The sequence below is a fragment of the Paenibacillus sp. CCS19 genome, assembly GCF_033239625.1.
In the GTDB taxonomy this organism is placed as follows: domain Bacteria; phylum Bacillota; class Bacilli; order Paenibacillales; family Paenibacillaceae; genus Paenibacillus_T.
Genome location: NZ_BTCK01000006.1, coordinates 57,672 through 115,342, shown reverse-complemented (window position 1 = coordinate 115,342; position 57,671 = coordinate 57,672). Strand labels below are relative to the sequence as shown.

The 57,671-nt window shown below is 51.7% G+C and carries 52 protein-coding genes (2 of these 52 cut by a window edge); 47 read left to right on the top strand and 5 right to left on the bottom strand.

Annotated elements, in window-relative coordinates; all coding sequences use genetic code 11:
• From SBI19_RS07165 to SBI19_RS07100, 14 genes are all read left to right on the top strand, one after another.
• Positions 1–594: the 3' portion of a glycosyltransferase family 2 protein gene (locus SBI19_RS07165; protein ID WP_317966473.1), read on the top strand. It extends 630 nt beyond the left edge of the window; 594 of the gene's 1,224 nt are visible here — the last part of the coding sequence; its start codon lies beyond the left edge, outside the window; it ends in the stop codon at positions 592–594.
• Between the two features lie 32 nt (positions 595–626).
• Complete coding sequence (locus tag SBI19_RS07160; RefSeq protein WP_317966471.1) at positions 627–1,541, top strand: decaprenyl-phosphate phosphoribosyltransferase; 915 nt, start codon at positions 627–629, stop codon at positions 1,539–1,541.
• A 34-nt stretch (positions 1,542–1,575) separates the two neighbouring features.
• Positions 1,576–1,968, top strand: a complete 393-nt coding sequence (locus SBI19_RS07155) for a divergent PAP2 family protein (RefSeq protein ID WP_317966469.1) — start codon at positions 1,576–1,578, stop codon at positions 1,966–1,968.
• A 185-nt stretch (positions 1,969–2,153) separates the two neighbouring features.
• A complete protein-coding gene (locus SBI19_RS07150) occupies positions 2,154–3,623 on the top strand; it encodes an SPOR domain-containing protein (protein WP_317966467.1) in 1,470 nt (489 codons plus the stop codon).
• A 61-nt stretch (positions 3,624–3,684) separates the two neighbouring features.
• Positions 3,685–3,927: a DUF4321 domain-containing protein gene (locus tag SBI19_RS07145; RefSeq protein ID WP_317966465.1), complete on the top strand. Its 243-nt coding sequence runs from the start codon at positions 3,685–3,687 to the stop codon at positions 3,925–3,927.
• 77 nt (positions 3,928–4,004) lie between these two features.
• A complete protein-coding gene (locus SBI19_RS07140) occupies positions 4,005–4,640 on the top strand; it encodes a Maf family protein (RefSeq protein ID WP_317966463.1) in 636 nt (211 codons plus the stop codon).
• A gap of 70 nt (positions 4,641–4,710) precedes the next feature.
• Complete coding sequence (radC, locus tag SBI19_RS07135; RefSeq protein WP_317966461.1) at positions 4,711–5,400, top strand: RadC family protein; 690 nt, start codon at positions 4,711–4,713, stop codon at positions 5,398–5,400.
• 47 nt (positions 5,401–5,447) lie between these two features.
• Positions 5,448–6,473: a rod shape-determining protein gene (locus tag SBI19_RS07130; RefSeq protein WP_317966459.1), complete on the top strand. Its 1,026-nt coding sequence runs from the start codon at positions 5,448–5,450 to the stop codon at positions 6,471–6,473.
• 84 nt (positions 6,474–6,557) lie between these two features.
• Positions 6,558–7,421 carry a rod shape-determining protein MreC gene (mreC, locus tag SBI19_RS07125; protein ID WP_317966457.1) on the top strand — a complete coding sequence of 288 codons (864 nt, stop codon included), beginning with the start codon at positions 6,558–6,560 and terminating at the stop codon, positions 7,419–7,421.
• Positions 7,418–7,945 (top strand): rod shape-determining protein MreD, encoded by a 528-nt coding sequence (gene mreD / locus SBI19_RS07120; protein ID WP_317966455.1) that lies wholly within the window; start codon positions 7,418–7,420, stop codon positions 7,943–7,945. The genes mreC and mreD overlap by 4 nt, the downstream gene beginning before the upstream one ends.
• Positions 7,946–8,046: 101 nt before the next feature.
• Complete coding sequence (locus SBI19_RS07115; RefSeq protein WP_317966453.1) at positions 8,047–8,712, top strand: septum site-determining protein MinC; 666 nt, start codon at positions 8,047–8,049, stop codon at positions 8,710–8,712.
• Positions 8,713–8,717: 5 nt separating this feature from the next.
• Positions 8,718–9,512 carry a septum site-determining protein MinD gene (gene minD, locus SBI19_RS07110; protein ID WP_317966451.1) on the top strand — a complete coding sequence of 265 codons (795 nt, stop codon included), beginning with the start codon at positions 8,718–8,720 and terminating at the stop codon, positions 9,510–9,512.
• Positions 9,513–9,519: 7 nt separating this feature from the next.
• Positions 9,520–10,665 carry an FtsW/RodA/SpoVE family cell cycle protein gene (locus SBI19_RS07105; protein ID WP_317966449.1) on the top strand — a complete coding sequence of 382 codons (1,146 nt, stop codon included), beginning with the start codon at positions 9,520–9,522 and terminating at the stop codon, positions 10,663–10,665.
• Positions 10,666–10,782: 117 nt separating this feature from the next.
• Positions 10,783–11,742 (top strand): D-2-hydroxyacid dehydrogenase, encoded by a 960-nt coding sequence (locus tag SBI19_RS07100; RefSeq protein ID WP_317966447.1) that lies wholly within the window; start codon positions 10,783–10,785, stop codon positions 11,740–11,742.
• 97 nt (positions 11,743–11,839) lie between these two features.
• On the opposite strand, the gene SBI19_RS07095 is transcribed toward SBI19_RS07100, so the two are convergent.
• Positions 11,840–15,193, bottom strand: coding sequence for a X2-like carbohydrate binding domain-containing protein (locus tag SBI19_RS07095; RefSeq protein ID WP_483312252.1), 3,354 nt, complete (start codon positions 15,191–15,193; stop codon positions 11,840–11,842).
• A 550-nt stretch (positions 15,194–15,743) separates the two neighbouring features.
• Here SBI19_RS07095 and SBI19_RS07090 point away from each other — a divergent pair.
• From SBI19_RS07090 to SBI19_RS07020, 15 genes are all read left to right on the top strand, one after another.
• Complete coding sequence (locus SBI19_RS07090; protein ID WP_317966445.1) at positions 15,744–16,796, top strand: M23 family metallopeptidase; 1,053 nt, start codon at positions 15,744–15,746, stop codon at positions 16,794–16,796.
• Complete coding sequence (locus SBI19_RS07085) at positions 16,789–17,670, top strand: M50 family metallopeptidase (RefSeq protein ID WP_317966443.1); 882 nt, start codon at positions 16,789–16,791, stop codon at positions 17,668–17,670. Before SBI19_RS07090 ends, SBI19_RS07085 begins: the two co-directional genes overlap by 8 nt.
• A gap of 64 nt (positions 17,671–17,734) precedes the next feature.
• On the top strand, positions 17,735–19,009 hold the full coding sequence (locus tag SBI19_RS07080; protein WP_317966441.1) for an Rne/Rng family ribonuclease: 1,275 nt from the start codon (positions 17,735–17,737) through the stop codon (positions 19,007–19,009).
• A 276-nt stretch (positions 19,010–19,285) separates the two neighbouring features.
• Entirely contained in the window at positions 19,286–21,061 is a 1,776-nt protein-coding gene (locus SBI19_RS07075) for a methyl-accepting chemotaxis protein (protein WP_317966439.1), read from the top strand.
• Between the two features lie 168 nt (positions 21,062–21,229).
• Positions 21,230–21,541 (top strand): 50S ribosomal protein L21, encoded by a 312-nt coding sequence (rplU, locus tag SBI19_RS07070; protein WP_317966437.1) that lies wholly within the window; start codon positions 21,230–21,232, stop codon positions 21,539–21,541.
• Positions 21,542–21,553: 12 nt separating this feature from the next.
• Positions 21,554–21,892: a ribosomal-processing cysteine protease Prp gene (locus SBI19_RS07065; protein WP_317966435.1), complete on the top strand. Its 339-nt coding sequence runs from the start codon at positions 21,554–21,556 to the stop codon at positions 21,890–21,892.
• Between the two features lie 15 nt (positions 21,893–21,907).
• Positions 21,908–22,219: a 50S ribosomal protein L27 gene (rpmA, locus tag SBI19_RS07060; RefSeq protein WP_317966433.1), complete on the top strand. Its 312-nt coding sequence runs from the start codon at positions 21,908–21,910 to the stop codon at positions 22,217–22,219.
• A gap of 176 nt (positions 22,220–22,395) precedes the next feature.
• A complete protein-coding gene (locus SBI19_RS07055) occupies positions 22,396–23,133 on the top strand; it encodes a Spo0B domain-containing protein (RefSeq protein WP_317966431.1) in 738 nt (245 codons plus the stop codon).
• 17 nt (positions 23,134–23,150) lie between these two features.
• Positions 23,151–24,470 carry a GTPase ObgE gene (gene obgE, locus SBI19_RS07050; RefSeq protein ID WP_317966429.1) on the top strand — a complete coding sequence of 440 codons (1,320 nt, stop codon included), beginning with the start codon at positions 23,151–23,153 and terminating at the stop codon, positions 24,468–24,470.
• Between the two features lie 477 nt (positions 24,471–24,947).
• Complete coding sequence (locus SBI19_RS07045) at positions 24,948–25,385, top strand: ACT domain-containing protein (RefSeq protein ID WP_317966427.1); 438 nt, start codon at positions 24,948–24,950, stop codon at positions 25,383–25,385.
• A gap of 167 nt (positions 25,386–25,552) precedes the next feature.
• Positions 25,553–26,839 (top strand): homoserine dehydrogenase, encoded by a 1,287-nt coding sequence (locus tag SBI19_RS07040; protein WP_317966425.1) that lies wholly within the window; start codon positions 25,553–25,555, stop codon positions 26,837–26,839.
• Positions 26,840–26,936: 97 nt separating this feature from the next.
• Positions 26,937–27,914, top strand: coding sequence for a homoserine kinase (thrB, locus tag SBI19_RS07035; RefSeq protein ID WP_317966423.1), 978 nt, complete (start codon positions 26,937–26,939; stop codon positions 27,912–27,914).
• Positions 27,911–28,798, top strand: coding sequence for a prephenate dehydratase (pheA, locus tag SBI19_RS07030; protein ID WP_317966634.1), 888 nt, complete (start codon positions 27,911–27,913; stop codon positions 28,796–28,798). The genes thrB and pheA overlap by 4 nt, the downstream gene beginning before the upstream one ends.
• 196 nt (positions 28,799–28,994) lie before the next feature.
• Entirely contained in the window at positions 28,995–30,692 is a 1,698-nt protein-coding gene (locus SBI19_RS07025; RefSeq protein ID WP_317966421.1) for a LysM peptidoglycan-binding domain-containing protein, read from the top strand.
• A 122-nt stretch (positions 30,693–30,814) separates the two neighbouring features.
• Positions 30,815–31,507, top strand: coding sequence for a BofC C-terminal domain-containing protein (locus tag SBI19_RS07020; RefSeq protein WP_317966419.1), 693 nt, complete (start codon positions 30,815–30,817; stop codon positions 31,505–31,507).
• 82 nt (positions 31,508–31,589) lie between these two features.
• Here the strand turns inward: SBI19_RS07020 and SBI19_RS07015 are convergent, their stop codons facing one another.
• Positions 31,590–31,853 (bottom strand): hypothetical protein, encoded by a 264-nt coding sequence (locus tag SBI19_RS07015; protein ID WP_317966417.1) that lies wholly within the window; start codon positions 31,851–31,853, stop codon positions 31,590–31,592.
• 570 nt (positions 31,854–32,423) lie between these two features.
• Between SBI19_RS07015 and ruvC the strand changes: the two genes are divergently transcribed.
• The 7 genes from ruvC (at position 32,424) to yajC (ending at position 39,359) form a co-directional block, all read left to right on the top strand.
• On the top strand, positions 32,424–32,927 hold the full coding sequence (gene ruvC / locus SBI19_RS07010) for a crossover junction endodeoxyribonuclease RuvC (RefSeq protein WP_191202047.1): 504 nt from the start codon (positions 32,424–32,426) through the stop codon (positions 32,925–32,927).
• Positions 32,924–33,532 (top strand): Holliday junction branch migration protein RuvA, encoded by a 609-nt coding sequence (gene ruvA, locus SBI19_RS07005; protein ID WP_317966412.1) that lies wholly within the window; start codon positions 32,924–32,926, stop codon positions 33,530–33,532. Before ruvC ends, ruvA begins: the two co-directional genes overlap by 4 nt.
• 25 nt (positions 33,533–33,557) lie before the next feature.
• Complete coding sequence (ruvB, locus tag SBI19_RS07000) at positions 33,558–34,565, top strand: Holliday junction branch migration DNA helicase RuvB (protein ID WP_317966410.1); 1,008 nt, start codon at positions 33,558–33,560, stop codon at positions 34,563–34,565.
• A gap of 76 nt (positions 34,566–34,641) precedes the next feature.
• Complete coding sequence (locus SBI19_RS06995; protein WP_317966408.1) at positions 34,642–36,729, top strand: SpoIID/LytB domain-containing protein; 2,088 nt, start codon at positions 34,642–34,644, stop codon at positions 36,727–36,729.
• A 37-nt stretch (positions 36,730–36,766) separates the two neighbouring features.
• Complete coding sequence (queA, locus tag SBI19_RS06990; protein ID WP_317966406.1) at positions 36,767–37,813, top strand: tRNA preQ1(34) S-adenosylmethionine ribosyltransferase-isomerase QueA; 1,047 nt, start codon at positions 36,767–36,769, stop codon at positions 37,811–37,813.
• Between the two features lie 52 nt (positions 37,814–37,865).
• Positions 37,866–39,002 carry a tRNA guanosine(34) transglycosylase Tgt gene (tgt, locus tag SBI19_RS06985; protein WP_317966404.1) on the top strand — a complete coding sequence of 379 codons (1,137 nt, stop codon included), beginning with the start codon at positions 37,866–37,868 and terminating at the stop codon, positions 39,000–39,002.
• A gap of 15 nt (positions 39,003–39,017) precedes the next feature.
• On the top strand, positions 39,018–39,359 hold the full coding sequence (yajC, locus tag SBI19_RS06980) for a preprotein translocase subunit YajC (protein ID WP_317966402.1): 342 nt from the start codon (positions 39,018–39,020) through the stop codon (positions 39,357–39,359).
• 82 nt (positions 39,360–39,441) lie between these two features.
• Here yajC and SBI19_RS06975 read toward each other — a convergent pair whose 3' ends face one another.
• A complete protein-coding gene (locus SBI19_RS06975; RefSeq protein WP_317966400.1) occupies positions 39,442–40,287 on the bottom strand; it encodes a phosphatase PAP2 family protein in 846 nt (281 codons plus the stop codon).
• An 88-nt stretch (positions 40,288–40,375) separates the two neighbouring features.
• Positions 40,376–40,765: a TIGR04086 family membrane protein gene (locus SBI19_RS06970; RefSeq protein WP_317966398.1), complete on the bottom strand. Its 390-nt coding sequence runs from the start codon at positions 40,763–40,765 to the stop codon at positions 40,376–40,378.
• A 274-nt stretch (positions 40,766–41,039) separates the two neighbouring features.
• Here SBI19_RS06970 and SBI19_RS06965 point away from each other — a divergent pair, with 274 nt between their 5' ends.
• The gene (locus tag SBI19_RS06965) at positions 41,040–41,768 is read left to right on the top strand and encodes a DUF421 domain-containing protein (protein ID WP_317966396.1); all 729 of its coding nucleotides are present in this window, start codon (positions 41,040–41,042) and stop codon (positions 41,766–41,768) included.
• A 13-nt stretch (positions 41,769–41,781) separates the two neighbouring features.
• Here the strand turns inward: SBI19_RS06965 and spoVB are convergent, their stop codons facing one another.
• Positions 41,782–43,362, bottom strand: coding sequence for a stage V sporulation protein B (gene spoVB / locus SBI19_RS06960; protein WP_317966394.1), 1,581 nt, complete (start codon positions 43,360–43,362; stop codon positions 41,782–41,784).
• Between the two features lie 187 nt (positions 43,363–43,549).
• Here spoVB and SBI19_RS06955 point away from each other — a divergent pair, with 187 nt between their 5' ends.
• The 10 genes from SBI19_RS06955 to SBI19_RS06910 form a co-directional block, all read left to right on the top strand.
• On the top strand, positions 43,550–43,864 hold the full coding sequence (locus SBI19_RS06955) for a post-transcriptional regulator (protein ID WP_317966392.1): 315 nt from the start codon (positions 43,550–43,552) through the stop codon (positions 43,862–43,864).
• Between the two features lie 83 nt (positions 43,865–43,947).
• A complete protein-coding gene (gene secD / locus SBI19_RS06950; RefSeq protein WP_317966390.1) occupies positions 43,948–45,183 on the top strand; it encodes a protein translocase subunit SecD in 1,236 nt (411 codons plus the stop codon).
• Positions 45,173–46,108 carry a protein translocase subunit SecF gene (gene secF / locus SBI19_RS06945; RefSeq protein WP_317966388.1) on the top strand — a complete coding sequence of 312 codons (936 nt, stop codon included), beginning with the start codon at positions 45,173–45,175 and terminating at the stop codon, positions 46,106–46,108. Before secD ends, secF begins: the two co-directional genes overlap by 11 nt.
• A 12-nt stretch (positions 46,109–46,120) precedes the next feature.
• A complete protein-coding gene (locus SBI19_RS06940) occupies positions 46,121–47,020 on the top strand; it encodes a cation diffusion facilitator family transporter (protein WP_317966386.1) in 900 nt (299 codons plus the stop codon).
• A gap of 313 nt (positions 47,021–47,333) precedes the next feature.
• Positions 47,334–49,727 (top strand): single-stranded-DNA-specific exonuclease RecJ, encoded by a 2,394-nt coding sequence (gene recJ, locus SBI19_RS06935; protein ID WP_317966384.1) that lies wholly within the window; start codon positions 47,334–47,336, stop codon positions 49,725–49,727.
• Between the two features lie 40 nt (positions 49,728–49,767).
• Positions 49,768–50,283, top strand: a complete 516-nt coding sequence (locus tag SBI19_RS06930; RefSeq protein ID WP_317966382.1) for an adenine phosphoribosyltransferase — start codon at positions 49,768–49,770, stop codon at positions 50,281–50,283.
• A 250-nt stretch (positions 50,284–50,533) separates the two neighbouring features.
• Positions 50,534–52,720 carry a RelA/SpoT family protein gene (locus SBI19_RS06925; protein ID WP_317966380.1) on the top strand — a complete coding sequence of 729 codons (2,187 nt, stop codon included), beginning with the start codon at positions 50,534–50,536 and terminating at the stop codon, positions 52,718–52,720.
• 60 nt (positions 52,721–52,780) lie between these two features.
• Positions 52,781–53,245 (top strand): D-aminoacyl-tRNA deacylase, encoded by a 465-nt coding sequence (gene dtd / locus SBI19_RS06920; RefSeq protein WP_317966378.1) that lies wholly within the window; start codon positions 52,781–52,783, stop codon positions 53,243–53,245.
• A gap of 102 nt (positions 53,246–53,347) precedes the next feature.
• A complete protein-coding gene (locus SBI19_RS06915) occupies positions 53,348–53,518 on the top strand; it encodes a hypothetical protein (RefSeq protein WP_317966376.1) in 171 nt (56 codons plus the stop codon).
• 520 nt (positions 53,519–54,038) lie between these two features.
• Positions 54,039–57,671, top strand: partial view of an amino acid adenylation domain-containing protein gene (locus SBI19_RS06910; protein WP_317966374.1) — the 5' portion only. It continues 300 nt past the right edge of the window; 3,633 of the gene's 3,933 nt are visible here — the first part of the coding sequence; the start codon lies at positions 54,039–54,041; its stop codon lies off the right edge, out of view.

Here is a 57,671-nt window from a genome sequence, read left to right as displayed (position 1 = left end):
TGCTTTAAGCTGGGGATGCCTATCGTTTCCCATCTTGGCATGGAAGCTTTGCATCAATATCATGGCGAGGCGTATGGCGATTTGAGGAGTCCAGAGAAAATGCTGGAGTGGGATCACAATATTATCCGGATGTTCAACATACACCCTTCTCTCAAGCGGGAGCTTCCGCGCTGGCGCATTAACCTGTCCTATTTTACCCGAAGAGTACCGCAAATGCTGATGCGCAAGGAGCGCAATCGGACGGAGCTTCATTTGACCGTACGGAATGCCGTTGAGATCCCATGGATGAAAGAACAAATTGCCGCATTGTCTGTACAGCGGGGCAATTTGATCATCGTGCACGACCAGGTGGAATCGCCGGAACTGCACCTTTGGATTCAATTGCTAGGGTTTACTCCGAGCGAAATTCGTTATTTTCCCAAATCGTATGTATTCGATGAAGCGGATATCCGTCAGTTTTTCGGGCAAGTGTTCTCTTGGCGAAGAGCGTTTATTCTCATTTATCGATGCATAAGGCTTGTTGGCAACAAGCTGGCGCGTATGTTCCATAGGTCCAATTTGCAGCCATCGGCTAAACAAGAGGTGACTCGTTGATTCCTCAAGTCAGGAAGGGGGCGGGATGAGGGATGGAGTTGGGCAAAAAGACCATCCAGTTGGACAAAAGGGTTGATTTGCTAGAAACGATCGGGCTGCTGGTACAATTGCTTCGACCTCGGCAATGGAGCAAAAATTTGCTTGTATTCGGAGCATTGGCCTTTTCCGTCGACAAGATGAACATTGCGGGCATGAAGGAGAGCGTGATCGCGTTTCTGTTATTTTGCTGCGTATCGGGCTGTGTTTATGTTCTGAACGATTACGTGGACAGAGCGGTCGACCGACTGCATCCGGATAAAATGAAGCGGCCGCTAGCTTCCGGGAGGCTTAATCCAGTCGTTGCGTTAATATTCGGCGGCGTCCTGCTCGTATGCTCGCTTACCGCAGGATTCTATCAGAATTTGCTGTTCGGACTTCTGCTTCTTGCGTATTTCGTCATGAATGTATCGTATTCGTTGAAATTGAAGCACTTCGTCATTATGGACATTATGATCATTGCCAGCGGATTCGGAATGCGGGCCGTAGGCGGGGGACTTGTGCTGGAGACGAGCTTCACCTCGTGGTTTCTGTTATGCGTCTTCTTCTTGTCGCTGTTTCTGGCAATCGGCAAGCGCAGACATGAGCTGCTTCTGCTGGAGCATGACAAGGGCTCGCATCGGAAGGTGCTGATGAACTATTCCGAACCGCTGCTCAATCAGTTATCGGGGGTCGTATCGGCCATGACGATCATGTGCTACTCGCTGTACACGTTCCTGTCGAGCCAGTCCATTTATTTGATGTGGACGATTCCTTGCGTCATCTATGGGATGTTCCGTTACCTCTACTTGATTCATGTATTAGGCAAAGGAGGCAAGCCTGAGGCGCTGCTGTACGAGGATAGAGGCATTCTGGCTTGCACGGTCGTCTACGGAATTACAGTCGTTCTTATTCTGAATTTGCAATTATAAAGGTTGTGAACACGCAATTATAGGGAGGCGGCGAATGTATTTTATTGCGCCTTTCATCGCTTGGCTTGTCGCTGGATCGATGAAATATGCCGTGAATCAAATTCGCTATGGCAATGCCAAGGAGCGGATCGGGAATGGCGGGTTCCCAAGCAATCACACGACGATTGTGACGACAACCATTATGTTGATTGGATGGAAGGAAGGCTTCGCAAGTCCGATATTCGGACTGGGCACGGCCATTCTCTTTATCGTTATCATTGATGCGACCGGACTTAGGCGTTATGTCGGGATGCATGCCCGGCATCTGAACGAGATGAGGCCAGACGGCAGCAGGCTTAGGGAGAGCGTAGGTCATAACGCGGTTGAAATAGGCGGAGGACTTGTGCTCGGGGCGCTGCTTGGTTATGCTTTGAGCTGGATCGCGTGAACACAATTTGGAAGGTTGAGCGGCGGAATAGATCCTATTCCCATGCCGCTCAACCTTTTTTATGTACCGCGTAATTGCTCACATTCGTCATAAATCTCTTATTCGGTTCATAGATTACTAGCAAAGGCTTGATTGACAAGCTTCCGAAGCTGCATCGGTATGCAGTTAGCGAAGGAGAGAGGCATATGAAACGAGACACGCGATTGACATTTCGATTCGACGGTACGGCCTCGGCGGAAGCCGATCGGCAGCAAGACACACAGCCGCTTCAGGATGATATACAGGCATTGGAACAGCTTATTCGGCATGGGCACGCTTCACGTTCAATGCCGCCGTCGACGGAACTGTCCGCAGGGAAGGACAAGCCAGTTCAAGCGGTTCCTGAGCAGGCAGAGACCCGGCCGAGCGTGTGGCATTTTCCAGAGCCGATTCATAAACCGAAACAAAATCGTGTCGAAACCGAACGAAAAATGGAGTACGCTGCGAAACGTATCGAAGCAGAGACTGCAAGCGGCGATATGACCGCACTGGATCTGATCGAATCTAATCAGTCGCTCCCGCCTTCAATCGAACAGACACAGCCCATCGTTGTCGTTTCCCCTCCTGCGGAGCAAACGCATATGCAAACGACACGTTCCTATGATTGGGGAATCGTGGAGGATGGGGCGGATAAAGGGACGGCTGGCTTTCGATATGCAGATATTAATCATATACGAAGCGCTAGGGGGCCTTCATGGCTCAAAGTATTTGCTTCGGTCGCCGGCGCAATCGCAACAGGAGCATTGTTCGGCTATATGGCGCTTGCCTTGTTCGCTGGAGAAGGACCTTGGGCTGGCGGAAACGGCGAGAAGACTTTACCGGATACCGAACAGACGACGATTTCGCTGCCGGATGCAAACGGCGGGCAATCGGGCACAAAGACTGGCAGCGGAGGAACAACGCCAGTTACGAGTAGCGACGTTTCAACGGAAGGCAAGGATCCAGCGGTATCGCCAGACAAGCAGACGGATGCATCCGCAGCCGTTGTACAGGTTGGGTTACCAGCAATGACATACCAAGCGCTCCAGTATGGCGTATTCAGCTCGGCAGAGGGAGCCGATGCAGCTGTTGCGGAGATGAAGGATAAAGGACTGGCAGCTTATCGATGGGATACGGGACAAGATTTCCGCGTATATGTCGGTATCTCGAGCGATCGAGAAGGTGCAGAATCTCTGACGGAACAGCTTGGCGGGCTGGAAGTTTATGTGAAGGCTATCGAGCTGCCAGCGATCGATTCGATGCCGTTCAATGGCGATGCAGAGCTGTTCAAGCAGTATTGGAAGCAGACAGGTGAACTCTTGGCTGTGTTGGATCGATTGACGCTTGGTCAGCTGCAGCAGAACAAGCTTGAACCATTCAGCGCAGCAGTGTCGACCGCGTGGAAGAAGATCCATGAGCAGTGGCTCACCACTTCGTCTTCTGTCACGGCCAAGCTAAGCGGCGATCAGGCGAGCGCAGCAGCGAGCCGATTGTCCCAATCGATCAACACGGCTGCCGTGTCCCTTGAGCAGTTCGATAAGAAACCGTCGGCAGCCTATTTATGGAACGTTCAATCGGCGTTGATGGGTGCTATATTCGCCGAAAAAGGGTGGCTGGATTTCAGCGCTGGATTGTAAACCATTCCGTTACGTCTTATAATGTCCATAGGTGTCATTTCATGGCGAGAGGCGTTGTAGGATGAAGAAGAACGGCTGGACCCTCCTTCTTTTTATCGTGCTCGGATTAATAACGGGCGCACTCATTGCGAAATGGTTGAAGCGAGTATCGGCGCTGTCCTTTCTAACCGATACGACAACGATCAAATGGTCGCCGGATGCGGATTTGGCTGTGCTCAGTTACGATCTAACGATACGGCTTGAATTGAGCCTGCTTAGCATTTTGTGTCTGGTTTTGGCGATTTGGCTGTTTAGGAAGTTATAGAACGGGTTAACGAATTAACGTTGATTGCTTTTAGAACCACCTCGGTAAGGGTTGTGTAGAGAGGAAGTGCCATTACAGTGGCAGCATTCGGTAACGGGTTACAATCGAATAAGTTATGTCAGCTTGTGTTGGCATCTTCGTCTCCGCGCCGGCAGGAACTGGTCGCATCTCTCGACCTGTCCTTGCCGGTTCGTATTTTATCGACGGATGCGGATGAATCCATCGAGGCTTCATGGACGCCTGCTGAGGTCGTGGAGAAGCTTGCACAGCGCAAAGCGGCAGCTGCAGCAACGCGTCTTGCAGATGAGGGAGCGGACAAGCCTTCGCTCGTTATCGGTGCAGATACGATTGTTGTATTGGATGGTGAAGTGCTGGGCAAGCCCGTCGATCAGCAGGACGCGATTGCAACGCTGGTGCGTCTGCAAGGACGCAGTCACGAAGTGTATACAGGAGTTGCTTGCATCCACACACAGGACGGAACTTCGCTGGTACGTCATCAGCGGACCCAGGTGTGGATGAAGCCTTTGACGCAGGACAGAATCGAGCGATACGTGGCTACCGGCGAGCCGATGGACAAGGCCGGCAGTTATGGCATTCAAGGACTGGGATCAACGATTGTGGAACGGATCGAGGGTTGTTATTTCAACGTCGTTGGACTGCCGTTATCGCTATTGGCGGACATGCTGGAGCCATTTGGTGTAGACGTATATTGATACGAAGAGAGGCAGACGCAAGGCTAGGATCAGGTGTAGGCTTATCATAGCTGTTTGGGAGGATCGGGACATGGAAGCGAAGGTTCAATTACTGCGCGATGTTCCCCTTGAAGAACGACCTAGAGAACGCATGATGGCACATGGGGCTGAAGCGCTGAGTCACGCCGAACTGTTGGCAATATTGCTGCGCACCGGTACGAGCCGGGAATCGGTAATGGAGCTGGCCAATAACATTCTTAAGGAATGCGGCGGACTTCGATATCTGGTAGATGCAAGTTTGGAGCAGCTAATGAATGTTCGTGGAGTCGGACCGGCCAAGGCGCTTCAGCTGAAAGCAGGGATCGAGCTCGGCAGACGAATGGCGGCTGCAAGATTCGGAGACCGACCAGTCATAAAGCGGCCTGCGGATGCATCTGATCTTATTATGGAAGAGCTTCGTTATCAAACCGTCGAGCACTTTATGTGCTTATTTCTGAATACGAAAAATCAGGTTGTGGCGCGCGAGACCTTGTCTGTTGGTACGCTTAACGCATCGCTTGTTCATCCGCGTGAAGTGTTCCGTGAAGCGATCAAGCGTGGAAGCGCAGCGATCATATGCGCGCATAATCATCCGAGCGGAGACCCGACCCCAAGCCCCGAAGATATCGCATTGACGCGGCGTTTGCGTGAAGCAGGAGAGCTCGTTGGAATTGATGTGCTGGACCATCTTATTATCGGAGATGGAAAGTATGTTAGTTTGAAGGAGCGGGGTTTGTTGTAATATAATAATATGGATTGTCGTTATGAAGAGAAGGGAGCTTTACAGTTATGTTTGGTGGATCGAAAGATTTAGGAATCGACCTGGGTACTGCGAATACTTTGGTCTATGCGCGAGGTAAAGGAATTGTTGTCAGGGAGCCGTCCGTGGTGGCCCTGCATACCGATACGAAGTCGATTACAGCAGTTGGCGAACAAGCGAAGAAAATGATTGGCAGAACGCCCGGCAACATCCGTGCGATTCGTCCGATGAAGGACGGCGTTATTGCCGACTTCGAGACGACTGCTACAATGATCAAGCATTTCATTAAGCAAGCACAGAAGCAGCGTGCGCTGTTCCCGCGCCATCCGAATGTGATGGTATGCGTGCCATCCGGCATTACAGCCGTTGAGAAGCGTGCTGTTGAGGATGCTACCAAGCAAGCAGGCGCGAAGGAAGCTTATACGATTGAAGAGCCGTTCGCGGCGGCAATCGGTGCGGATCTTCCTGTCTGGGAGCCAACGGGCAGCATGGTCGTTGACATCGGCGGCGGCACGACGGAAGTTGCTGTTATTTCGCTAGGCGGTATCGTTACGAGCCGATCGATTCGCGTTGCTGGCGACGAGATGGACGAAGCGATTATTCAATATATTAAACGTCAGTACAATTTGATGATCGGTGAGCGCACGGCTGAACAACTGAAGATGGAGATCGGCTCCGCGCTTCCGCTCGAGAAGACGGAAACGATGGAAATTCGTGGACGCGACCTTGTGACGGGTCTGCCGAAGACGCTGCCGATTACGTCGGACGAAATGACGGATGCATTGACGGATACGGTTAATTCGATAGTAGACGCAGTTAAGATCACGCTGGAGAAGTGCCCGCCTGAATTGTCTGCTGACATTATGGACCGCGGTATCGTTCTGACAGGCGGCGGCGCCCTGCTGCGCAGCCTCGATAAACTGCTGGCTCGCGAGACGGGCATGCCGGTTATCGTTGCCGAGAATCCGCTCGATTGCGTTGCAATCGGCACGGGACGCGCGCTCGATAACATTCATCTGTTCAAGAGCAGAGCATCGGGCCGTTCGAAGCGCTAATTGTTCAACGTACCTAGTATGGCATCGCCTGCTGGGCATCGATCTATTTTAACTTAATCGGCGGTGATTGGACTGTTTAATCTGATGAGAAACAAGCGGTTGTTCTTCCTCATGATCGGATTGATCCTGTTCATCGCAGCGATCGGGTTCTCACTGCGCGACAGACAGCTGTCGGCGCCTGAGAAGTTCGTCAATGACTCTGTCGCCTATGTGCAGCAATGGTTGTACAAGCCCGCTGGCTATATAGCGGGCTTCTTTGAGGATATTGGCAACATCCGATCTCTGCAGGAAGAGAATGAACAGCTTCGAACGACTGCCGCTGCCTACGCAAGGGACAAAATCAAGTACAATGTCATCGAGAAGCAGAATGCGGACTTGGAACGTGATCTGAAGTTTACGGAGCGTCAACGCCAACTGAACGATTATGAATATTTGATTGCGCAAGTGGTGTCGGTCAGCTCGGATCCTTACAATCCAACAATCAAGATTGACCTTGGTTCGGAGAACGGCATCAAGGAGAATATGGCGGTCGTAACGGTAGACGGCCTGATCGGCATTATCTCCAAGGTATCGGCATTCTCCTCGAACGTTGAACCTATAACGTCGCTTGATGAGAAATCGCCGAACTCGAAGGCCATTTCGGTTACGGTTCTCGGTAGAGAGAAAGAATCTTTCGGCATTATCGGGACATATGATCAAGAGAACGGGCGATTTGAGATGACCCGTATTCCAGAGAACGATCCAATGATCGTTGGGGACACGGTTGTCACATCGGGACTTGGACGTGTGTTCCCCAGCGGCCTAATCGTCGGAACGGTGGAGACGACACCGCAAGCTGGCGATTTCGGCTTGACGAAGGTAGCATCGGTCAAACCGCTTGCCGACTTCAATCGACTGACAGAAGTGTTCGTCGTGAAGATGACGGACAATGAGGAAGGTACGCCATGACGATCGGTCGATTAGGCGTCGTCATGTTTTTGCTTTTTGTGATCGAGAGTACGTTGGTGCCCTGGTTCATTCCATCCTCTCTGGCAGGACGGCTATACCCGCATTTCACCTTCGTATTCGTGCTGTATGCGGCATTATATGGTACTCGGCATAAGGCGCTGATGCTAGGTCTGCTGTTCGGCCTGCTGCAGGATGTTGTGTTCTATGGCAGTCTGCTTGGTCTTCATTCATTTGCTATGGGTCTTATTGGCTATGTAACCGGACTTCTGCTAGAGAAGAAGAAAGTTACGATGATGAGCGCATTGTTCACGATTGCGCTCTCTTGCATGGTCTATGAGCTTATTATTTTTGCAGTCTACCGCGTGTTCTGGTTTACGCGAGAATCGCTCAGTTATGCTATGGTTAATCATATTCTGCTGAGCACCTTCTTACAGCTTGGCTTCGCGCTGGCTGCCTATGTGCCGGCTAGACGTTGGGTACAAAGTGCCATTCCTGTACGTCAACCGGAGAAGGAAGAAGAATGAGCAGACCAGAAACTTTATAAATTCTTATCAGCTTAAATACAGTTCGGCAGGATTCGGGGCATGTCGAAAAGAAAAGAAATAGATCATGGGAGGGACGAACGTTGACCGATAAACAACATATTACGATCAAAGGTGTTAAAGATGGTCTCGTGTTCATTCTCGACGATCGCTGCGAATTTTCGGCATTGCTCGACGAGCTGCATTATAAGTTGGAGAAAACACACCAACAGCTGTTAACCGGCCCGCTCATGCACGTCAACGTTAAGCTTGGCAGCCGTGAGACATCAGAAGACGAGAAAGAACAAATCAAGTCCGTGCTGAGACAGCAGGGCAACCTGCTTGTGCAATCGATCCAGAGCGATGCGGAACTGCAATCGCAGACGGAGGTTGATCAGCAGGAGCTTAAGGTTATGTCAGGCATCATTCGATCTGGACAGGTAGTCACGCACGATGGCAGTCTGCTGCTGCTAGGCGACTTGCATCCCGGCGGTTCGATTATTTGTACAGGCGATATATATGTGATGGGAACACTCGCTGGTATGGCTCATGCGGGATCGGAGGGCAGGACGGATGTCATTATTGCAGCCTCGCTGCTTAAGCCGACGCAATTGCGAATCGCGGAAGTCATAAGCCGGCCGCCAGAAGAATGGTTGACTGGCGATGCTGCGATGGAATACGCCTTCCTCCAGGAAGGTGTCATGCAAGTCGATAAAACGACTCAATTGTTCCGTATGAGAAGAGAACCGCTCGTGTATAAAGGAGTGTAGAGATTATGGGAGATGCGATAGTCGTAACTTCGGGGAAAGGCGGCGTTGGCAAAACAACGACGTCCGCGAATGTAGGAACGGCGCTTGCGCTGCTCGGCAAAAAAGTGTGCATGGTCGATACCGATATCGGTCTTCGCAACTTGGACGTCGTGATGGGACTTGAGAACCGAATCGTATACGATCTGGTCGATGTCGCAGAAGGCCGCTGCCGTCTGCAGCAGGCGCTTGTGAAGGACAAACGGTTCGAAGAGCTGTATATGCTTCCGGCTGCCCAGACGAAAGATAAGCATGATGTAACGCCGGAGCAGGTGCGTGACATCGTATTGGAGCTCAAGAAAGAATTCGACTTCGTCATTATCGACTGCCCTGCCGGCATCGAGCAAGGCTTCCGCAATGCGGTAGCCGGCGCCGACCGTGCCATCGTCGTCACGACGCCAGAGAATGCTGCTGTTCGTGATGCTGACCGCGTCATCGGCTTGCTGGAACAATCGCAAATTTCAGCGAAGCTCGTCATTAACCGGATTCGTCCAGCTATGCTCAAGACCGGCGATATGCTCGAGATCGACGAGGTTTGCCAAGTGCTTGCGATCGATTTGCTCGGCATTGTGCCAGATGATGAGAAAGTGATCAAGTCTGCGAATGCAGGCGAACCGACGGTCATGGATCCATCATCGCGCGCTGCGATTGCTTACCGCAACATTGCTCGTCGTATTCTGGGTGATATGGTGCCGCTTATGCCGCTCGATGAGAAATCAGCCGGCATGTTCAAGCGCTTCCGCAAGTTTCTGGGAATAGGATGAGCTTGCAGTGATCAATAAACTTAAGAAAATGGATTGGGGCATTATACTGATGCTGCTTGTGTTTATGTGCATCAGTACGCTAATCGTACACAGCGCCACTTCGTACGATCCCAAATATGCCACGTATGATACAAAGACGGTTATCTTTTATAGCGTTGGAATTTGCGTTGTTTTCATGATTTCGATGATTGACTATCGGCTGCTGCTCAAAGGCTGGCTCATCTGGTATGGACTTGGTTTAGTTCTGCTCGTGCTCGTTTTCTTCCTCGGTGCGGAAATTAACGGTGCGCGAGCTTGGTTCAAACTGGGTGGACTCAATTTCCAGCCTGCGGAGATGGTTAAGATCGTCTTGATTATAGGAATTGCGCATTTGATGGGCAGACGCCAAGGGGAAACGCTGAACTTGACAAGCGATGTACTGCCGATTGCCGCGTTCTCCATCGTGCCGTTCCTATTGGTCATGATGCAGCCCGACTTGGGCAACGCCATCATCTATATCATTATCGTTCTCGGAATGCTCTGGATCGGTAATGTCAAATATACGCACGTCATGATCGGCGTGACGGCTGTCGTAGGCTTCTTGCTTATATTCGGTACATTGTTCAATACGTACAACGACGAGATTAAGACGTATATGATCGACCATAATAAGCTGCACTGGTATGAGCGGATCAACGGATTTATGAATCCGGGCAACGCTTCGGAGAGAGAAGTGTATCAAGCGACCAAGGCGAAGATTGCAATCGGTTCTGGCGGGTTGTCCGGCGATGGATACTTGCAGGGCGATTCCAAGAATAACGCCTTCATCTCGTACCCTTACTCTGATTCCATCTTTGTCGTTGTCGGCGAGGAGTTCGGGTTCCAGGGCTCGGCCGTGCTGCTGTTGTTATACTTCTTATTAATTTACCGGATGATTCTAATAGCCTTCCAGTGTTATGACAAACGGGGGTCGTTCATGATCATTGGTATCGTCTCGATGTTTGTATTCCAGATTTTCGAGAACATCGGAATGATGATCGGACTCATGCCGATTACCGGTATTACGCTTCCGTTTGTCAGCTACGGCGGTACGTCGCTGCTGCTCAATATGCTCTGTATCGGACTTGTGCTCAGCATCAAGCTGCATCAGGAGAAATATGAGCTCGACACATAAACGGTGTCCATGCGATATAGGGATGACTTTTGAATGCTCAAAAGTCGTCCTTTTTTCTATTCAATAGGAACTTTATTAGGAATTAAAGGTGAATGCGGCTTGCAAAGGAGAATTTAGATGAATATCGTTGTACTGGATGGCTATACGCTTAATCCTGGCGATTTGAATTGGGATGCATTCGAAGCATTAGGGCAAGTAACCGTATACGATCGTACGGATTTGGCTCAGGTCGTTGAACGTGCGCAGGAAGCGGATGTTATTCTGACGAATAAAACACCATTAAACGCGGATATGATTGCTGCGCTCCCAAGGCTGCGTTATATCGGCGTGTTGGCGACGGGCTATAATATCATTGATCTGCCGGCTGCCGCAGCGAAGGGCATAACGGTGACGAACATTCCGGATTACAGTACGATGTCCGTCGCCCAGCTCGTATTTGCGTATGTGCTGGAGCATTGTCACCACGTGCAGCGCCATAGCGATGCGGTTCAAGATGGACAATGGAGCAGAAGCGAGCACTTTATGTTTGCGAATTATCCGATGTTCGAGCTGGCCGGGAAAACGATCGGCATTGTGGGATTCGGACAAATCGGTCAGCAGGTTGCCCGTCTTGCAGTGGCCTTCGGCATGAACGTACGGGTGAACAGCCGGACGAAGAAGCAAATCGCAGGGCTTGAAGCGGTGGAATTCACATCGCTTGAGCAATTGCTCGCAGCGTCAGACTATGTGACGCTTCATTGTCCGCTGACAGAGCAAACGCAGCGGCTAATCAACAAAGATACGATTCGTCTGATGAAAACCAATGCATTTCTTATTAACACAGCCCGCGGCGGACATATTGCCGAGGAGGAGCTGGCAACAGCGCTCAATGAGGGGCGCATTGCAGGTGCCGCTGTCGATGTGCTGTCGGTGGAGCCTCCTCCGACCAGTAATCCGCTGATTGGTGCGCGTAATTGTCTTATCACGCCTCACATCGGATGGGCTACGTATGAAGCAAGACAACGATTGATGGCGATTGCAGCGAATAATCTAGCCCAGTACCAAACAGGTACGCCGATCAATCGCGTTTATGGTTAAGATTGAAGTTGTGAGCCAATAGAAAAGCCGCCCTCGTTTCAGCTGTATATCAGCTGAAGCGAGGGCGGCTTGTTTTTGATTTCAGTAGAGCTGCTGCTTACGGTTCAATTCCCCAAGTAAGCGTACCGGACGTGTAGCCTGTCGTCTTCGTCCAATCCACGTATGCAGTTGAAGTGGAGTTGTACGAGTAGTCGTCCGTTTGTGTATAGTTCGACCAGTCGGATTTATTGAACCGGATTTGAATATCAACGCTTTGTCCCGCAGCAACCGTCCCTGCTGCACTTGTGAAGCCGATCTCCAGGTACGTATCGGCATTCGTCTTCGCTGTTGGCATCGTGACGAATGTGCCCGTGATGTTCGCGCTTCCGATCGAAGCCCAGTCAATCGCATAAACTTGCGATTGCGTGCCGTTCGATGTGTAGTAGTAGCGAACCTTCACATCAGCTAGGTTAAGCGCGGTCGTTCCTGTATTCGTAATACGAATACGCGGATTGATCGACACGGCAGAAGCGGAAGTTGAACCGTTGAATGCTTGTACCTTGAACGTACCTGTTGCGGCCGAAGTAGTATCGGTGACGGTTACTGCAAGCGTTGCAGCAGAGCCAGCGCTGAAGTTGAACGTCAATGTCGTTGTTCCGACAGCCTGCGCAGCAAGGTAGCTCTTCTTAATGGTTACAGCACTGCCGGAGACCGTATAGTCCGTTCCGGATATAAGCGTTGCAGAACCATTCTTAATGTTTGACAGCGTATTGCCATTCAGCGTCATCGTTACCGCGATATCGGCCTGGTTGGCTGTCTTCTTATCGAAAGAAGCGGTTGTCGGCGTAATCGTCGAGTTGCTTACAGTGGAAGTGGTATCAACGACCGTTACCGCAAGCGTCGCCGCAGAGCCGGCACTGAAGTTGAACGTCAGTGTCGTTGTTCCGACAGCTTGAGAAGCAAGGTAGCTCTTCTTAATTGTTACTGCGCTTCCGGAGACCGTGTAGTCCGTGCCGGACACAAGCGTTGCAGAACCATTCTTAATGTTCGACAGCGTATTGCCATTCAACGTCATCGTCACAGCGATATCGGCTTGATTAGCTGTCTTCTTATTGAAAGAAGCGGTTGTTGGCGTAATCGTCGAATTGACTGGCGTGGTCGTTCCGCCTGTTGGGTCTGCGTAAAGAATGCCGCGACCGTTCGTACCAAGATAGACACGGCCATAAATACGCGGATCGCCTGTAATAACGGTCGGGCGTCCATATTGATGCTGATCATCATTGATTCGTACCCACGTTGCGCCAGCATCGTTAGAACGGAAGATGCCTCGAACGCCATCGATCTTCGCAATCGTATACAGTGCCATATACGATGAACCCGCTGCCGCTTTACCGAATCCGATTCCATCTGCTTCGGTTACGTTAGACAGCTTCGTAAACGAAGCGCCGGAGTTCGTCGAATGCCACAGACCATACGGACCTGGATTGTCGTTGCCGCCGGCGAACCAAATGTCGCCTTCAATTCCCGGTACCGCTTTAAGATTGGCAGAACCGCTGAGCGGCAGTCCCGTTGCTGCGGTCTGTGCGAATGAAACGCCGCCGTTCTTACTCAAGTAGAGAGCGCCAGCTGCGTAAGCATAGATTTTGTTCGGATTGACGCGGTCGGAAGCGACTTTGGCACCTGCAGGCACGCCAGTGCTTGCCGTCCACGAGTTGCCGCCTGTCTTCGAATAGTAGACGCCTTTGTCCGACGTACTCCAGACGATCGAGCTTGCATCAGCCGCAACAGCTACCGTACCGCCGCCTGTCGTGCCGGAAGGCTCCGAGTTCGTTTTGTACCAATTCGTGCCGCCATCCGTCGAGATAGCAACAGATTTCACCGTTGCATCAGCCTCATAGTCAGCCATGCCAACCCGTACGATATAACTCGGAGTAAGCTCCGCATAGTCGATGCCATAAGTGGTGGACCAGTGAGGGCTTGTGAATACTTTGGTCGGCGGCGTCGTCAGGCTGTCATGACGGAATCCGGCAATATCGCCAAGCGCGCTTATTAGCGGTGCGCCAGAAGGCGGGCTGATCAGTCCAAGCACAGCGGTTTCTTCGATACCTTTGGCCATAACCGACAGCTTCACTTTACCGCCTGTGTCGAGTGCGGTCAGATTCGTCGTGCCATAAATCGTTGCGCCAGTGCCGTACATCATACGGTCGGAGTTGAATGGATCAATCTCAATATCGTCCATCATCCATCCGAGCTTCGGCGATACATCTGGCATCGATGCGGTGACGCCCATATCAAGCCATGGAGCCCCGGTAATATCGTGCGTGTAGTTCAACGTACGGTTAGGATAATTACCCCATACCCAGAACGTCGACCATGTTGCGCCACCATCGCGGCTGCGGTAAATCTGGCCATCCGGCCACCACATGTTAAGCGCAGCGACGATCAGCGTGTTAGGATTTTGCGCATCGACGGAAATGCCGCCGTAGCCGAAGTAGTTGTCCGATGTATTGCTGCTTGGAACCGGGCTGATATTCGTCCATGCGCCGGTAGCGGTGTTCAGCTTCCACACATCGCCTTTCGTTCCGTCATAAGGGCCTGCGCCGTCGCTGTACGTAATGTACAGATTGCCGTTGGAAGCAAGCTCGCCATGATGCGGGATATAGCCTGTTGGCTGGCCAGCTACGGCGGCCCAAGTCGTACCGCCGTCTGTGCTCTTATAGACGCTTGTCCCTTTGTCAGCGACACCGACGTAGATCGTCTGCGTAGCATTGCCGGATGTGCCCGTGCTCGGGTCGAATGTGATCCACGATAGACCAACAATATCGCCGCCATACACGTCGCCAGGCGTTTGAATGTAAGTGCCTGCATTCGTGAATGACGTAACTTTCGACCACGTTACGCCGTAGTCCGTACTTTTCCACAGGCCATTGCCGCTCCGAGCGCCGTAGAAGAGGACGCTGTTCTTATTCGGGTCGATGACGAGCCGTTCGCCCATTCCGCGGCCAGGCATATTGCCGCCTACTTTGAACGGAAGAGAAGTGACTGCCCACGTATTGCCGCGGTCAGTGGAGCGCATAATTTGACCATTGCCGTCCCAGTCGTTCGTGTACATGCCGGTTGCAAGATACAAACGGTTAGGATCGACAGAGTCTGTCGCAAGAGCGTCAACGCCGTTCTTATTCCAGTCGACCCAGCCAGCGGAGTCCGTGATGGAATCCCAGCCGTTCGTCGATTTGTTCCAACGATAAGCGCCACCGATATCGGTGCGGGCATAGATGAGATCTTTTTCTTTTTTGTTGAAAATAATGCCTGGTACATATCCGCCGCCGCCGCCGGTAACGACATTGTTCCAATTATAAGCTTCACTTACCGCAGCGGATGCCCGCTGACTAGCGCTGAATACGAATGAGGTCGCAAGGATGGCGGTGACGAGCGAGATAATGCCAGCTTGCTTAAGCAACGATTTGAACACGAAATAACCTCCTATAAATTTTGGAATAGTGGAGATGGTGTCAGAATGAGTGTGCGTCTGTTGTGTGTGCAGATCCGAATGCTTCATTCCATGCGAATGCTTTCAAAACACCAAATAGCCGAATAAACCCGTTACGACGCGGGCATCACCTCCTTAAATAGAATCATCAATAGAACACAAAACTGTAATCGACTGCATGCAGGGCAGCGGATGAATGCTGTTGTAACAAGCAATGGTGTGAGATGAGCAGCTAGACAAGAATAATAACGCTGGAGTCAAATGTGGGAGCGGAAGACGTAAGTGGGATCGTTGTAGGCAAAATGTTTCGAAAGACCAAACGAAAACGTTTCCGAAATGTGGGATAAAAAAAGCCTGATGCCCATAGTCGGGTAAGGCCGTCATAATTTGACAAGAAATGATTGCGCTTACATCATAAATCAATTCGAATTTGATGTAAAGACATTATTTGCATTCATTAAGCTGTCATCCACTGTTCATAGTTGTCCGGCCTTATTCATACATATAGGACAAGTGAAGGAGGGCGATAGCAATGAACGAGAGGATTCGAGAGAGGCAGCAGGAGCGAATCCGCCAAATCATAGAGCAGTCTCAGAAGCAGATGCAGGTGGATCAGACGGCGGAATTAAGCGGATATGGACAGCTTCCCGGAGCGCCCATTCAAGTTCCATCGTCAATAACGGCGGCACCTCTTGCACCGTCGAAGCAGCTTACGTCACCGGCCGATCCGCTCAGGGATGAAGTTTCGCTGCCGCCTAGCGACATGGTCAATCGTAACTCGCCCATGCTTGTGAGAAGGGGCGATTATCCATCCGCCGGCCCTCATCAGACACTAGAGCAGGACCCCGAGAAGCTGTGGAAATCGAGCACGGCGCCTTGGCTCGGCTTGAATCGGCCAAACGCGGGCTATGGTGATCTTGCATCGGAGTATCCGCCGATCGGTCCCGCAAGAGGCGGAGGCTCTCGTTTCATGCGGCAGCTGCGGCTGCAAATCGTTGCAAGCGCGGTATTGTTCGGCGTGATCTGGGGGCTGTTTCAAATAAACGGAGGCTTGGCCGAGCAGGGACAGACGCTGGTTACGGCGGCACTGACGGACGAGTTTGATTTTCAGACCGTGGAGGCTTGGTATGATCGCACCTTTGCAGGCTCGCCTGCTTTTATCCCTCTGTTCGGCGATTCGAAAGAACAAGTTGCGGCTGTAGACGGCACACCGCACAGCACGATGCCGATCGTCTCGCCGCTGCCGAATTCCACCTTGATCAAGTCGTTCGCAGAGTCGCTTGGCGGCATTGAGCTGGCGGGCGATCCGGGAAGCACCGTCGCAGCGGCAGAAACAGGACAAGTCGTGCTCGTGACAGACAATACAGGCCAAGGTCAGACGGTCGTGATCCAGCATGCAGGAGGCAGGCAGACCCAATACGGACAGCTTGCTACCGCATCGGTCAGCAAGGATGATTGGGTGGAAGCGGGAGATGTCATAGGCCAGCTTATGAATGACGGCGGCACCGAATCCGGCGTGCTGTATTTCGCAGTGAAAGAGGATGGCCGATATATTGATCCGACCGACGTGATTCCGCTTGATTAAATTTCGCGGGATCGTCTGGAGTGTACACCCGCTCTTCGTGATCGTTATGCTGTTGTCTGCTGCCGCAGGCCGTTTCGCGGAGCTTATTACGTTGTTCGTTCTTGTATTCGTGCATGAACTGGGGCATGTCGTTGCGGCGCGTTCGTTCGGCTGGCGTATTCGAGAGGTTAAGCTGCTCCCTTTCGGCGGCGTTGCGGAGACAGAAGAAGCGGGAGGCATGCCAACGCGTGAAGAAGCGATAGTTGCGCTCGCGGGACCGCTGCAGAACGTCTGGATGGCAGCGCTGGCGTGGGGTATTGGACAGCTTGGAATCGGAGATGCGGCTTGGGCAAATGAATTGGTTAAAGCGAATATGCTCATTGTGCTGTTCAATATGATCCCGATTCATCCTCTGGATGGAGGCAAGCTGCTGCAATGTTTGCTCTGTCGTCTTATGACGTATCATCTTGCGCTCTCTTGGACGATTCGAATCAGCATCGCCCTAAGTATCTTGCTGGCTGGTTCTGCCTTCGTTCAACAGCTGTGGCTAGGCGGGGGAATTCAGCTCAATGTGCTCACAATCGCGTTGTTTCTGCTTGCTACGAATTGGACGCATCGTCGCCATATGCCGTTCCTCTTCATCCGTTTCCTCATGAACCGCGAACGTTATGCCCGTAAGCAGATCGACCGCGGGGTTCATGCAGCTCCAATCATCGTTAGACCCGAAGCCGCGCTGCAGGCGGTGCTCAAATATTTTCGGCGGGATGCCGTTCATCTCGTGTATGTGACGACGGCTCGCGGGGAGCTGCTTGGCATTTTACCGGAGAATGAGCTGCTTCACGGGTTTTTCGCCTCTCCGAATCCGAATCGCCCTGTTGTCGAACTGATCATTTAACCGCTCTGTCGTTCATGCTATAATCGTCCTGACGTTAACGATTTGGACGGGCAGGTGACGACAAATGAAGCAATTGCTGATGCATAGCAATACGGATGGTTTATATGCAGCGGTGCTCGATAACGGCATATTGGTGGATTACGCCTCACAGCTTCATGATCCGGAGCAGCCGGGCCGAATGCAGCCTAGCGCGGTGATGGGCAATATTTATAAAGGCAAAGTGATTAACGTGCTGCCTGGCATGCAGGCGGCTTTTCTTGATATTGGTTTGTCGAAAAATGCGTTTCTGTACATCGACGATGTGCTTCATCCGAACTTGGAGAGAAGAGAGAAGCAAGCGGCGGACAAGCCGTCCATTCGCGATGTGCTGCGCCCGGGACAGGAGCTCGTAGTGCAAGTGGTACGCGAGCCTGGCGGAGGGAAGGGAGCGCGCGTGACGACCCATATATCGCTGCCGGGTAGATGGCTGGTCTATATGCCGGAGGCGGCTTATGTCGGCGTATCCCGCAAAATCGGCGACGAGCAGGAGCGCGAGCGGCTGCGCATCGTCGGAGAACGGATTCGGCAGCCGAGGGAAGGCGTCATTATGCGCACGGCAGCAGGCGGCGTTCCGGAAGAAGCGCTTGCGGAAGACGCGGCTGCGCTGCGCGAGTTGTGGCAGGCGTTGTCAAGGCAAGCGAACCAGCGGAAAGCGCCGTCTGTCGTTCATTTGGAGGCAGGGCTGATGCATCGCGTTGTACGTGATATGCTGGCAGCCGATATCGATGAAGTGCTCGTAAGCGACCAACAGTTGTTTGAGCAGGTTCACTCGCTGGTCAGTACGATGGCGCCGGGGCGAAACCATCTTGTACAATGCCATGGATCGGAAGGAGATCTATTCGACCGATTCGGCATTGGCAGGCAAGCCGAGCAGGCGCTCTCCCGTAAGATTCAGCTTGCAAGCGGCGGATATATTGTTTGGGATCAGACGGAAGCGCTGACGGTTATCGACGTGAACACAGGTCGTTACATCGGCAGCGACAACCTCGAGGAAACGATGTACCGCACGAACGCTGAAGCGGCCGAACTAATTGCGAGGCTCCTTCGCATCCGCGATGCAGGCGGCATTATCATTATTGATTTTATCGATATGGAGAGCGAGACGAACCGCCAGCGCATCTCGCAGCAGATGGAGGCGCTGACGCGCATGGATCGAAGCAGATGTACGGTCGTTGGCTGGACAAGGCTTGGATTGCTGGAGATGACAAGGAAGCAGGCGCGAAACAATGGCCAGCGTTCAGCAGGGCATTCATGCATCCATTGCGGAGGCACCGGCAAATCGGCGTTCAATAGATGCTAACTTCGTACAAGCTAATAATTGTTAAGTTGAAAGGGCAGGCAATCGAGCTTGCCTTTTTTATTTTACTTAAGATTAGGTATGCTGCTTCTCTAGTTGTTTGTTGTTGTCGAAAATACAGATTTTATGTAGACTATTCCATTAAATCATAGTATTCTTATATGAATTATTAATATTACAAGGTTTACGGATGCATCAAAGAAAATATTCGACTTGTACGGACGGATGAACGCAGCCCAGAATCCGGATATTCCTTAGTCAAGAAGGAGAGACGGAATAATGAACGCACTCTATATTCAGCAAAAAATTGCCCACAAACGCCTTAGCTCTCGCCTTACATCGATTAGAGATTGGTTGGACAGCCGAATCGCCGTCAAGATCGCCTTTTTTCTTCTTGCGCTTCTGATTCTCGTATGCGCTGTGTTCGCAAGCGCAGGCTATTATATTCACCGAAATACGGAGAAGGCACTGCTGAAACAATTCGAGTTTCGGTTGCGGACGAATATATTGATTGCATCAGATCGTGTGCAGGCTGTGCCGGGACATGGAGGGGAATTGAAAGGCCCTCAATCTGAAGCATATAACGAAATGCAGCGAGCTCTCGAGACAATCCGGACACAGTATGATTTGGAAAGCGTATTTATTTTATCTGAAGACAACAAGACGGGACGCGTCATTGTATCGACCGATCCAGAGGCAAAATACGGTGATAAGCATTTGTTCAGTTCCGAAATGGCGGAATCGTTCGACATGGCTAAGACAACCATGACGGGCATATATGAGGATTCATATGGCGTTCACCAATCGGTATATGTTCCGGTGCGCAATGGCAACGATGATATATACGGCATTCTAGGCCTTAATTTGGATGCCTCGGCAATTAAGAAAAGCGCGAATTTTATTTTATGGACGACATCGATGCTGTCTGTTGGGCTGCTGCTGCTAGGCGGTTTCATCACATTTCGAATGAGCAGGGTGATCACAAGGCCGTTGAAGGAATTGATGTCGGAAGCTGAGACGATCGCACAAGGAGATTTGACCCATTCATTTATTAGCAGCCGAAAGGATGAATTCGGGGTTCTGGGGCAAACCTTCGCTCATATGACAGCTAGTTTACGAATGTTGATCCAGCAAATATTCAGCGCATCCGACGGGGTTTCCTCGACGAGCAGGAGTCTCGATAAGACGGCAGGCGACTTGAGCGCCGGTTCCCGGCAGGCTGCCGCTTCGATCAACAGCATGAGTGCCGCCATTAACGAGACAGTGGATGCCATTGGAAACAGTTCAAGCTCTATTAAAGCGATAGAAGGCAAGCTGACGAGTGCAGCTGTGGAGATGAGAGAGATGCAGCAGATGGCCAAACAGGTGAGAGAGACGTCTACGGACGGGCAGAGCCTCGCGGAGCAGACGGTCGAGCAGATGAACGTTATATCGGGATCGATGGAGCAATCGCTTGATGCGGCTGTCGAGCTGAGCGAGCGTTCTCTTGAAATAGGGAAAATCGTTGACGTCATTCGGGAAATTGCGGACCAAACGAATTTATTGTCATTGAACGCAACGATCGAAGCAGCGAGAGTCGGAGAGCAGGGCAAAGGTTTCGCCGTTGTAGCCGGCGAGGTGCGCAAGCTGGCCGAGCAATCGGCAGATGCGGCACTAGCGATCTCGAAGCTTATAAAACATACGCAAGCGGATAGCCAATCGGTAATGGAGGCCATAATGGCGGGTCATCAGGCTGTGAGGAATGGCCAACAGCGCCTTAAAGGAACATACGACAATTTCTCGCACATATTCGCGGGCATTTCCGAACTTTCATTACGCTCAGACAAGCTGCTGGAAGCGGTAGAGGAAATAACCGATTCGTTCGAGAAAATCACAGCTTCGGTAAGGCTAATTTCCTCCTCTGCCCAAGAACAGGCAACAGAGTCGAAGGTGGTTGCTTCAGCGGTGCAGCAACAGCATATTTCGGTAACAGAAATGACGGCATCAATCAGCAAGCTGGCGGAAATGGCAGAGCAGTTGGTAGAAGCCGTCCGTATTTTTAAAGTTTCAACATGATCATGGTTGAACAATTGTACTAGGCATGATACAATAATCGGGTGCATTCGCTATACCAATGGCGAATAAGCACAGGTACCGCTCTAATCAGGTTCATTAAGTGCAGGCGCACCTGCGCATGTCACCTGCTATCAGGCGAGTCTTCACTAATAAGGAGGTGCACCATCCATGTACGCAATTATTGAAACGGGCGGCAAGCAATACAAAGTTCAAGAGGGCGATGTTCTTTTCATCGAGAAACTCGAGGCTGGCGCAGGCGAAAGCATCACTTTCGATCGCGTTCTTGCCGTTTCCAAAGGCGACGCACTCGTTGCAGGAACGCCGGTTGTAGCCGGAGCATCGGTTTCTGCTAAAGTCGAGAAGCAAGGCCGCGGTAAAAAAATCATCGTTTACAAATACAAAGCGAAGAAAAACTACCGTCGTAAACAAGGCCACCGTCAACCGTACACGAAAGTGACGATTGAAAAAATCCAAGCGTAATCGGTTTGATCGATGATTACGGTCACAATCGTACGGAACGCCGCTGACCGCCGTATCGTATCGTTCGAAGTTTCCGGACATGCGGATTACAAGAAGCGCGGTAAAGACATTGTCTGTGCGGGCGTTTCTGCTGTTACCGTTGGGACGGTCAATGCGATAGAGGCAGTTGCTGGCGTAACGCTGCCGGCGTCGATGCGAGACGGTTTCGTGAGCTCGGCTATTCCGACTCAGGATGATTCGACCGTCGATGAACGGGTGCAGCTGTTGCTTGAAGGTATGGCGGTCATGATCGATTCGATACGGCAATCGTACGGGAAGTATGTTGCCATTCAAGAGCAATTCGTACAATAAAGGAGGGAAACCACCATGTTGAAATTGGATCTTCAGTTGTTCGCTTCCAAGAAGGGCGTAGGCTCGACGAAGAACGGACGTGACAGCCAATCGAAACGTCTGGGCGCTAAACGTGCAGACGGCCAACAGGTTACTGCGGGCAGCATTCTCTTCCGTCAACGCGGAACGAAAATTCACCCAGGTAACAACGTAGGTATCGGTAAAGACGACACGCTGTTCGCATTGGTCGAAGGCGTCGTTAAATTCGAACGTTGGGGCCGCGACCGTAAGAAAGTCAGCGTATACCCTGTTGCTGAAGCAGCTGCTGTTGCTGCAGCAGTCGAATAATATCGTTTCAACAAGTGCCCGGCCTGAAGTCACAGGCCGGGTTTTTCAGATTTAATGGTAAGATTCTATTTGTTTCAGCTTCAAGTTCGAGTTCAGGGAGTACGGTTTGTAGCACCGACAATCATCCGTACTATAATGCATATACCGCTCTACATATAAAGGTGGGTTTATCGCGAATGAATCGGATCGGTTCGGCAAAACTTTACTTGTCGGCTTCGCTGCTGCTCCCTATTGCTTGTCTGTTCATATGGGACGAGGCATGGTGGCCGATATTAACTTTCGTCGCGTGGTCCGTGATGGTGCTCGTTGTATGGATTCGACTCGAACAGAGCGAATATCGGAAGCGGCAGAGAACGATTGAACGTGCTATACAGAGCGCGTCGATTCGTACGCTGAACCATCATCGCCATGATTGGATGAATGATCTGCAGGTGCTGTACGGCTACATCCGGATGAACAAGCAAGAGCGAGCTGTTCAGTACGTGGAACGGATTCGAGATCGTATGGCGGCAGAGAGCCGAATTGCAAAGCTGGGCGTACCTGCACTTGTCATGTATCTGCAGTCGTTCCGTACGATGACGAGTTCGCTGCAGCTAATAGTGGACATCGACGGCGAGCTGGACATCGAGGAAATTCCGATCGATAAAGAGACTGTCGCAGTCGCAATTATCGATCTTATGAATATTTATCGAAGCGGCGTGAAGCCAAGCATCGGCGAACCTGCTCAGCTTACATTGCGGATGTCGCGGGACGACAAGGCGCTGCACATCGCCTTGTGCTATGATGGAGAATGGAATGACATCGATGGTTCGATGCACAAAATAAAACAGCGGCTGAAAAACTCGCCGCTGCAGCCAATCGGTTCGGAGCAGTCTCCTAGCGAGCTGCTTGTAAAGGCTGAACTGCGCGGCTGATCGGAGGCCAGAGCAACATGTTTGTAGATAAAACGAAGATATTTGTTAAAGGCGGCGACGGCGGTAACGGGATCGTATCGTACCGTCGCGAGCTGTACGTTCCGAACGGGGGACCGGCAGGCGGTGACGGAGGACGCGGCGGCAACGTTATTTTCCGCGTGGATGAGGGTCTTCGGACGCTCGTTGACTTCCGTTATCAGAAGCACTTCAAAGCGAAGCCTGGCGATCGGGGCAAAGTCAAAGGTATGCATGGCGCTAACGCGGAAGATATGATCGTTCGTGTCCCGCCAGGAACGGTTGTTGTCGATGATGATACGCAGGAAATTATTGCGGATATGACTCGGCAGGGGCAAGAGGTCGTTATCGCGCGCGGCGGACGCGGCGGACGCGGCAACATGCGTTTCGCGACAGCGAACAATCCGGCGCCGGACATTTCGGAGAATGGCGAAGAAGGCGAAGAGCGCTGGGTTGTGCTTGAGCTGAAGGTCATGGCGGACGTAGGACTCGTCGGCTTCCCTAGCGTCGGCAAGTCGACGCTGCTGTCGGTCGTATCGGGCGCGAAGCCGAAGATTGGCGCGTACCATTTTACGACGATTACACCGAATCTAGGTGTCGTTGACGTTGGCGACGGGCGTAACTTCGTGATGGCCGATTTGCCGGGTCTGATCGAAGGCGCAAGCGAAGGCGTTGGCTTAGGCCACGAGTTTCTGCGTCACGTCGAGCGGACGCGGATCATCATTCACGTCATTGACATGGCCGCAACGGAAGGCCGCGATCCATTCGATGATTGGATGAAGATCAACGCGGAGCTTCGTCAATACAATGAGAAGCTGAGCGATCGTCCGCAGATTATTGCTGCGAACAAAATGGACATGCCGGGAGCGGATGAGCAGCTCGAGTTGTTCAAGGAGCAGCTGGCGGAGGTCGAAGGCGGCGATAAGTATGAAATTATGCCGATGTCTTCGCTGACGCGCCAAGGCGTTCAAGAGCTGTTGTACCGTGCAGCGGATGTGCTGGAGACGGTGCCGGAGCAGCCGCTGATCGAAGAAGTGAGCGAGCTTGCCGAACGTAAGGTGTACAAGTTCGAGGAGCGCGATCAAATTAAGTTCCGCGTATTCCGCGAGGACGAAATTTTCGTCGTCGAGAGCGAAGGCATCGAGCGTCTGATGAGACGTACGAATTTGAACTCGTACGATGCAGTTATGCGTTTCGCGCGCATTCTGCGTAATCTCGGCGTTGATAAAGAATTGCGTAAGATCGGCGCGAAAGACGGCGATATTTGCCGCATCGGCCACTACCAATTCGAGTTCTTCGAAGGCACCGATTATATTTTCTAACCAAAGACCAAAGACGGGGCAACCCGTCTTTTTTATTTTTGTGGATTGTAACTTTACGCACCAACAACCAACTGCATTCAATCGAATGCACCTTCAATGGGCGGTGACAGTTGGGGACGTACGAACAAGTTGTGCGAACGATATAACGTATCTAGATTCATTCCAACAAAAGCTTTGCCGCTTCAGCGGCAAGTGCGGGCATACGTTCAGCATGATCAAGAAGCGTCCTTGTGAGGAGTCCAGAGGTAAAGGTTTCCGCAAGGAAACCACATCGGGAGCATACGCTTACGACCTTTGGGGCCCTCCCTTGCAGGGAGGGTTTGGGTGGGTAGAAAATCTTCAGTTAAGTTGCTTATTATTAAATATAAAATCGGGGTCATTAGGGGCAGCGTCCCTAATTGCCTATTGCCGTTACCTCCAAATTCACGTATAATGTCCGCTATAGGTGTACATTAGTCTTCGTCAGGAGGACGATGAATGACAGAGCGTTATTATGTCGTCCGGGAGGACTTATTACCGGAAGCGATCATCAAGACCATTCAAGTGAAGGACATGCTGAAGCGGGGCGAAGCGGCTACCGTTCACGAAGCTGTGGAACGAGTAGGGCTTAGCCGAAGCGCATTCTACAAATATAAGGATGGCGTATATCCGCTGAGTGAGCTGGATCGAGAGCGAATTGTGACGATTTCAATGGAATTGGAGCACCGCTCCGGCATTTTGTCCAAGGTGCTTAGTCTCGTGGCGGGAATCGAAGGCAATGTGCTGACGATCAATCAGAGCATTCCGCTGCAAGGGCTTGCCAATGTCGTCATATCCGTCGATACTTCTTATATGACAGAAGAATTGACAGAGATGCTCGAGAGGATTCGCCGGCTGGATGGCGTCCGCAAAGCCTCGGTCATCGGGCAAGGGTGAGGGAAACTTTACCGACGTCTTCCGAAGATGAGCGATCTTTTGAAGATCAGAGCAGCTTCGTTAGCATGAGGTAGGGGTTATCCCCAATAAGAATTTGTTTTTTTTCGTATATTCGAGAACTTTTATAAATTTTTATGAGGAAATTCAACGGTTGATGGAGGTAACGCATGAAACCAGTAAAAGTAGGTTTGCTTGGACTCGGGACGGTTGGAACAGGCGTTGTACGTATCGTAGAGGGTCACCAGGAAGATTTGAAGAGTCAAGTAGGTTCGTCGATTGTAATTGAGAAAGTACTTGTGCAAAATAAATCGAAACAGCGTGCGCTGCATATCGATGCAAATAAAATGACAGAAGATCCATGGGACATTATCCGTGATCCTGAGATCGATGTCGTTGTTGAAGTAATGGGCGGCATTGCGGATACGAAGCAATACATTCTCGAAGCGCTGTCGCGCGGGAAGCATGTTGTAACGGCCAACAAAGATTTGATGGCGTTGCACGGGCCAGAAATTATTGCAGCGGCTCGCGAAAACCAATGCGACGTTCTGTACGAAGCGAGCGTTGCCGGCGGCATTCCGATTATTCGTACGCTGATCGAAGGTTTCTCTTCGGACCGGATCACGAAGATTATGGGTATCGTTAACGGCACGACGAACTATATTTTGACGAAGATGAGCAAGGAAGGCGCATCCTATGATGATGTGCTGAAAGAAGCGCAGCAGCTCGGTTATGCAGAATCGGACCCGACTTCCGACGTAGAAGGCCTGGATGCGGCTCGCAAAATGACGATTTTGTCGACGCTTGGCTTCCGCGCTAACGTAGCCCTTGAAGATGTCAGCGTGAAAGGGATCTCATCCGTCAGCCAAGAGGATATCGCATACGCGAAACGTCTTGGCTATGAGTTGAAGCTGCTCGGCATCGCTGAGCGCCAGGACGACTATATTAGCGTCAGCGTGCAGCCGACAATGGTCAAGCTCAGTCACCCGATCGCATCGGTTAATGGCGTATTCAACGCAGTTTATGTATACGGTGAAGCTGTAGGCGAAACGATGTTCTATGGCGCAGGCGCAGGCGAACTGCCGACAGCAACATCTGTCGTAGCGGACTTGGTCGCTGTCGTGAAGAACTTGAAGCTTGGCGTGAACGGTAAGCAAGGCGTTATGGCGTACAAGGAGAAGAAGCTCAAGACTGACGAGCAGATCTCGTCCAAATATTTCCTGCTGCTTCATGTCGAAGATCGTGCCGGTGTATTGGCGCGAATTACACAAGTGTTCGCAGAGCATGAAGTAAGCTTGCAATCGGTGCTTCAACAGCCGAATCCGCATAACCCGGAAGCTGAAATTATTGTCATTACTCATGATGCGAATAAAGCTTCAATGAATAAAGTGCTGGGCGCCTTCCAATCGCTCGATGTGATTCGGCAAGTGAAGAGCGTTTACCGCGTCGAAGGCTAGAACGCAGGCGAATTTTACAACCGGGCGTTGCCAATTGGCGGCGTGCCGGTTTTTTATTTAATCCAATGCTGTTAGACAGGCTGAAAAGAGGGGAAACATGTACGGATCACGGATTCTCGTTAAAGTTCCGGCAAGCACGGCTAATCTAGGACCGGGCTTTGATACACTAGGGATGGCGCTATCATTGTTTGAATGGATTGAGATGCAGGCTGCAAGCGAAACGACCATTACGGCGTATGGTAAAGGGATGCAGGATATCCCTGGCGATAAATCTAACCTGATTTATAAAGTAGCACAGCTTGTGTTCGAAGAGGCTGGCGTCTCCGTACCCGAATTGTCGATCTCGCTGTATTGCGACATTCCGCTCACGCGTGGTCTTGGCAGCAGTGCATCGGCAATTATCGGCGCGCTGGTAGCCGCAAATGCGCTTATCGGCTCGCCGCTTAGCGATGATAAGCTGTTCCAGATTGCTACGAAGCTTGAAGGTCATCCTGATAACGTTGGTGCCTCTATGTTTGGTGGCATCGTCGTTTCGGCATGGGATGGCGACAAGGCAGACTATGTACGAATAGAGCCGCATCCTGCCTTGGAGACACTAGTTGTTATCCCGTCGTTCCAGTTGTCGACGGAGAAAGCGCGTCATGCGCTGCCCAAGACGCTCAGCATGTCTGACGCTGTATTTAACGTTGGACGCAGCTCGCTGCTTGTAGCGGCACTTAGCGCCGGACGTCTCGATCTGATCCGCACAGCGATGCGCGATCGTCTGCATCAGCCGTACCGTGCACCATTGATTCCAGGCATGAGCACCATTCTCGAGCAGGCTTGCGAGCATGGCGCGCTTGGCGCTGCACTCAGCGGTGCAGGCCCGACGATTATTACGTTCGTCGACGCTGGCAGCAGCGAGAGCAGCAAGGCAGGGCTGGAACGGTTCCTGCTTGATACGCTTGCGGCAGAAGGCATTGAAGCGGAGACGATGTGGCTTGCGCCTTATAAGCACGGCGCAGTGTGGACGAAACTTGAAGAGCATGACACGACTCCGCTGATGGATCGGATTCGAAACGAGGTGCGTGCATAATGAAGGTAGCCGTATTGACGAAAGGCTCGACCTCGGATGATGCAGCTCGCTATATTCTGGACGGGATTGATGGGGTCGAATTCGATTATCATCGTCTCATTGCGGATGTTTTCGCTAGTACGGCTGATGGCATCGCGGATTACAGTGTTATTCCGATCGAGAATACAATTGATGGGTCGGTGAGTCTGCATACCGACATGTTGATCGATGATGTGGATCTGCCTATTCAAGCGGAGTGGGTATATCCATCCATTCAGAATCTTGTCGGACGTCTGTCGGAGCTCGACCGTACATCGAATGGCGAGCTTGACTATAGCCGTATTGTAAAGGTTATGAGTCATCCTGTTGCAATGGCGCAGTGCCGCCAGTTTCTGAAGAAGCATATTCCGCATGCCGAACTCGAGCATGTTGGCAGCACGTCGGAAGCGATCCGTATCGTACGCGATAATCCTGGACTTGGCTGGGCGGCGATCGGTCAAATAACAGCTGCGCACTACAACGGGCTTGATGTGCTGCAAGAAGCTGTAACGGATCACGACAACAACTACACGCGTTTTCTGCTTGTTGGACCGGAGCCGCTGAAGGGCAAAACATCGGACAAGCATAAGACGACGATTATCGTACAGAGCCAAGAGGACTATCCAGGCGGTCTGCACCAAGTGTTGTCGGCATTGGCTTGGCGGAGGATCAATATGTCGCGCATTGAGTCGCGGCCGACGAAGAAGAAGTTGGGCACTTATTACTTCCTGATCGATATCGACATGTCGTTGGAATCGATCCTGCTGCAATCGGCTATTGCAGAGATTGAGGCGATCGGCTTCCAGGTCCGGGTAATGGGTACCTATCCAAGCTTCTCTTACCAAGCGCCTTCGAATAACAAGTAAGCTCTTAAGCTAAGCTCTTTCGGCGATTTGCCGGAGGAGCTTTTTTGTGCAGATGAACGAGACGAGCAGGGGATACATGCAAATTTTTTTCTAACGGACGGGGACATCGGCCTATGACGCGCATAGGATGTAATGATTGGTGGGCGAATGTCTCGCGCCGCTCGCACTATAGTCCGTGAATGGAGGTTTGCGGGGAGTGAAAATCCATATTGTCAAAAGCGGCGATACGCTTTTCTGGCTCGCACAAAAATATGGCGTATCCGTTGAGGAAATCGTAAAGCTGAATCCTAGCATTACAAATCCAGACGCCATCGAAGTTGGGATGAAAGTGAAAATCCCATCTAACCCGCATGGAGCACATGGCTCGAATGGCTCGCACGCAGGTGAAGGCATCATGCATCAGCATGTTGTTAAGCAAGGAGATACGTTGTGGAAGCTGTCGAAGGCTTGGGGTATTCCGCTTAACGACTTGATCAAGGCGAATCCACAGCTCAAAAATCCGAATGTTCTGCTGACTGGCGATATCGTGAACATTCCGAAATCGCATGTGCATGCGGAGAGCATCGTGAATCAGATGAATGCACAAGGAACAGAGGCGCATCACAACAGCAATCACTTCAGTCCGTCGTCGATCAAGAACAGCGTACAGGGCTTGGCAGGTAAAATTCCGACGGGCATTATTCCTGGCAAAAAGAATACCGGCAAGGTGCCGACTGCTCCGATCACGAAGACGCCGACTGGACCGATTGCAGAAGCATTGCCAGAAGCGCCAGTGACGCTGCCGGCTCCTGCTCCTGCTCCAGCGCCGATCGTTGTTGAGAAGCCAGTGCCGAAGCCGTATCCTGTTCATGTTGAGTATCATCAGCAGAACGTACATCTCTTCCAGCAATGCGGCATTCCCGCTGTAGAAGCGGGTGCTGTGTACGGTGTGCCGCATATGCCGGAACAAGTGTCGCCAGTCCATATTGGTCCAGAACATTATGGCTATGGCTCGCCGCTCGTATCGCCAGCGAATATTGGCCCAGAGCACCATGGCTATGGCTCGCCGCTCGTATCGCCAACGAATATCGGCCCTGAGCATTATGGCTATGGCTCGCCGCTCGTATCGCCAGCGAATGTTGGCTCAGAGCACCACGGCTACGGCTCGCCGCTCGTATCGCCTGCGAACCTTGGACCTGAGCACTACGGCTATGGCTCGCCGATTGTATCGCCAGCGAATATTGGTCCCGAGCAACAAGGCTATGGCTCTCCGCTCGTATCGCCAGCGAATATCGGCCCAGAGCACCATGGCTATGGCTCGCCGCTCGTATCGCCAGCGAATGTTGGCCCAGAGCAATATGGCTATGGTTCGCCGCTCGTATCGCCAGCGAATGTTGGCCCAGAGCAATATGGCTATGGTTCACCGCTTGTATCGCCAGCGAATGTTGGCCCAGAACAATATGGCTATGGTTCGCCGCTCGTATCGCCAGCGAATGTTGGCCCTGAGCTTCATGGTTATGGCGCTCCTGTTGTGTCACCAACAAACCTCGAGCATTATGGCTATGGTGTGCCGACAGTATCGCCTGCGGGCACGGGAGACTATTACGGCTACGGCTCGCCTAGCGCAGTTGATCCATTCGCAGCAGGGCAATCGCAATGGCCTTATGGCGCGTATCCGACTTGGCCTGTACAACAAGCTGCTAATGATAAGGATTGCGGCTGCAACAAACGCCAGGAAGTAGGCGGAGAAGAGTCATTGGAATCCGACACGATTAAAGTTAACCAAGCGGCAGGCAGCAGCAAATCGGTTAAGCGGAATGCTCCGCGCAAACCGGTTAAGAAAGTGGCAGTCCGCAGCGTTTCGTCGCGGCCGGCTGAACGCAAACGCTCAAGCAAGCCGTGGATCAATAATTAACGCAATGGAGGCAGCGATCGCCTGCGAAAGCAGTGCTCGCTGTCTCTTTTTGCATACGTGTGAATATTTCCCTTGCATTAAGCCACAATAACGGAAAACAGGGATGTAAGGGGATATTCGCCATGAGGGCATTCAGCCTATGGAAACAGCTCAAACGTAAGCTTCGCCGCAATGGCCGCCCGGTGTGGACGCTGGGAAGCATGCTGGTTCTCGTCATCTATGGCGCGAGCGCAAGTGCAATTCCAACGGCATTAGCAAGCGATAACCAATACTTTGTCGATCCAGGTTCAGTTCGCTCCTCCTATAACGGAAGCGTTCAATCCGCTAATCAGAAAATGCAGCTTGAGAAAGCCATCACGTCGATCAAACAGCCAATGTTCGTTCGTATCCATCGCACCTACCTGTGCGGGGAGGAATATCGCTCGCTGGGCATGCTTCCCGTCGATCGGGCGCTGAAGGCTGCGAAGAGGAAGGCCGTTTCTTTCGTCCGCTTAAATTCGTCGCCTGCTGCGATTCCTTCGCTAGTGCTGGAAGAACGGGTAAGCGACTTATCAGAGGCGTGCAAGCAACGCGCTGTATTCGGCGTTGATCGCGCCGGTAGATTGACGCTGTATGACGGACCGCCGAAAAAGGAGAAGGTCGTACGAACCTTCTACCAGCTTGATGTCAACTTCATGGAGAGCAGCTTGCCTGAAGAAGAGATCAAACGGCTGACCAACGGCATTCGCATCGAGGACAAAGAAACGTACTACAGCATTCTCTCATCGTTCAGCGACTTCGCGCTGGACGCTTCCCGCCAGACGATGACCCCATAATCGCACAGCCTAAGCTCCTGTCGTCAAGACAGGGGCTTTTTATTTGCGCATATAAAAAAACGCCCGCCTATTCAGCGAACGATCAACGATTGACGATATAAGATACAATGAAGGTCACAGCCAGCACGATAATCGCGGCATAGAAGAAATAGCCGAACCAGCGGACTGGCCCTGGCATCGATTTCAATTCCGCCTTCTTATTCGGCACGCCCATAATATTCTGATAATGCGATGTTACATCATTAAACACAGGCACATCCGCTCCAGCGTTCGTATCATTGTTATCATGATGCGTATATGTATGCGAATGTGAATGATTCGAGTTTGAGTGGTCATGATTGTCCATAGTACGCACCTCTCTCTCTCTAATTTTCCTAAATTATACAGCATAAAGTGTATACGAGTCCACGCCACAAACTAACAATGATCCGCACTTTGATTTGCACTTATCCAGTAAAATGGTTGTGGTCGTCCATATGAAATAGACGACCAAACCAAGTTCCCATCCCAGACACGGCGCGGGGGGATGTCATTTGAAATATGCGAATTAGGAGTCCACGCAGTGGACGATGCTCTGCGCAGCGCGGAATCCAAGGCAACGAAGTGGACAAATGATTCTGGAGAAGCGCTAGCGTTCGCCTTTGTCACTCGGATTGTTACAATATCTGAATTTATAAAATCAGAACAATCCGAGGACAACAGCGATCGGAAGAATATTTGTCCACGGAGTGGCTTCTTCAGATGAAGCATCACTTAGCAATTGTTCACGGAGTGGCCCTATGAGCATAATGATTTCTAAAGACAATTCCCCCGCGAAGTGTCTCACAGTAGAAACGCGCGTTCTCATCTCGCGGATATTTTGCTATAATGGGAGGAAGCTTCCGTTAATTGCAGGTGCGTAAGGGAGAGGACGAATTTGCGTGTGCTTGGCATAGATCCCGGGATTGCGATTGTGGGATTCGGATTTGTAGATAAGGACGGACATAAGCTCACGCCTGTGCAATACGGATCGATTGAGACGAAGGCAGGAACGCCGCAGGAGACGCGCCTTATACAGGTGTATGAATCGGCAGGAGCGCTGATGGACAAATACAAGCCGGACGAAGTTGCGGTCGAGAAGTTGTTTTTCAACCGCAACGTGACGACGGCTTTTGCTGTTGGTCAGGCACGTGGGGTTATTATATTAGCGGCAGCGCAGCGCGGACTTCCCGTTGCGGAATATACGCCGCTGCAGGTCAAACAGGCCGTTGTCGGATACGGCAAGGCAGAGAAGAGGCAGGTACAGGAGATGGTCCGCATGTTCTTGAAGCTGAGCGCGGTACCGAAGCCTGACGACGTGGCCGATGCGCTTGCCGTTGCGATTTGTCATGCGCATTCCGTCGTGCTGACGAACAAATTGAACGGGGTGCCGAAATTATGATCGATTTTCTGAAAGGTCCGGTCGTCCATTGGGAGTCGGAATACGTTGTGCTCGATGTGCGTGATGTAGGTTATCGGGTATTCACGCCTAATCCGTATGCGTTTGCCCGGTCGAGCGAGCCGGTTACGGTGTTCATTCATCACCATGTACGCGAGGATGCGATTCAGCTGTTCGGCTTCTCATCGCGCGACGAGCAGACGATGTTTCGCAAGCTGCTGGAGGTGTCGGGAATTGGCCCGCGCGTAGCGCTCGGCGTATTGGCTGGCGGCAAGCCGGAAGCCATTGTGGCGGCCATTCAACAAGAGAACGTCAACTTCTTGACCAAGCTGCCTGGCATCGGCAAGAAGACGGCGCAGCGCATGATTCTTGATTTGAAGGATAAGCTCGGCAATGCACCGCTCGCGTTCGGCGCGGATGCGGAGGAGAGCTCGCCATCCGATCAGAAGGTCGGCGCATGGGCGGAAGCTCGCGAGGCGCTGGAGGCGCTTGGTTATACGGGTGCAGAGCTGAACAAAGCCTATGAAGGCCTGCGCGAGTCGATTAAGCCGGACGAGTCGGTCGATTCGCTTATGAAGCGAGCGTTGCAGCAGCTGTTTAAAGGGTAATGGTAAGCGGAAGGAGGAATGACCCATGGATGATGATCGTATCATATCCGCTAACTTAATGATGGATGAACAAGCTGTTGAATTGAGTCTTCGTCCCCGCTATTTGGCTGAATATATTGGTCAGACCAGCGTTAAGGAAAACTTGAAGGTATTCATCGAAGCAGCGAAGCTTCGCAAGGAAGCGCTTGATCATGTGCTGCTGTATGGTCCGCCGGGCCTTGGCAAAACGACGCTGTCGAACATTATCGCCAACGAGCTAGGGGTTAACCTAAGAACGACGTCGGGACCTGCTATCGAGCGCCCCGGCGATCTCGCCGCGCTGCTGACGAATTTGCAGGAAGGCGACGTCCTGTTCATCGACGAGATTCATCGGCTCAATCGGTCGGTCGAGGAAGTGCTGTATCCGGCGATGGAAGACTTCGCGCTCGATATTATGATCGGCAAAGGGCCAAGCGCCCGTTCTGTGCGGCTTGACCTGCCGCCTTTCACGCTGATCGGTGCCACGACGAGAGCTGGCTTGCTGTCTGCACCGCTTCGCGACCGCTTCGGCGTCGTCAGCAGGCTCGAATTTTATAAGACGGACGAGCTTGCTTTTATCGTATCGCGTGCCTCCGATATACTCGGCGTCAGTATTGTAGGGGAAGCGGCGACAGAGATCGCGCTCCGCTCACGCGGTACACCGCGTATCGCGAACCGTCTGCTGAAGCGGGTGCGCGACTTTGCTCAGGTGCGCGGCGACGGCATCATCACGCATGAGCTGGCGCGTTCTGCGCTCGAGCTGCTTCGCGTCGATCCGATGGGACTCGATGCGATCGATCACAAGATGCTTCGTGCCATGATCGAAGGGTTCCGCGGCGGCCCGGTGGGCCTCGATACGATCGCGGCAACGATCGGCGAAGAAAGTCAGACCATTGAAGATGTATACGAGCCTTACTTAATGCAGGTAGGCCTGCTGCAGCGGACGCCTCGCGGACGTGTTGCCACACCGCAGGCGTATCGTCATCTCGGCATACCGATTCCCGGCGATTCTTAAGAGGCAGTACACGCACATAAAGCAATCGCCTGGGACGGTGCACAGCATGCAAGAAGGAAGGAGTGCTTATTACAACGTGTCTGCTAAACGAACCAAAATGAAAAATCGTGTATTCGGCGTTATTGTATCAGCTGCGCTTCTATTGTCCGTCTCCGTGTGGCAGGAATCACCTTCAGTCGGTGCGGCAGTCCCTAAACTGGATAACATACGAGTCGCGCTATTCATTGAAGCATCAGCCGGAAAGTATCGATTGAATACAGCGACTGCGACTTTCACGTCAGCTGAGGGCCTTAAGATTGGCATGCGGACGGCTTCGGCTGTCGAGCCTTGGCTCACTGCAGGGAAGGATCCTGTACGATTCGCTTTCGACGATTATAAGGTTAAAGTAGTAGAAACAACTGATTTCAATACGGCGCAGTCGATCTCGAAGCGGGTACAAGCATTGGGCGGTTCGCCGTCCATTACAACCGTCTCGAAGAGCGGCAAGTCTTATTACGTTGTGTCGGAAGGCAGCTATAATACGGCTGCTGAAGCGAAGACGGCCATGGATAAATGGACGAAGGATGGCTCTGTTGCATCGCTGCTGGGGTCGCTCAAAGCATCGCTCACGGGTCCGCTTCATCTTGAAGGCGGCACATACGCAAGCGAAGCAGCTGCTCGCAGCGCTGTTCAACTGTTTAGCAGCGCAGGTATTGACGCTTATCCAGCTATGCGCAAGGCGGGTACATACAGTGTTATGGTTGGGGCTGCAGCTGATTCAGCGGCGCTGGCAACCATCAAGTCGAATGCAAGCAAGGTCGCAGGCGCTCCTGCGCTTCGCGAAGCAGACACAACTACGCCATACCTGCTGATTCGTGATGATAATACGATATCGGGCACTGCGAAGCAGACTTATCCATCCTATTCGTTCCCGGCAAGCGGCACGAAGGTATGGGTGTCGACGGATGGAAGCTCCGGCATTAAGCTGCAGGAGCGGGGCGGAAGGACTTACCGCGGTTCTATGGAGGTAAGCTCGTATAACGGCAAGATGGCGGTTATCAATGAGCTGCCGTTCGAGCAATATTTGTATTCCGTCGTTCCTTCTGAGATGCCCTCCACTTGGGCAAGCGAGGCGTTGAAGGCGCAGGCGGTAGCGGCACGCTCTTATGCGCTCTATCAAGGAATGGGCTTCGGGATTGCGCATGTGAATGATACGGAGCTCAGCCAAGTGTACAGCGGCATAGGCGCGGAGAAACAGACGACTACGGATGCCGTCAATGCGACGGCTGGCAAGGTTGCCATGTACAACGGCAAGCCGATTGAAGCGTTGTTCTCTTCGAATGCAGGCGGCCAAACCGCGGACGCGACTGAAATCTGGGGCAATGCGGTTCCTTATTTGAAGTCGGTTCCGAGTCCGGATCAGAATGCCGAGAAAGGCTTGATGCAGTGGTATCGGGTTGTTGTTCCGAGCGGGGCTGTCGGTTACATCCGCGAGGATCTGCTCAATGACACAGGGCGCAGGAATGCGGCTGGAGCTAAGGTGTTAACGACGAATACCGATGGCGTTAAAGTACGAGATAACCCGGTTGTTAATGACTCGATCGCGCTGGTCGATAAGCTGGCGAAAGGGACTCAGGTCGTCCTCATCGATCAATCCGTCGAATCGAACAAAATGTCATGGGTGCTCGGTCCGTATACATCAGAGGCGCTCCAGAAATCTTCGGGCTGGACGTCGGCGATTCGAACGCTTGAAGCGGACTATGGCGAATCGGGCCGCGTGATCGGCATGCGCATTAACGGATCGTCGCTATCTACGAAATCTCCGGTCAACTATCGGACGCTGATGGGCGGTCTGCCTAGCACGCGCTTCCAGATCGATGAGACGGCGCGTGTAGATATCGAAGGTGCGAATGGCGCAACGACCAAACGTCCAGAGCAGTCGGGATCTATGTATATCATGGGGGCAAACGGCAAGACGCTCGCATCCTCCAACTACTATGTACTGAGCGGAGACGGTACGATCCGCGCGGCAACGGTGGAGCCGAAGTTCCGTTTTGTCGGCTATGGCAATGGACACGGGGTTGGTCTATCGCAGTACGGTGCGCAAGGGCTGGCACAGCTTGGGTATGACTACATCTATATCATGCAATACTACTATAATGGAATTACGATCGAAGGACAGTAACAGACAAGCTGTTTATTGATCAGTTAGGACGGAAACGATGAACGTAGATTTATTTGATTTTGAACTGCCGGAAGAGCTCATTGCTCAGACGCCATTAGTAGAGCGGACGAGTTCTCGTCTTCTTACGCTGAACAAGCAGACAGGCGAGGTTGGTCACCGTAAATTCCTAGACATTGAGCAAATGCTGGGTGAAGGCGATTTGTTGATTCTGAACGATACGCGCGTGCTGCCTGCCCGGTTGATGGGCGTGAAGCAGGATACAGGCGCCAAGGTGGAGTTGCTGCTTCTTAAAGCGCTTGGCGATAATCGGTGGGAAACGCTCGCTAAGCCGGCGAAGCGGATGAAAGTCGGAACGGTGCTTGCATTCGGCAGCGAAGCAGACGGAAGCCCATTGCTCACAGCTGTTGTTGAAGAAGAGGGCGAGCATGGCGGCCGTATTGTACGCTTCGAATACGAGGGCATTTTCAACGAGCTGCTCGACCGATTGGGCGAGATGCCGCTTCCGCCTTACATCAAGGAGAAGCTGGAGGATCGCGAGCGTTATCAGACCGTATATGCCAAGCATGAAGGTTCGGCTGCGGCACCGACGGCAGGGCTTCATTTTACAGAAGAGCTGCTAGAGCGGCTGAAGCATAAAGGTGTCCGCATCGGATACATTACGCTGCATGTTGGCTTAGGCACGTTCCGTCCGATGAGCGTCGATACCGTCGAAGAGCATGTGATGCACAGCGAGTATTATGAACTGTCGGAAGAAACTGCACAGCAATTGAATGAAACCAAAGCGCGCGGCGGACGTATTGTAGCTGTGGGCACAACATCTGCTCGTACGCTCGAAAGCGTCGCACAGCGGTTCGAAGGTGAGCAAGTGCAGGCTTGCAGCGGTTGGACCGATATTTTCATCTTCCCGGGCTATTCGTTTAAGCTGGTGGATGCGCTGCTGACGAATTTTCACCTGCCGAAGTCAACGCTGGTCATGCTTGTTAGCGCAATAGCAGGACGCGAGCATATTATGGAAGCTTATCGACAAGCGGTAGAGCAGCGGTATCGGTTCTTCAGCTTCGGAGATGCCATGTTTATTTATTAAGATTAAGATAACGACTAACATATCATATAGTGGATACGGAAGAGGGACGTTCGTGGCAGCAGTTAAATACGAATTAATTAAAGTTTGCAAGCAGTCGGGTGCGCGCTTAGGCCGCGTGCATACGCCCCATGGCGTAATCGAAACGCCGACCTTTATGCCAGTAGGTACACAGGCGACCGTAAAGACGATGAGTCCGGAAGAATTGAAGTCGATGGATGCTCAGATCATTCTGAGCAACACCTACCATCTATTTATTCGTCCAGGCCATGAGATCGTGCGGCAAGCAGGCGGTCTGCATAAGTTTATGAACTGGGACCGGCCAATTCTGACGGACAGCGGCGGCTTCCAAGTGTTCAGCCTTTCCAACATGCGTAAGATTACCGAAGAGGGCGTTACGTTCCGTTCGCACTTGAACGGGGACAAGCTGTTCATTTCTCCAGAGGTAGCAATGGAAATTCAGAACGCGCTTGGTCCGGACATTATGATGGCGTTCGACGAGTGTCCGCCATACCCGGCTGATTACGAATATGTGAAGAATTCGCTCGAACGGACTACCCGTTGGGCGGAGCGCTGTCTGAAGGCGCATGCTCGTCCGGATGACCAAGCGTTGTTCGCGATTATTCAAGGCGGTATGTATGCGGATCTGCGCAAGCAGAGCGCAGAACAATTGACCGCTATGGATTTCCCAGGTTATGCTATTGGTGGTTTGAGCGTTGGAGAGTCCAAGCCTCTCATGTATGAGATGCTGGATGTCACTGTGCCGCTAATGCCAGCTGACAAACCTCGTTACTTGATGGGCGTCGGATCGCCAGATGCTCTACTTGAAGGCTCGATTCGCGGCATCGACATGTTCGATTGCGTATTGCCGACTCGTATCGCTCGGAATGGTACAACCATGACAAGCGAAGGGCGTCTTGTTATTCGCAATGCGAAGTTCCAAGACGATTTTGGCCCGCTCGATCCGAACTGCGACTGCTATACGTGCCGCAACTACTCTCGTGCGTACATCCGTCATCTAATCAAGGCCGACGAAACTTTCGGTATTCGATTGACGACGTACCATAACTTGCATTTCCTGATTAAGCTCATGAAGGATGTACGACAAGCGATTATGGATGACCGGCTGCTTGATTTCCGGGATGAATTTTTCGCGAAGTATGGTCTGAATGACAATGAAAGAGGATTTTAAAAAGGAGGAATTCGTATGTATCTAGCAGCAGAAGCCTCTAGTTCAGGCGGCGGTATTTGGGGTCTTGTACTCCCATTCGTTCTCATGTTCGCGGTATTTTATTTCCTACTACTGAGACCGCAGCAGCGTAAGACGAAAACGCGTAATGCGATGATGAACCAGCTGAAGAAGGGCGATAAAATCGCAACAATCGGCGGTTTGCATGGCACAATCGTTGAACTGAACAGCGATACGGTTGTATTGCGCGTCAATGATACGGTTAAGCTGACGTTCGAACGCAGCGCAATCAGCAGCGTACTGACGAGCGCGCCAGCTCCGTCGGAGAAGCTGGAGAAGGCGGATAAATCCGCTGAATAGTTCTCTGGAACGAGAAAAGGTTGAGCAGCTAATAGCGGCTCAACCTTTTTTGCGTGTAATCGTGAAGGGTAGAACCCTTCTGTTATTTGACTTCTTCTCTTGCGAACAAGCGGCTTGGCAATTGTTCGGGCAGACGAAGCACATTCATCTTCGCGAGCTTCAAACCTACTACGGAAGCGAACGTTGCAAGCATGAGTCCGCCGAACATATCGATCAGCCAATGGATGCCCAGATAGAAGATGGAGAAGATCGTTAACAGCGCGCAAGTGCAGACTAGAACCGCCCATTTCTTATTGCCTGACTTTACGGCGAGAATCGCAAGCGTGGTCGAGATCGACGTATGAAGGCTTGGGAAACAGTTGTTCAGACCGGACAGCGGACGATATTCCGTCTCGAATTTGGGAAATGCCTCTAACATAAGAAACTTTACATTCGAATCGTAAGACCAGACCTCGTTGATCGGGAAGAATAAGAAGAACGGTATCGCGATAAAGTAATTCAGCATGATGGCGTAACATGTTGCATAAAACATTTCCTTCGATTTGCTTCGATACGAGTACATTAAGATCGATGCGACAATAAGCGATTGAAGAACGACGACATATAAGAAAACAAGTCCAGTTGTTAAGGCTGTATTCTCGAAAGCATGCTGTAGATTAGCAACGAAACTGCCTTCAATGGATTTGAACCAATGCGTGAAGTTAGCGGAATAATCCATGTTTCGTTCGATGTGCATTTCACTCTTGTTCAGGAACAATATGGCAAGCAGAGCAACAAAGTGAATGAAATACTTCGGCGATGTAATCATATTTTTCAGAAAATCCAGCCCGACAGCAAACGGATTTCCAGCAACGCCATATGTAAGAAGCGCGGTGACGACAAGGACGGTGTATAACGTTACGCTCCCCATATTGTCAAACAAAACCATGCAGGATCCCCCTAATGAAGTAATGCAGCCAAGCCCAAAGTGCCTGCATTAGTATAACACAAAACAGGGGGACAATCGCAAACGTGATTTATTTCTTCAAATTAACGCCAATCATGCCGCCAATCGCGCCTGCTGGTATAACGACCGCAAGCAAATTCCATGTATGCGAGGAGAAGCCAGCATTAACGGAGAGGAAGCCAATCAGAATAATGATCAACGCGTAGAGAATGCCAAGTCCGCCGCCGAAGTACCAGCCTTTGCGGCCTGAACGTTTGCCAGAAGCGAAGCCGCCTGCGAAGGAAGCGCAGCCGTGTATGGTCATTGCATACATCGGCAGAGAGGTTTCCTGCATGCTGCTGAATTTCAGAATGAGCGATAGCAGCAATGCGCCGGCTCCTAGCCAAATACAAGCAGTCAGTGCGCCGCCCAGCATCGGTGAAGAGACGTTCACCTTGGATACATTTTTAATTGGATTCACGAGTGATGTACCCCCTCAATTGAAATAGTGAATGTCGAACAGTTCGTACGAATGATGACTTACTTCCACTGTATGGTTCTGTCCATTCATTTAGTACAAGCGCATGCCTGACTTTTACCGCATATCCACGAAATGCCTTGATAGAGGTATTATCAGTCGTCTTGCCATAAATTCGAATGCTGACAGAGGCATGACGGTACAGGGTGAAGGTGAGAATACTTCTACAAGTCGGATACAGCTTAAACAGCTTACAGCGAAGAGGAGGGCGTTAAGTGTGGAAGCGGCAGAATTCGGGAGCTTATTCCTTCGAACGGTTCTGATTTACTTCGTTGTTTTTATTGTCATGCGCTTAATGGGCAAGCGTGAAATCGGCAAAATGTCGGTGCTTGACCTTGTCATCTCCTTCATGATTGCCGAGATTGCGGTCATTGTCATTGAAGATACGGAGCGCTCGATGTGGCATGGGGTATATCCAATGGCGCTGCTCATGCTGCTGCAAATTGCGATATCCTACATTACGATGAAGAACCGCAAGCTTCGGCTGTTGTTTGATGGCAAGCCGAGCATCATTGTTCAGAACGGAGAACTGGATCGACATGTCATGCATAGCGGACGTTACAACTTAGACGATCTCATGCTGCAGCTTCGAGAGAACGGTATCAGCTCCGTTAGCGAGGTAGAGTTTGCCATCCTTGAGACGAGCGGCAAGCTGTCCGTTATTAAGAAAGAACAGGATCGATCGTCGGCCGCTTCTATATTCAAGGACAAGCCGCAGGAATCGAAGGACCCGATCTTTCCAAACCGATATCGATTTGAGATGCTCCCCGTTCCGCTCATTATGGACGGCAAGGTTCAAGATGATAATTTGACGAAGATGGAGAAGACACGTTTCTGGCTCAAAAATGAATTGCAGCAGCAAGGCGTGAACGACTTCAAGGAAGTATTCTTCTGCACGATCGATCATCGCGGCAGATGGTATGTGGACACGAAGCGCAGTCGTTAACAGCTATGCGCCTCTATTTGAAAAAGCGGCCAATGATCGGTAATCGTACAGCGTCATAACGATCGACGATACCTGTCAGCAACATGATGATGAGATAAAGCACAATGCCGCCAATGGATGCGAGCATGAGATTGAGTGCTTCATGCGGCAGCCAAGCGCCTTTCATGAGCCATAGGGCGAAGGCGCCCATAATGGTCATTGCTGTTCCGACCTTTACAAAATCTAATAATTTGATCCGATAGCCGACGAAACGGGCAACGCTCCATCCATGCAGTGCGGTTACGATCACGATATTGATGCAAATGGCAATCGCAGCGCCATAAATACCAAGCTGAGGGTTCGATGCCAGCTGAATGATAAGCACAAGCTTAATGCCGGCACCGATGAAAGTATTCATTAGTGCCGTCCCTGGTTTCTCCAACGCTTGGAGTGCGGCTTGAAGCGGTCCTTGCAAATAAATGAACATGCCGAAAGGGGCAATAAGACGCAGAAGCGGCGCAATGTCGGCATGGTTATAAATGAGTCTGCATAGCGGTTCAGCGAAAAGTGTCATGACCACAACGAATGGTGCGCCTGTCACAAGGGATAACCGCAGCGACTGATGCATGCGGCGGTGAATAAGCTCGCGATCTCCTCTAGCCGCAGCTTCCGATAATGTCGGGATCAACGAAATCGATAAGGAATAGGTAAGCGCGGTAGGCAGCAGCACGAGCGGGACAATCATCCCTTGCAGAGCGCCGTATTGCGAAGTTGCTGCACCGATCGCAATGCCCGCCGCAGCGAGACTTCGATTCGTAAAGATCGTCTCCAGCAAGTATGACAGCGATCCGACCAGCCGGCTGCCCGTCACCGGTACGGACAAATGCATCAATCGGCGAAGGACAGGAGGTTCGGCAGGACGGCGTTTATATAAAGAAGGAACGGTTGTGTCCGGTGCCTGTTCAATCGGATCTGGTTGTCGCCTGCGGTCTCGATGATAGTGATAAAGCGTAACGACAAGCCCCGCGATTTCGCCGGCAACGGTTCCGAGCATCGCGCCTGCTGCAGCCCATTGCAATCCGTAAGGAAGCAGTGCCCCCGCAAGCATGAGCTGGAAGATGATGCGGATAATGGTTTCTGTCACTTGTGAAGCTGCTGTAGGGATCATGTTATGTTTGCCTTGGAAATAAGCGCGGTAAATCGACGAAACGCCAATAATCGTAACCAGCGGCGTCATACATAGAAACGTTTGATAAACCCTTGCATCGGGCAAAATATTCGTAGCTATCATAGGTGCGAATAAAACAAGCAGCGCAGTGAGCGATAAGGACAGTGTAACCGTCAATGTCATGGCGGTACGGAATATCGTCTTGACTCGCCGCGTATCGCCGAGCGATTCGGCTTCCGCGATCCACTTCGCTACAGCAAGCGGGATGCCACCGACGACAATCGTCAGCATGACCGATAGGAACGGATAGCCCAGTTGGTAAATGCCAACACCCTCTGCTCCCATAATGCGCGGCAGGACGATGCGTGGAACGAAGCCCAGCAGTCGATTGATAACGCCTGCCAGCAGCAATATCAAGGCGCCTTTGATGAACGATTGTTTCGTCACATGCTTCCCTCTTTTCAAATAGTAAAACTTCTCCTTGTGATACAAGCCTATATTCATCCTTATGCAGACAGCGAATAGCGCATGTCCAATCGGTTTTCAACCCAATAAGAAATTATAGATTGCCAGGCTTACATAATCTTCGAATGAGTGCGAAGCAGGTTTCTCATATTTGCCAGAAGGATATTGCATGCATAAGGGCGAATACAAAGGTGTTGCCCATCAAGGGATAAGCTATTGCGGCAATGGAGAGGAAGAGCGGGCGATGACCGATGAAGAATTCGATGAAATGGTGCAAACGCTGTGCGAGAGCAAGGCGGCGGAATTTCGGCTGATCGGCTACGAGCACGTTGAGGCAGAGGAAGTTTGGGCTTGTGTGAGCGGCAAGTACAGCAAGAGCGGTGTACCTGCGCTGCACACGGTTGTGAACGACATTTTGTCGCTGAAGGCGACGACATTCATGAATCAGATGACGTTGAACGCTTACCGAGGCAGCCGTTTCTGATATAGAAACGGTCTTTTTTTTGACTGCATTTTACCTCCTCGGTATAATAGGACTATTGTGAATATAAGGGGGATCATTCGTCTATGAAAGGCAGCAGCAGGTTGGTAGCCTTCCTGGGTATTATCGTCATTATGGCAGGCGTTTTCGCTTGGACAACCCCAGGGCTGGTCAAGGACATCAAGTTAGGTTTGGACTTGAAAGGCGGATTCGAGGTTTTGTATGAGGCATCACCGCTTGAAGGCGGCGTAGAGGTAACGCAGGAGTCGTTGAAGCAAACGGCGAAGAGCCTCGAAGAACGGATCGACTCGAAAGGCATTACAGAGCCTGAGATTACGACAGAAGGCAGCAACCGGATTCGCGTGAAGCTGGCTGGCGTAACGAACGAAGACGAAGTGCGCGACATGCTTAAGAAGCCTGTCAACCTGACGTTCCGTAATCCGCAAGGCGAGACGGTACTGACGGGTACGGACTTTGTACAGAACGGTGCAGACGTCGTTCGGGACGAGCTGGGTAACCCTATGATTACGATCAAACTGAAAGATGCAAAGAAATTCGAAGATGTAACGACGAAACTCATTGGACAGAAGATGTCGATCTATCTGGATGACACGATGCTGTCCGATCCAATGGTTAACTATGCGATTCCTGGCGGTACTGCACAAATCAGCGGCAACTACACGCTGGAAGAAGCAAAGAAACTCCGGGATACGATTAACCTCGGCGCCCTTCCGCTTAAGCTGACGGAGAAGTACACGCAGAGCGTAGGCGCAAAGCTCGGTGAGCAGTCGCTCCATCAAACGGTTGAAGCAGGCATTATCGGTTCGGCGATCGTTCTCGTATTCCTGATCATTTTGTTCCGTGTACCTGGTGTTGTTGCCGGCATTACAGTCATCTCGTATGTCTGGCTGCTCCTTCTCGTATTCAAGCTGATGAACGCAACGCTTACCCTGCCGGGTATCGCCGCATTCGTGCTTGGTGTTGGTATGGCAGTAGACGCTAACATCATTATGTACGAACGGATTAAAGAAGAAATTCGCAGCGGCAAGAGCTTGCTGTCCTCGCTCAAAGCAGGTTCCAAAAACTCGCTGCGTACGATTATGGACGCGAATATCACAAACATTATCGCAAGCGTCGTGCTGTATGTCATCGGTAACGGTGCGATTCGCGGCTTTGCGCTTACAATGATCTTCAGTATTCTCGTAAGTATCGTTACGAACATCTTCTTTTCCCGGTTCCTTATTCACCTGCTCATTCGGAGCAACAAGTTCAAGAAACCAAGCTACTACGGCGTGAAGGAGGAAGAAATCCGTGCACTATAACGAGAAGTTTCATACCAAAATCCGTTTTGACTTCATTAAGCATCAGAAGAAATTTTTCGGTGCATCGATTGCACTTGTCGTTATCGGGATTCTATCTCTGATTTTCTTCCAAATGAACTTTGGTGTCGACTTTAAAGCCGGTACGAACATGGATATCGAAGTCGGCAAAACCATTACGCAAGCTGATGCGAAGGCTGAGTTGACTAAGCTGGGCTACGAGGATGTAGATACGACGGTTGGCGGCTCGAACAACTCGCGAATCTCCGTTCGTTTTGATGACGTACTGGAGCAAGCGAAGGTAACGGAGATCATGACAGGTCTCAAAGCCACATATGGCGACCAAGTATCGGCAGAGACGAACGTCGTGTCCCCGGATATGGCGCAGGAGCTCGGCAAGAAAACGATCTATGCGATCATTATCGCCAGCATCGCCATTATGCTCTACGTGATGATTCGCTTCGAATGGCGTTTCGCGCTTGCGGCTAACATTGCGATTCTGTATGACGCTTTCGTCGTTATTGCTTTGTTCTCGATCTTCCAGCTGGAAGTTAACTTGCCGTTTATCGCGGCTGTTCTGACGACAATCGGTTATTCGATCAACGATAAAATCGTTATCTTCGACCGTATTCGCGAGAACCTGCGTTTCAGCAAGCAGAAAAATAAAGAGCAGCTCGCTGAGCTTGTAAACGCGAGCTTGTGGCAGACGATGGCACGTAACGTCTATACCGTACTTACGGTATTGATCGTGGCTGCCTGCCTTTACCTGTTCGGCAGCGAATCGATCAAGCTGTTCGCTCTGGCGAAGCTGATCGGTCTGGCGAGCGGCGCTTACTCTTCTGTCTGCATCGCAAGCCCGCTGTGGCTGATGCTTCGCGGCGATGGCAAGAAGCAAAGCAAAACAGTCAAGACGCCTGCTGCATCGTAAGAGGGGAATTACATGAGCGCTAATCAATTATCGGACAAGCGATTCTCTGCCATGCGCGCAGGGATATGGGGTAATGGAGCATTGGCGCTTGGCAAGGCGGCTTGCGCGCTTCTGTCAGGAAGCACGGCATTAATGGCGGATTCGATTCGATCGATCGCCAACGGCGCTGAATCGTTAGCGTACAGCTACCACATCGATGAGCGCAGCACGACCCGAATGAAAAATCCAGAGAGCAGCGGCGCGGCCGCGGTTATAATCGTGTCAGCGATAACGCTGCTCCTTGGCGTCGAGATCGGATTGGAAGCATTCCGCAGCTGGTCGTCGGAATCGTCCGCAGTGCCGGACTGGACCGCTGCTGCATTTGCTCTGGTTGCGCTCGTCTTGAAGGAATGGCTGGTTCCTGCTGTAGGCAAACAACTGCTCGATCGTCTAGCTTCGGCAGTGACGGTCGCTGGTGCAGGATGTGCGGCTATAGCAGATTACGCTGGGATGCCTGCACTTGAAGCAGCCGATCCAATAGCTGCCATGTTCGTTGCCCTCATCATTGTGTATAAGGGATATGGCTGTTTGCTTCAGCTCACAGCGAATCGTCGCAGTATGCCGCTGGGGCACGAGGAACAGGTTTCTGCCATTATGGAAATCGTTCAGCGTGTCGAAGGCGTTGTAACGGTTGAATCGCTGCGTGCGCGGGAGCACGGGCATTATATTGTAGTTCATATCGTCATAAGCGTGAATCCGCGTATTTCCGTGCTCGAAGGACATGAGATCGCGAAGCGAATCAAAGAGCTTATTATGAAAAGGTTCTTCCATGTAACAGAAACGACGGTCTACGTCGAACCATACGATCCTGGTTATCCGTACAAATCGAACCACGATCCCAATCAAGACCATATGCCGACGCTGCTGCAATAGCAGCGTCTTTGCATGTGGTTGAACATTTGTAAGGTTCTTCCTAAAGAAGTGAGTGCGATCTTGCTCGAACAAGAGTTGTACCCCACAGGGGTACATGACTCTCAGCACGCAGCATCGTATTAACGCCTCAGTTTCGCCACCATCCCTATCCGGGGTCCCGGGGTTGGAAACCCCGGGGGTCCACCCTAGCAGGGAGGATTTAGGTGGGTAGAGAAATTGGTTTTAATGTTTATAAATTAATTTAGATTTTTAATATTCGGGGTCAACAGGGGCGGAACAGCCCCTGTTTTTCCCAAGGGGGAATGAGACGCCGATGATTCTATCGAAAACACGGTGGTCAGAGCCGGAATGGACGGAGAGCCGCGAAGAGGCGGCCAGCAGTCTCTCCAAGCTGCTCGGGATTCCTTCGCTTGTTGCTCGATTGCTCGTCGGACGAGGCATCGAGACGGCGGATGAAGCGGAGTCTTTTCTCCGAGGCGGCAAAGAATTGCTGCATGATCCATACAAACTGCACGGAATGACCGCTGCAGTAGAGCGAATTCGCCGCGCGATCGCAAGCGGAGAACGTATTCGCATTTATGGTGACTACGATGCTGACGGGGTATCCAGTACGTCGCTTATGATACATTTGCTAAATCGGCTTGGCGCTAATTTCGACTACTACATTCCGCATCGGACGCGCGAAGGGTATGGCATGAACAATGGCGCCGTTGATCTTGCAGCCGAAGCGGGGGTAAAGCTGTTTATCACAGTAGATACTGGAATTAGTGCTGTTGATGAGGTTGCATACGCCAATAGCCTCGGTATCGATGTGGTCGTGACGGATCACCATGAGCCGCCGGACATTCTTCCTGATGCGTACGCCATTATTAATCCGAAACAGGAAAGCTGCACTTATCCTTATTCATCTCTAGCAGGCGTCGGCGTTGCGTTCAAGCTCGCGACTGCACTGCTTGGCGAACCGCCGCTTGATCTGACGGACATCGCTGCGCTCGGTACGATTGCGGACGTTATGCCGCTTACAGGAGAGAATCGCATACTCGTGAAGTTAGGTCTGCAGACGATGGCGACGAGCACGCGTCCAGGTTTTCGATCACTGGCGGAAATCGCTGGTTTCGATATTCTTAAAGTGACCGCTACGAATGTGGCATTCGCGATGGCGCCGCGCATCAATGCGAGCGGACGGCTTGATCATGCGAACGGCGCAGTAGAGCTGTTGACTACGCCGGACCGGGAATCTGCCGATGCGATGGCGGCGAGGCTCGATACGCTCAACCGAGAGCGGCAGGGCATCGTAGAAGTAATCGTAGAACAAGCGAAGCAGCAGTGGTCGGACAAGTGCCGCGCGGCAGCGGAAGCCGGATTGCCGGAGCCATCGGTCATTGTCGTCGCAGGCGAAGGCTGGAATGCTGGCGTTATCGGCATCGTCGCGTCCAAGCTGCTCGATCGGCATTACAAGCCGACGGTAGTGCTCGGCATTGATGCGGAGACAGGCATGTGCAAAGGCTCGGCAAGATCGATTGACGGCTTCGACTTGCATGCGGCGCTCAATGAGTGCGCGGAACTGTTCGACCATTTTGGCGGCCACCAAGCTGCGGCAGGGATGAGCTTGCATCGCGAGCGTCTTGAAGCGTTCGAAGCAAGCTTGATTCAATCGGCGAACGCATGGCTTACGCCAGAGGATTGGGTACCGAGAACGTCAGTCGATATTTGCTGCGCGGCTTCGGATATTACGTTGGATACGATCGACCAGCTCGGGCTGCTCGAACCTTTTGGAGCAGGGAATCCAGCTCCCCGGTTTCTGCTGACGGCGCAGCCGATTACAGACAAACGAACGATGGGTAAAGATCACAAGCACTTGCGGCTGACGGTTGGCAGCGGAACGAAGCTTGAGGCAGTCGGCTTCGGGTTTGGCGAGCTGGCCGAGCGGATGGCGCATGGCGCATCGGTCGATCTCGTTGGTGAGCTTGCTGTGAATGAATGGAATGGCAATCGGAAGCCGCAGCTGTTCATCCAAGATTTAAGAGTGGAGAAGGTTCAGCTGTTCGACTGGCGGGATGAGCGTGAACCTTATGCAGCGCTGAGACGTCTGCTGGAGACGGCCAGCCGAAGCGGCAGAAGAACGATTGTCCTGACAAGCGAAGACGCAGTTCGCGAGACGGCAGCAGCTTGCGCAAGAACCGATGCGGTGTCGGAGCATTATTATATCGGTCATTATGAGGATGCATTGTTAGAATCGCATCCGTTTGTCGAGGCTATCGTGTATGGGCTGCCGCCTTCGGCAGAAGCGCTGCAGCTGACCATGGTCAAGCTTAAGAAGCTGCAATCCGTCCATCTACTGTATGGGAAACGGCCGAATGAACGGGGCGACAGGTCTGGGAAGACAGCTTTCCCTGAACGCGGGGATTTCGGCGCAGCGTACCAGCTGCTTCGTCGGCTCGGGCAAGCGCCGGAGAGCGGGTTGGCCGAGCGGCTGGCGCAGCAGATCGGCTGGCCGCCAACCATCGTATCGATGATGCTGGACGTGTTCGAGGAGCTTGCATTCATCTCTCGCAGTTCCGGGATCATCACCGTCGCGGAGACGCCTGTAAAGGCGGAGCTGTCGACAGCGCAAGCTTATATCAAGGCGAAGCGTCAGATCGAGTCCAATGGCATTTTATACGCATCGACTGAGCACTTGTTTGAGAGGTTGTTCAACAACTTATGAACACGCATTTTGATTATATAATGAGAGGAAGTTAAGCTTCATGAATTTCAAAGACTACATTCGCGTCATCCACGACTACCCGCAGCCGGGTATCCGTTTCAAAGATATTACGACCTTGCTTCAGAATGGCCCTGCTTATCGTGCAGCTATCGAAGCGATGAAGGCTGCAGTAGAACATTTGGAGATCGACGTAGTAGCCGGTCCGGAAGCGCGCGGCTTCGTTATTGGCGCTCCGCTTGCAATCTCGATGGGCGTAGGGTTCGTTCCTGTTCGCAAGCCAGGCAAGCTGCCATTCGACACGGTGCAAGCAAGCTATGATCTCGAATATGGCAACGACAGCCTTGCGATTCATACGGATGCGATCAAGCCAGGTCAACGCGTTCTTATTGCGGACGACCTGCTTGCCACAGGCGGTACGATCGCAACGACGATCAATCTGATCCGCCAGCTTGGCGGCGAAGTGGTCGGCGCATCGTTCCTGATTGAGCTTGGTTACCTGCCAGGCCGCGAGAAGCTCGGCAGCGGCATTGAAATTAACTCACTCATTACGTATTAATTCTCAGCTAGACCCAGTAAGTTTACACAAACAAGTTGAGTTTCGTTTACTATCAAGACACGTCCATAATGGGCGTGTTTCTTTTATACAGGTAAAAGCGCACAACAGCTATCCACAGTCTAAGAGTTGACGCCGCGTTGGTTTAACAGGCATAATAGCTTTAATCCATTATGAATGAATCGTGTACGACAGAGATCGTTTGATTAGGGCAAACGGGGGGAATTCGACTCGTTTCGGAAAGGGACGTTGCATGGGCATAGAGCAGTTACTTGAAAAGGCATCGACCTACATGAAGGAACAGGATCTGCTGCATGTGCGCGAAGCTTATGCTTTTGCGGAGCAGGCGCATTACGGCCAAGTCCGTAAATCGGGTGAGCCGTACATTTTGCACCCCGTTGCTGTAGCAGAAATTCTTGTCGACATGCAGATGGACGTGATGTCGATTATTGCGGCGCTGCTGCATGATGTTGTCGAAGACACGACCGTCGAGTTAAGTGCGGTGCGCGCGCGGTTCGGCGACACGTGTGCGATGCTGGTCGATGGCCTGACGAAGCTAGAGAAAATCCAATTCCGGTCGAAGGAAGAGCAGCAGAACGAGAACTATCGCAAAATGTTCGTCGCAATGGCACAGGACATTCGCGTTATTCTCATCAAGCTTGCCGACCGGCTCCACAATATGCGTACGCTGAAATTCCAGTCGGAAGAGGCGCAGCGCCGCATCGCGTATGAGACGCTTGAAATCTTTTGTCCCATTGCGCATCGGCTCGGTATCAGTGCGATCAAGTGGGAGATGGAGGATATTGCACTCCGTTACTTGAACCCGCAGCAATATTATCGGATCGCCAACTTGATGAAGAAGAAACGGACCGAGCGGGAACGATATATCGCGGACGTAATTGCACGAATATTCGAGAAGATGGAGGAAATGGGCATCGAAGGCGACATTTCCGGCCGTCCGAAACATATCTACAGCATTTATAAGAAAATGACGATCAAGAACAAGCAGTTCAACGAGATTTATGATCTGCTTGCTATTCGCATTATTGTCGACAATATTAAAGACTGCTACGCGACGCTTGGCATTATTCATACGTTGTGGAGACCGATGCCAGGCCGTTTCAAAGACTATATCGCGATGCCGAAGACGAACATGTATCAGTCGCTCCATACGACCGTCATTGGGCCTAATGGGGAACCGACCGAGGTGCAAATCCGGACATGGGACATGCACCGGACGAGCGAATACGGCGTTGCTGCTCACTGGGCATACAAGGAAGGCAGTTCGCATGTTGTAGCAGGCGGTAATTTCGAGGATAAAATGTCCTGGTTCCGCGAAATCGTTGAGCTTCAGCAGGACGCGAAGGATGCTTCGGAATTTGTCGAATCGCTGAAGATGGACTTTTTCTCCGATCTTGTATTCGTGTTCTCGCCCAAAGGCGAAGTGTTCGAGCTGCCAGCCGGCTCCGTGCCGCTGGACTTTGCTTACCGCGTGCATACGGAGGTCGGCAACCGTACGATCGGCGCGAAGGTCAACGGCCGTATCGTCCCGCTTGATCATAAGCTGAAGACGGGGGATATCGTCGAGATTCTCACCTCGAAACATTCGTACGGTCCTTCACAGGATTGGGTGAAGATCGCACAATCATCCCATGCGCGCAGCAAGATCAAGCAGTGGTTCAAGAAAGAGAAACGCGACGAGAATGTGGCGAAGGGCCGCGAGCTGCTGGAGCGCGAGATCAAGCGTCTAGGACTCGAAGCTTCGGTATGGCTGACGGAAGATAAGCTGCAGGAAGTTGCGACGAAATTCACATTCAACGATATAGAAGATATGCTCTCCGCTATCGGCTTCAACGGGATAACAGCAGCGCAGGTATGCTCCAAGCTGACCGAGAAGCTTCGCAAAGAGGCGGAGGAAGCAAGTCTCATCGAGCTGTCCAACGAGCCGCATGAGATGAAGTCGCCTGGCGCGAAACGCAATCGACCGAATTACGGTGTCACTGTCAAAGGCATCGACAACCTGCTCGTTCGATTCGCACGCTGCTGCAATCCCGTTCCGGGCGATGATATTATCGGCTATATTACACGCGGCCGCGGCGTATCCGTGCATCGACTGGACTGCACGAACATTCCGGCATCAGGCGAAGGCGAAGAGGCGGATCGCGTTATTGAGGTCGAGTGGGAAGAATCGATTGAGGCGAATTACAGCGTCGATATCGAGATTACGGGCCATGACCGCAGAGGCGTTCTGAACGAGGTGCTGCAGGCCGTATCCGAGAGCAAGACGAATATTTCGGCGGTGACAAGCCGTGCGGTGAAGAACAAGATGGCGATGATCCATATGACCATCCTTATTCGGAACGTACAGCATTTGGAATCCGTCGTCGAGAAGATCAAACGCGTCAAAGATATTTATTCCGTTCAGCGGATTATGCAATAGCACATTATACGACTGCCTGCCCAATTGGGCAGGCGGTTTTAAGATTGAGGGCAGAAGAATATGAGAGTTGTATTACAGCGCAGCAAGCAAGCATCGGTAGAAGTAGACGGCACAACCGTTGGCGCGATCGACCACGGTCTTGTGCTGCTCGTCGGCGTCACACATGATGATACGGAGAAAGACGCGAAATGGCTGGCGGACAAAATCGCCGGTTTGCGCATTTTCGAAGATGACGCCGGGAAAATGAATTTATCCATTCAGGACGTCGGCGGATCCATCCTGTCGATTTCGCAGTTTACGCTGTACGGCGATTGCCGCAATGGCAAACGTCCGAACTTCATGGCAGCGGCTCGTCCTGAGCCTGCAGAGGCGCTGTACGATCGATTCAATGCGCTGCTGCGCGATGCAGGGCTTCATGTCGAAACAGGTCGTTTTGGCGCTATGATGGATGTATCCTTGGTCAATTGGGGGCCGGTTACCCTAATTCTGGACAGTCCAAGTTCAAACCAAGCTCCGAACAGCTAACTTCTTGTCGCAGGGCGGTTACTTTACCCGAATTCGGAAACAATACGGATAGCGAAATGCCGTCTTCACGGCAGACGACTGACGTAAGGGAGCTGGATTCGATTGCATCAATCGCGTAAGGAGCAAAGCGTAGAGCGGGCGAATCGACGCCTGCTGTTCACAGATCGCAAGGAAGCGATGCTGCTGGACGAATGGGAGGACGACATGGAGGCGGCTGCCGAATGGTCGCATGGCACAATGCCAGCGAGAAGGCATAGCCAAGAGCAGACGTAAACGCTTTATTTTTTGTAATCTGATTGTAATGCGTTTAACATCTTTCCTTAACATCATCGGTCTATACTAGAACTCGACCCCCTTTTTTAAAATATACTTTGGATAACCTGCGGCATATGCTGCAGGTTTTTTTCTGTCTTTTTTCACAAAAGTTTAACACTGAAACATTATTGGAATCAAATATTAGTATGTTAATAAATGGGTTTGTAAAAATATTAATGTATCGTGTGCTGTAACAGTTCTTCGCTCACTTGTGTAGGAAGTATTCATTTATTACAACATTGCATCATGATAGAACATCTTTATTCTTAGAAATTGAGAATAATCGTCATGTCCAGCTATGTGGCTTGGAAGATAGCCAGACCTATTGACCAAATTTCCAACTATGATTACAATCAGAACGAAACGAACATGGTTAAACGATCTAACTATAGTCATATTTGTCAGAATGTGAACTTGTTAGCAATTGTCGAAATGCTGGTGCAACGCACTCATACTCGAGAGAGGGGATGAACAAGCTTTGAATCAACATTTGTCGGATGATCGAATAACCGAGGGGCAAATTCGCGATTTTTGGTCCGAGCTGCTGGCAGACTGGCAAGCCGATCAGGTGATCATGCCCGATATGAAGCCGCATCCAGGGCAGCAGTCCTCTCGTGTATGTCGATGGCTATCCGAATACGATCAGGTCGATCGATATTGCAAGAACCGAGAAGATTTGAAAGCTGTTTTTTTGTTGACCGCATTATCGGAAACGTTTTCTGCACTTGCAATCGAAGAAGCGGATCTCGTTATTGCCATGCCGGCAATACGTCCGAAGGTTGCCTCTGAGGACACGAAAATGTGTGAAAACGTCGTTGATTGGCTGCCGATTCGGTTTCGAAAGGGTTCGGGAACGGAAAACATTAGAGATGTATTGCAGCGGAACTTAGAAACAGTAAAGCTGTGTTATAAGCATCAGTCACACGATGAACGGCTGTTTCAATCGATCAGAGACCAATTTCCTAGTGAGATTAGCAGGATTCGGTTCGTATATGAGCCGCTCCATGGCGCAATCGCAACACAAGAAGATGAGGCGGATTTGATTTTAAAGGTGGGTAATGATGACGATTGTCGATTACGTATCGAGCTGATAGGAACGGCCTATTATAGTTCGACACTTCTTGCAACGCTTGCAGAGACTTATGTGCGAGTTTTATCCGAAACCGTTCGCACTGAGCTTCGAGTCCCGCTAGCGCAGATGGATTTACTAGCCGATCACGAGAAAGATAGGCAGGCTGCGTGGAACGAGACGGTTCACGATTTCGATCCGGAATCTTCCATAACGGATGTATTCGAGCGGCTTGTATTCCAGCAGCCAGACCGTCCTGCTGTCGTAGATGATGGCACGGAATGGTCATACAAGGAGCTTCATCTCCATGCGCTGAACGTGGCGATACGGCTGCGTGCCGGAGGCTTCAAACGAGGAGATCGAATTGCCGTTATGATGGAGCGATCAGCTCCTTGGCTTGCTGCATTTCTAGGAATATTACATGTCGGCTGTGTATATGTGCCTATCGATCCTGCCTATCCGGCTGAACGGATCGAAGCTATGCTAAGCGACAGCGAAGCGGCAGCTTGTATCGGTGATCGCGGCAGTCCAATGAATTGGACAGGGGCCTATTTCCACATCCGTGAGTTTATAACCTCAATGACTTCCTCAGTACTACACTTCGACAACAACCGCAGCAATGGTGCTGCAGAGCCGAATGCGCTGGCCTATCTGCTGTTCACCTCAGGATCGACCGGACGACCGAAGGGCGTCATGATCGGACATCGCGGCGTCATTAATCTAACCAACTTGTTCAAACAGACAATGGGCATTGGCCCGGAAGACCGCATCATCCAGTTTGCAAGCGCTTCCTTTGATGCTTCCATCTGGGAAATCACGATGGCGCTGCTGACAGGAGCATCGCTAGTTATAGCCAAGCCCAATCAGATTGCGGATTCGAGATCGTTCGAAGCGCTGCTGCGTGAACAGCGTGTAACTGCGGCTACCTTGCCGCCTTCTTATGCATCACAGCTTGAACCAGACCGAATTCCGAGCCTTCGCACGCTTATTACAGCTGGTTCCGAAGCCCACCCCGAGCTGCCTGCCAGATGGAGCGGTAAGCTTCGCTACTATAATGCCTATGGCCCGACGGAAACGACCGTATGTGCAACCATCTGGGAAAGCCCTAAGCCGACTGTTGCTGAAGGTTCAGCGACGCCGATACGCTCGATCGTCCCCATCGGGAGACCGCTGCCGAATATGACCGTCACGATCGTAAACAGCAGGCTGCAGCGGCTGCCTGCAGGTATGGCAGGCGAGCTGTGCGTAGGCGGGATCGGATTGGCGCAAGGTTATTGGAATCGACCGGAGTTGACGGCTGAACGATTCGTCCTACTGCCAGAGGATGGCACACGCGTCTACCGAACTGGGGATTTGGCACGATGGACTGAAATGGGAGATATAGAGTTTCTAGGACGAATCGACCAGCAGGTGAAGATTCGCGGCTTCCGAATCGAGACAGAGGAAGTAGCGCTTGCGGTACGCAGCTTGAAGGGCGTCGAGACGGCTGTCGTTGCGGCGAAGCCGGATGAGCGCGGGGAGCAGGTCCTGATCGCCTATTACACCGGCGAGGAGACACGGAGTTGGAAGGAGCTTGCCGCCAGCCTTGCCGCCAAGCTGCCGCGCCATATGCTGCCCGGACTGTGGGTAAGCCTTCCGGTCATTCCTCTCACGATCAATGGCAAACCTGATCGAAAGGCGCTGCCGAGCGCTGCCGAAGCTGCTGCAATGATGGAAAGAGAGATATTCGAATCACCGCGCAGCGAAGCAGAGAAAGATTTAGCGCGATTATGGTCGAGGGTCATATCCGTCGATAACATCGGGCGACATGACCGCTTCTTCGAGATCGGTGGACATTCCTTGAAAGCGGCTAAGCTTGGCTCGTTATTGTACGAGCAATTCGGCGTTGATCTTCCGCTTGAGCAGCTTGTTCATCATGATTCGCTTGCAGCTATGGCTGCCCTGATCGAACGGGAAAGGCAGCATCGGGCGCTAGAGCCGATTACACCTGCAACGAAGGCTGCAGCATACCGAGCCTCTCCTGCGCAGCGACGCGTCTATGCGGTCGAGAAATCGAGACAGGCAGGCGCCTTATACATTCTTCCTTTCGCCCTCTGGGTAAGCGGCGAGTTCGCGCAAGCTGATCGTTTCGAGTCCGCGCTGCGCAAGCTAATCGATCGGCATGAACCGCTGCGAACGTCGTTCGGCTGGCAGGAAGGTGAGCTGGTGCAGCAGATTGATGAGCAGGTGCCTTTTCATCTCAATAGGCTGTCGCTGCCGATTGAGCAGCTCTCTGATATCGCCGATTTCATGAGCCATACGTTCTTGGTCGAGCAAGCCCCGCTGCTGCGTGCGGATTGGATTGATTGGTCTGATGGACGCACGATGTTGTTCATCCAGCTGCATCACCTTATCGCGGACGGCATGTCGTTAGGGTTATTGCTTCAAGATTTGATGGCGCTGCTTGCCGAACGTCAGCTTGCACCGCTTCGACTCCAATACAAAGACTACAGCGAATGGCTGCTGACGAGCGGTTATGAACAGCAGGACCGAATGGCGGAAGCAGAAGCACATTGGCTTGGCCGCTTCTCCGATAGACAGAGCAGCCGCGAGCTGCCCATCGACTATTCGCGCGGGGCGATGCGGCAATTCGCCGGCGATACGATTGCCATTCAGTGGGAAAGCTCGCTTGCTGATGGCTTGCGACAGCTTGCGCTTCAATGCGGCGCGACTGTTCATCTGACTTTGCTTGCTGCGTATTACGTGCTTCTTAGCCGGACGACCGGTGAGCATGACTGGATGGTAGGGTCACTGCACGCAGGACGAAGCCATCCAGACGCAGCCGAGATGGTCGGCATGTTCGTTCATACGCTGGCTCATCGCCAACTTGTACGCGAGCACTTGCCGTTTGACGAGTTCGTGAGCCTAGTGAAGCAAGCTGTCATGGAAGATTATGCGCACAGCGCCTACCCATTCGAGACGCTTGTCCGAAGGCTTGGCATACGAGATACGTCGCGCAACCCGCTGTTCGATACGATGTTTGTTCTGCAAAATCTCGAAATC

Excerpts from the sequence above, each read along its gene's own strand:
- SBI19_RS07160 (WP_317966471.1), top strand. The coding sequence starts at position 627 with ATGGAGTTGGGCAAAAAGACCATCCAGTTGGACAAAAGGGTTGATTTG.
- SBI19_RS07155 (WP_317966469.1), top strand. The coding sequence starts at position 1,576 with ATGTATTTTATTGCGCCTTTCATCGCTTGGCTTGTCGCTGGATCGATG.
- SBI19_RS07150 (WP_317966467.1), top strand. The coding sequence starts at position 2,154 with ATGAAACGAGACACGCGATTGACATTTCGATTCGACGGTACGGCCTCG.
- SBI19_RS07145 (WP_317966465.1), top strand. The coding sequence starts at position 3,685 with ATGAAGAAGAACGGCTGGACCCTCCTTCTTTTTATCGTGCTCGGATTA.
- radC (WP_317966461.1), top strand. The coding sequence starts at position 4,711 with ATGGAAGCGAAGGTTCAATTACTGCGCGATGTTCCCCTTGAAGAACGA.
- SBI19_RS07130 (WP_317966459.1), top strand. The coding sequence starts at position 5,448 with ATGTTTGGTGGATCGAAAGATTTAGGAATCGACCTGGGTACTGCGAAT.
- mreC (WP_317966457.1), top strand. The coding sequence starts at position 6,558 with ATGAGAAACAAGCGGTTGTTCTTCCTCATGATCGGATTGATCCTGTTC.
- mreD (WP_317966455.1), top strand. The coding sequence starts at position 7,418 with ATGACGATCGGTCGATTAGGCGTCGTCATGTTTTTGCTTTTTGTGATC.
- minD (WP_317966451.1), top strand. The coding sequence starts at position 8,718 with ATGGGAGATGCGATAGTCGTAACTTCGGGGAAAGGCGGCGTTGGCAAA.
- SBI19_RS07100 (WP_317966447.1), top strand. The coding sequence starts at position 10,783 with ATGAATATCGTTGTACTGGATGGCTATACGCTTAATCCTGGCGATTTG.
- SBI19_RS07090 (WP_317966445.1), top strand. The coding sequence starts at position 15,744 with ATGAACGAGAGGATTCGAGAGAGGCAGCAGGAGCGAATCCGCCAAATC.
- SBI19_RS07080 (WP_317966441.1), top strand. The coding sequence starts at position 17,735 with ATGAAGCAATTGCTGATGCATAGCAATACGGATGGTTTATATGCAGCG.
- SBI19_RS07075 (WP_317966439.1), top strand. The coding sequence starts at position 19,286 with ATGAACGCACTCTATATTCAGCAAAAAATTGCCCACAAACGCCTTAGC.
- rplU (WP_317966437.1), top strand. The coding sequence starts at position 21,230 with ATGTACGCAATTATTGAAACGGGCGGCAAGCAATACAAAGTTCAAGAG.
- SBI19_RS07065 (WP_317966435.1), top strand. The coding sequence starts at position 21,554 with ATGATTACGGTCACAATCGTACGGAACGCCGCTGACCGCCGTATCGTA.
- rpmA (WP_317966433.1), top strand. The coding sequence starts at position 21,908 with ATGTTGAAATTGGATCTTCAGTTGTTCGCTTCCAAGAAGGGCGTAGGC.
- SBI19_RS07055 (WP_317966431.1), top strand. The coding sequence starts at position 22,396 with ATGAATCGGATCGGTTCGGCAAAACTTTACTTGTCGGCTTCGCTGCTG.
- obgE (WP_317966429.1), top strand. The coding sequence starts at position 23,151 with ATGTTTGTAGATAAAACGAAGATATTTGTTAAAGGCGGCGACGGCGGT.
- SBI19_RS07045 (WP_317966427.1), top strand. The coding sequence starts at position 24,948 with ATGACAGAGCGTTATTATGTCGTCCGGGAGGACTTATTACCGGAAGCG.
- SBI19_RS07040 (WP_317966425.1), top strand. The coding sequence starts at position 25,553 with ATGAAACCAGTAAAAGTAGGTTTGCTTGGACTCGGGACGGTTGGAACA.
- thrB (WP_317966423.1), top strand. The coding sequence starts at position 26,937 with ATGTACGGATCACGGATTCTCGTTAAAGTTCCGGCAAGCACGGCTAAT.
- SBI19_RS07020 (WP_317966419.1), top strand. The coding sequence starts at position 30,815 with ATGAGGGCATTCAGCCTATGGAAACAGCTCAAACGTAAGCTTCGCCGC.
- SBI19_RS07015 (WP_317966417.1), bottom strand. The coding sequence starts at position 31,853 with ATGGACAATCATGACCACTCAAACTCGAATCATTCACATTCGCATACA.
- ruvA (WP_317966412.1), top strand. The coding sequence starts at position 32,924 with ATGATCGATTTTCTGAAAGGTCCGGTCGTCCATTGGGAGTCGGAATAC.
- ruvB (WP_317966410.1), top strand. The coding sequence starts at position 33,558 with ATGGATGATGATCGTATCATATCCGCTAACTTAATGATGGATGAACAA.
- queA (WP_317966406.1), top strand. The coding sequence starts at position 36,767 with ATGAACGTAGATTTATTTGATTTTGAACTGCCGGAAGAGCTCATTGCT.
- yajC (WP_317966402.1), top strand. The coding sequence starts at position 39,018 with ATGTATCTAGCAGCAGAAGCCTCTAGTTCAGGCGGCGGTATTTGGGGT.
- SBI19_RS06975 (WP_317966400.1), bottom strand. The coding sequence starts at position 40,287 with ATGGTTTTGTTTGACAATATGGGGAGCGTAACGTTATACACCGTCCTT.
- SBI19_RS06955 (WP_317966392.1), top strand. The coding sequence starts at position 43,550 with ATGCATAAGGGCGAATACAAAGGTGTTGCCCATCAAGGGATAAGCTAT.
- secD (WP_317966390.1), top strand. The coding sequence starts at position 43,948 with ATGAAAGGCAGCAGCAGGTTGGTAGCCTTCCTGGGTATTATCGTCATT.
- SBI19_RS06940 (WP_317966386.1), top strand. The coding sequence starts at position 46,121 with ATGAGCGCTAATCAATTATCGGACAAGCGATTCTCTGCCATGCGCGCA.
- recJ (WP_317966384.1), top strand. The coding sequence starts at position 47,334 with ATGATTCTATCGAAAACACGGTGGTCAGAGCCGGAATGGACGGAGAGC.
- SBI19_RS06930 (WP_317966382.1), top strand. The coding sequence starts at position 49,768 with ATGAATTTCAAAGACTACATTCGCGTCATCCACGACTACCCGCAGCCG.
- SBI19_RS06925 (WP_317966380.1), top strand. The coding sequence starts at position 50,534 with ATGGGCATAGAGCAGTTACTTGAAAAGGCATCGACCTACATGAAGGAA.
- dtd (WP_317966378.1), top strand. The coding sequence starts at position 52,781 with ATGAGAGTTGTATTACAGCGCAGCAAGCAAGCATCGGTAGAAGTAGAC.